45 protein-coding genes and 5 tRNA genes (1 of these 50 only partly in view) are annotated in these 57671 nt (G+C 39.8%); 25 read left to right on the forward strand and 25 right to left on the reverse strand.

What is annotated here, in order from left to right; translation table 11 throughout:
• Nucleotides 1-1190: the 5' portion of a sodium:alanine symporter family protein gene (locus FTV04_RS06385; RefSeq protein ID WP_180049055.1), read on the reverse strand. It extends 172 nt beyond the left edge of the window; 1190 of the gene's 1362 nt are visible here — the first part of the coding sequence; it begins with the start codon at nt 1188-1190; the stop codon falls past the left edge of the window.
• Between the two features lie 333 nt (nt 1191-1523).
• Here FTV04_RS06385 and FTV04_RS06390 point away from each other — a divergent pair, with 333 nt between their 5' ends.
• The 7 genes from FTV04_RS06390 (at nt 1524) to FTV04_RS06420 (ending at nt 8171) form a co-directional block, all read left to right on the forward strand.
• A complete protein-coding gene (locus FTV04_RS06390; RefSeq protein WP_078192075.1) occupies nt 1524-2927 on the forward strand; it encodes an amino acid permease in 1404 nt (467 codons plus the stop codon).
• Between the two features lie 342 nt (nt 2928-3269).
• A complete protein-coding gene (locus FTV04_RS06395) occupies nt 3270-3479 on the forward strand; it encodes a lipoprotein (protein ID WP_373684687.1) in 210 nt (69 codons plus the stop codon).
• A gap of 24 nt (nt 3480-3503) precedes the next feature.
• Entirely contained in the window at nt 3504-4748 is a 1245-nt protein-coding gene (gene lysA, locus FTV04_RS06400) for a diaminopimelate decarboxylase (protein ID WP_180089065.1), read from the forward strand.
• A 13-nt stretch (nt 4749-4761) separates the two neighbouring features.
• Nucleotides 4762-5607: a diaminopimelate epimerase gene (gene dapF / locus FTV04_RS06405; RefSeq protein WP_180026692.1), complete on the forward strand. Its 846-nt coding sequence runs from the start codon at nt 4762-4764 to the stop codon at nt 5605-5607.
• 84 nt (nt 5608-5691) lie between these two features.
• The gene (locus tag FTV04_RS06410; protein WP_180089066.1) at nt 5692-6525 is read left to right on the forward strand and encodes an enhanced serine sensitivity protein SseB C-terminal domain-containing protein; all 834 of its coding nucleotides are present in this window, start codon (nt 5692-5694) and stop codon (nt 6523-6525) included.
• Between the two features lie 77 nt (nt 6526-6602).
• Entirely contained in the window at nt 6603-7520 is a 918-nt protein-coding gene (locus tag FTV04_RS06415; protein WP_180049082.1) for a tyrosine recombinase XerC, read from the forward strand.
• Between the two features lie 279 nt (nt 7521-7799).
• Complete coding sequence (locus FTV04_RS06420) at nt 7800-8171, forward strand: hypothetical protein (protein WP_218949190.1); 372 nt, start codon at nt 7800-7802, stop codon at nt 8169-8171.
• Between the two features lie 501 nt (nt 8172-8672).
• On the opposite strand, the gene FTV04_RS06425 is transcribed toward FTV04_RS06420, so the two are convergent.
• Entirely contained in the window at nt 8673-9167 is a 495-nt protein-coding gene (locus FTV04_RS06425; protein WP_180056054.1) for an Lrp/AsnC family transcriptional regulator, read from the reverse strand.
• Nucleotides 9168-9280: 113 nt separating this feature from the next.
• Between FTV04_RS06425 and FTV04_RS06430 the strand changes: the two genes are divergently transcribed.
• The 7 genes from FTV04_RS06430 (at nt 9281) to FTV04_RS06460 (ending at nt 17690) form a co-directional block, all read left to right on the forward strand.
• Nucleotides 9281-9886, forward strand: a complete 606-nt coding sequence (locus FTV04_RS06430) for a LysE family translocator (RefSeq protein ID WP_168378266.1) — start codon at nt 9281-9283, stop codon at nt 9884-9886.
• A 527-nt stretch (nt 9887-10413) separates the two neighbouring features.
• On the forward strand, nt 10414-11166 hold the full coding sequence (locus tag FTV04_RS06435) for an electron transfer flavoprotein subunit beta/FixA family protein (protein ID WP_078192067.1): 753 nt from the start codon (nt 10414-10416) through the stop codon (nt 11164-11166).
• 18 nt (nt 11167-11184) lie between these two features.
• A complete protein-coding gene (locus FTV04_RS06440; RefSeq protein ID WP_111883923.1) occupies nt 11185-12117 on the forward strand; it encodes an FAD-binding protein in 933 nt (310 codons plus the stop codon).
• Nucleotides 12118-12579: 462 nt separating this feature from the next.
• A complete protein-coding gene (locus tag FTV04_RS06445) occupies nt 12580-13212 on the forward strand; it encodes a hypothetical protein (RefSeq protein WP_180089067.1) in 633 nt (210 codons plus the stop codon).
• A 290-nt stretch (nt 13213-13502) separates the two neighbouring features.
• Entirely contained in the window at nt 13503-16487 is a 2985-nt protein-coding gene (gyrA, locus tag FTV04_RS06450; RefSeq protein ID WP_180049048.1) for a DNA gyrase subunit A, read from the forward strand.
• Nucleotides 16488-16578: 91 nt separating this feature from the next.
• Nucleotides 16579-17049: a hypothetical protein gene (locus FTV04_RS06455; RefSeq protein WP_180089068.1), complete on the forward strand. Its 471-nt coding sequence runs from the start codon at nt 16579-16581 to the stop codon at nt 17047-17049.
• Nucleotides 17050-17246: 197 nt separating this feature from the next.
• A complete protein-coding gene (locus FTV04_RS06460; RefSeq protein ID WP_180089069.1) occupies nt 17247-17690 on the forward strand; it encodes a DUF3887 domain-containing protein in 444 nt (147 codons plus the stop codon).
• A gap of 65 nt (nt 17691-17755) precedes the next feature.
• On the opposite strand, the gene gltP is transcribed toward FTV04_RS06460, so the two are convergent.
• Nucleotides 17756-19051, reverse strand: a complete 1296-nt coding sequence (gene gltP / locus FTV04_RS06465) for a glutamate/aspartate:proton symporter GltP (protein WP_078190399.1) — start codon at nt 19049-19051, stop codon at nt 17756-17758.
• A 459-nt stretch (nt 19052-19510) separates the two neighbouring features.
• On the opposite strand from gltP, the gene FTV04_RS06470 reads away from it, so the two are divergent.
• The gene (locus FTV04_RS06470) at nt 19511-20059 is read left to right on the forward strand and encodes a hypothetical protein (RefSeq protein ID WP_180089070.1); all 549 of its coding nucleotides are present in this window, start codon (nt 19511-19513) and stop codon (nt 20057-20059) included.
• 119 nt (nt 20060-20178) lie between these two features.
• Here FTV04_RS06470 and FTV04_RS06475 read toward each other — a convergent pair whose 3' ends face one another.
• Genes FTV04_RS06475 through FTV04_RS06490 form a run of 4 tightly spaced genes read right to left on the reverse strand, consistent with a single transcriptional unit; the run spans nt 20179 to nt 25096 of the window.
• Nucleotides 20179-21297, reverse strand: coding sequence for an ABC transporter permease (locus FTV04_RS06475; protein ID WP_180089071.1), 1119 nt, complete (start codon nt 21295-21297; stop codon nt 20179-20181).
• Nucleotides 21294-22424 (reverse strand): ABC transporter permease, encoded by a 1131-nt coding sequence (locus FTV04_RS06480; RefSeq protein ID WP_180003320.1) that lies wholly within the window; start codon nt 22422-22424, stop codon nt 21294-21296. The genes FTV04_RS06475 and FTV04_RS06480 overlap by 4 nt, the downstream gene beginning before the upstream one ends.
• On the reverse strand, nt 22424-23587 hold the full coding sequence (locus FTV04_RS06485; protein ID WP_180008319.1) for an HlyD family secretion protein: 1164 nt from the start codon (nt 23585-23587) through the stop codon (nt 22424-22426). The genes FTV04_RS06480 and FTV04_RS06485 overlap by 1 nt, the downstream gene beginning before the upstream one ends.
• A 21-nt stretch (nt 23588-23608) precedes the next feature.
• Nucleotides 23609-25096 (reverse strand): TolC family protein, encoded by a 1488-nt coding sequence (locus FTV04_RS06490; RefSeq protein WP_180089072.1) that lies wholly within the window; start codon nt 25094-25096, stop codon nt 23609-23611.
• Between the two features lie 347 nt (nt 25097-25443).
• Between FTV04_RS06490 and serC the strand changes: the two genes are divergently transcribed.
• Nucleotides 25444-26523, forward strand: coding sequence for a 3-phosphoserine/phosphohydroxythreonine transaminase (serC, locus tag FTV04_RS06495; RefSeq protein ID WP_078192058.1), 1080 nt, complete (start codon nt 25444-25446; stop codon nt 26521-26523).
• Between the two features lie 606 nt (nt 26524-27129).
• Here serC and nudC read toward each other — a convergent pair.
• The 3 genes from nudC to dnaQ all read right to left on the reverse strand — a co-directional run bounded on the left by nudC (nt 27130) and on the right by dnaQ (nt 31081).
• Nucleotides 27130-27903 (reverse strand): NAD(+) diphosphatase, encoded by a 774-nt coding sequence (nudC, locus tag FTV04_RS06500; protein WP_168379367.1) that lies wholly within the window; start codon nt 27901-27903, stop codon nt 27130-27132.
• On the reverse strand, nt 27903-29549 hold the full coding sequence (locus FTV04_RS06505; protein ID WP_180011999.1) for a chemotaxis protein: 1647 nt from the start codon (nt 29547-29549) through the stop codon (nt 27903-27905). Before FTV04_RS06505 ends, nudC begins: the two co-directional genes overlap by 1 nt.
• A gap of 128 nt (nt 29550-29677) precedes the next feature.
• The gene (dnaQ, locus tag FTV04_RS06510) at nt 29678-31081 is read right to left on the reverse strand and encodes a DNA polymerase III subunit epsilon (RefSeq protein WP_168379369.1); all 1404 of its coding nucleotides are present in this window, start codon (nt 31079-31081) and stop codon (nt 29678-29680) included.
• A gap of 206 nt (nt 31082-31287) precedes the next feature.
• On the opposite strand from dnaQ, the gene FTV04_RS06515 reads away from it, so the two are divergent.
• The 7 genes from FTV04_RS06515 (at nt 31288) to FTV04_RS06545 (ending at nt 42214) form a co-directional block, all read left to right on the forward strand.
• Nucleotides 31288-34614 carry a LysM peptidoglycan-binding domain-containing protein gene (locus FTV04_RS06515; RefSeq protein ID WP_180089073.1) on the forward strand — a complete coding sequence of 1109 codons (3327 nt, stop codon included), beginning with the start codon at nt 31288-31290 and terminating at the stop codon, nt 34612-34614.
• Between the two features lie 26 nt (nt 34615-34640).
• Nucleotides 34641-36479: an extracellular solute-binding protein gene (locus tag FTV04_RS06520; protein WP_180008293.1), complete on the forward strand. Its 1839-nt coding sequence runs from the start codon at nt 34641-34643 to the stop codon at nt 36477-36479.
• 33 nt (nt 36480-36512) lie between these two features.
• On the forward strand, nt 36513-37580 hold the full coding sequence (locus FTV04_RS06525) for a microcin C ABC transporter permease YejB (RefSeq protein WP_180089074.1): 1068 nt from the start codon (nt 36513-36515) through the stop codon (nt 37578-37580).
• A complete protein-coding gene (locus FTV04_RS06530; protein WP_180089075.1) occupies nt 37580-38593 on the forward strand; it encodes an ABC transporter permease in 1014 nt (337 codons plus the stop codon). Before FTV04_RS06525 ends, FTV04_RS06530 begins: the two co-directional genes overlap by 1 nt.
• On the forward strand, nt 38568-40169 hold the full coding sequence (locus FTV04_RS06535; protein ID WP_180089098.1) for an ABC transporter ATP-binding protein: 1602 nt from the start codon (nt 38568-38570) through the stop codon (nt 40167-40169). The genes FTV04_RS06530 and FTV04_RS06535 overlap by 26 nt, the downstream gene beginning before the upstream one ends.
• A 112-nt stretch (nt 40170-40281) precedes the next feature.
• Nucleotides 40282-41526, forward strand: a complete 1245-nt coding sequence (locus tag FTV04_RS06540) for an NADH:flavin oxidoreductase/NADH oxidase family protein (RefSeq protein ID WP_078189156.1) — start codon at nt 40282-40284, stop codon at nt 41524-41526.
• An 88-nt stretch (nt 41527-41614) separates the two neighbouring features.
• Nucleotides 41615-42214, forward strand: a complete 600-nt coding sequence (locus tag FTV04_RS06545; RefSeq protein ID WP_180089076.1) for a YiiX family permuted papain-like enzyme — start codon at nt 41615-41617, stop codon at nt 42212-42214.
• Nucleotides 42215-42280: 66 nt separating this feature from the next.
• Here FTV04_RS06545 and FTV04_RS06550 read toward each other — a convergent pair.
• From FTV04_RS06550 to FTV04_RS06575, 6 genes are all read right to left on the reverse strand, one after another.
• Nucleotides 42281-42356 (reverse strand) — tRNA-Glu (locus tag FTV04_RS06550).
• A 58-nt stretch (nt 42357-42414) separates the two neighbouring features.
• Nucleotides 42415-42490, reverse strand: a tRNA-Glu gene (locus FTV04_RS06555).
• A gap of 24 nt (nt 42491-42514) precedes the next feature.
• Nucleotides 42515-42590: transfer RNA gene (locus FTV04_RS06560), tRNA-Glu, on the reverse strand.
• 132 nt (nt 42591-42722) lie between these two features.
• Complete coding sequence (locus FTV04_RS06565) at nt 42723-43628, reverse strand: alpha/beta fold hydrolase (protein WP_180089077.1); 906 nt, start codon at nt 43626-43628, stop codon at nt 42723-42725.
• A 109-nt stretch (nt 43629-43737) separates the two neighbouring features.
• Nucleotides 43738-45156, reverse strand: coding sequence for an amino acid permease (locus FTV04_RS06570; RefSeq protein WP_078189154.1), 1419 nt, complete (start codon nt 45154-45156; stop codon nt 43738-43740).
• A gap of 123 nt (nt 45157-45279) precedes the next feature.
• Nucleotides 45280-45355, reverse strand: a tRNA-Glu gene (locus FTV04_RS06575).
• Between the two features lie 106 nt (nt 45356-45461).
• Here FTV04_RS06575 and FTV04_RS06580 point away from each other — a divergent pair.
• Nucleotides 45462-46154, forward strand: coding sequence for a hypothetical protein (locus FTV04_RS06580; RefSeq protein ID WP_180089078.1), 693 nt, complete (start codon nt 45462-45464; stop codon nt 46152-46154).
• A gap of 156 nt (nt 46155-46310) precedes the next feature.
• Here the strand turns inward: FTV04_RS06580 and FTV04_RS06585 are convergent, their stop codons facing one another.
• The 8 genes from FTV04_RS06585 to pyrC all read right to left on the reverse strand — a co-directional run bounded on the left by FTV04_RS06585 (nt 46311) and on the right by pyrC (nt 54262).
• On the reverse strand, nt 46311-47738 hold the full coding sequence (locus tag FTV04_RS06585; RefSeq protein WP_078192919.1) for an amino acid permease: 1428 nt from the start codon (nt 47736-47738) through the stop codon (nt 46311-46313).
• A 128-nt stretch (nt 47739-47866) separates the two neighbouring features.
• On the reverse strand, nt 47867-48019 hold the full coding sequence (locus FTV04_RS06590) for a hypothetical protein (RefSeq protein ID WP_180004134.1): 153 nt from the start codon (nt 48017-48019) through the stop codon (nt 47867-47869).
• A 65-nt stretch (nt 48020-48084) separates the two neighbouring features.
• A complete protein-coding gene (locus tag FTV04_RS06595) occupies nt 48085-48852 on the reverse strand; it encodes a hypothetical protein (RefSeq protein WP_180089079.1) in 768 nt (255 codons plus the stop codon).
• Nucleotides 48849-49685, reverse strand: a complete 837-nt coding sequence (locus FTV04_RS06600) for a hypothetical protein (RefSeq protein ID WP_180089080.1) — start codon at nt 49683-49685, stop codon at nt 48849-48851. The genes FTV04_RS06595 and FTV04_RS06600 overlap by 4 nt, the downstream gene beginning before the upstream one ends.
• A gap of 59 nt (nt 49686-49744) precedes the next feature.
• A complete protein-coding gene (locus tag FTV04_RS06605) occupies nt 49745-52282 on the reverse strand; it encodes a TonB-dependent receptor plug domain-containing protein (protein ID WP_180089081.1) in 2538 nt (845 codons plus the stop codon).
• A 205-nt stretch (nt 52283-52487) separates the two neighbouring features.
• Nucleotides 52488-52563, reverse strand: a tRNA-Glu gene (locus FTV04_RS06610).
• A 20-nt stretch (nt 52564-52583) separates the two neighbouring features.
• Complete coding sequence (gene rnt, locus FTV04_RS06615; protein ID WP_078189149.1) at nt 52584-53243, reverse strand: ribonuclease T; 660 nt, start codon at nt 53241-53243, stop codon at nt 52584-52586.
• Entirely contained in the window at nt 53228-54262 is a 1035-nt protein-coding gene (gene pyrC / locus FTV04_RS06620) for a dihydroorotase (protein ID WP_111885770.1), read from the reverse strand. The genes rnt and pyrC overlap by 16 nt, the downstream gene beginning before the upstream one ends.
• Before the next feature lie 151 nt (nt 54263-54413).
• On the opposite strand from pyrC, the gene FTV04_RS06625 reads away from it, so the two are divergent.
• Nucleotides 54414-55670, forward strand: coding sequence for a diguanylate cyclase (locus tag FTV04_RS06625; protein WP_180089082.1), 1257 nt, complete (start codon nt 54414-54416; stop codon nt 55668-55670).
• Between the two features lie 82 nt (nt 55671-55752).
• Here the strand turns inward: FTV04_RS06625 and argG are convergent, their stop codons facing one another.
• Nucleotides 55753-57096 carry an argininosuccinate synthase gene (gene argG, locus FTV04_RS06630; protein ID WP_078189146.1) on the reverse strand — a complete coding sequence of 448 codons (1344 nt, stop codon included), beginning with the start codon at nt 57094-57096 and terminating at the stop codon, nt 55753-55755.
• Between the last annotated feature and the right edge of the window lie 575 nt (nt 57097-57671).

The following is a 57671-nucleotide window of genomic DNA, read 5'->3' on the forward strand; positions in this document are numbered from 1 at the left end:
GCGATGTAAATTAAGCGATAAATCAGTACTGACTTTTCACCTAAGAGGTATGTACAGCATTTTTCACCATAATAGCTCCAACCCAGAATGGTTGAATAAGCGAAGAAAATAATACCGAAAGTCACGACCCAACCACCGAAGCCAGGAAGTAGTTTGTCAAAAACACTAATCGTCAGTACGGCACCCGTTTGATCACCAAAGCTTTGTCCCGCCATGATGAAGCCCATCACCAGTACGATACCTGTAATTGAGCAAACAATGATGGTGTCTAAGAACGTACCTGTCATAGAGACAAGACCTTGACGTGCTGGGTGGTCAGTTTTTGCAGCCGCAGCGGCAATGGGTGCAGAGCCCATACCTGCTTCATTAGAGAATACACCACGTGCCACACCATAACGAATCGCAGCACCAATCGCACCACCCGCAGCAGCTTCGCCCGTAAATGCATAGCTAAAGATCATTTTTAGTGCAGGGATCACCAATTCAAGGTTGGTGAAAATAATGATTAAGCCACCCAATACATAACCTACCGCCATAATTGGAACAATAAATGAAGAGGCTTTAGAAATGGATTTGATGCCGCCTAAAATAACGAGGGCAGAGAATATGGTGATGACGATTGCAGTGGTGAGTGTGCTGATCCCTAAGCTGTTTTGCACAGCAAGCGCGACAGTATTAGACTGTACTGAGCTACCAATACCAAAGGATGCCAAAGTACCAAATAGGGCAAATACCACTGCCAACCATTTCCACTTAGGCCCAAGTCCACGTTCGATGTAATACATCGGACCACCGTTCATTTCGCCATTTTCATTTTTATGACGAAACTTTACAGCGAGTACACCTTCACCATATTTGGTTGCCATACCAAAGAGCGCGGTCATCCACATCCAAAACACTGCGCCCGGACCACCGAGCACACAAGCGGTGGCTACACCGGCAATATTACCTGTACCAATGGTGGCAGAAAGTGCGGTCATAAGTGAGGCGAAATGAGAAATATCGCCATCATGTTGATCTGCTTTAGGATGCTTGCCAAAGACTTGTTTGAATGCGAAAGGCAACATGCGAAATTGCCAGAAAAGTAGTCGGAAGGTGAGGAATACACCTGTTCCGACAATGAGGACCAACATGTATGGGCCCCAGACCCATCCACTGAGTGTTTCCATGATATTTTGAATTTCTTGCATAGTATCTTCTTCTTATCGGCCCTGAGTGAGTGAATGCTACATTTTTGATATCTGTAGCAATTGATATGCCATTGTTTGAAACTTCCATGATTTTTGGCATATTTTTTTTTTCGTTGGTAAAATATTTTTTGCATAAAATTTAAGTTATTACAAGTAAATTGTTGTTTTATTGGTCGCTTTAAAATGTGAACTGGCGCTAAGATTTTTATATATAAGAAAAATAAATTAACTTTGTCACTTAATCCGAAAATATAGATGATGAAAAATAATTTTGTATTTTCTGAAATTTTTACGTTAATTTGTCGCAATTGGAACGCGAAGTTGAATTAAATAATGTCAAATGAAATTCATGGATCGCACGCTGATAGTGGCGATTTGAAACGAAGCTTGTCCAACCGACACCTGCAATTGATTGCGATTGGTGGTGCGATTGGTACAGGTTTATTTATGGGGTCAGGAAAGACCATCAGTTTAGCTGGTCCGTCCATCCTTATTATCTATATGATTATTGGTTTTATGGTTTTCCTCGTCATGCGTGCATTAGGCGAGTTATTACTATCAAATCTTGAATATAAATCTTTTATCGATTTTGCAACTGACTTAATCGGCCCGTGGGCAGGTTATTTTGTGGGTTGGACCTATTGGCTGTGCTGGATCACTATAGGGATTGCAGATTTATCGGCCATTATTTATTACCTGCAATTCTTTAATGGAGGTAACCCGTTCTCGCCCGAAGAAGGGGTGATGATCAGTGTTGCCGCCATTGTATTTATCATGGGTTTAAACCTTGTTACGGTTAAACTTTTTGGTGAGTTAGAGTTTTGGTTTGCACTGATTAAGATTATTGCAATCGTGGTGCTCATTGGTGTCGGTCTTTGGATGATCTTTACTGGATTTACTTCTTCGACAGGTGAAATCGCATCATTCACGCATTTATGGTCACATGGTGGTCTATTCCCAACAGGAGTAACCGGCTTCTTAGCAGGTTTCCAAATCGCCATTTTTGCCTTTGTCGGCGTAGAACTCGTCGGTACTACGGCAGCAGAAACCAAAGATCCAGAGCACAACTTGCCTAAAGCTGTGAACTCGATTCCGATTCGTATCATTATTTTCTATGTGCTGGCACTTGTGATTGTGATGTCCGTTACGCCATGGAATGCCATTGACCCAAGCATTTCACCATTCGTGAACTTGTTTAGCCAAGCCGGTATTGCTGCTGCTGCGATTATTATGAACTTGGTTGTGTTGTCATCAGTTATGTCATCGATGAATAGTGGTGTGTTCTCGACTTCACGTATGTTGTTTGGTTTATCTCGTGAAGAGCAAGGTCCAAAAGCGTTTGGCCGTCTAAACTCACGTGCAGTTCCGGCAAATGCGTTGTATTTCTCGGCAGTTTGTTTACTGTTGGGTGCGGCATTACAGTATTTCGTACCGAACACGGTTGAAGCCTTCACTTTAGCAACTACACTGTCGACGATTTTATTTATCTGCGTATGGCTCATGATTATCTGGAGTTATATCGTTTACTATAAAACTCGTCCTGAGTTGCATGCGAAATCAACCTTTAAACTACCGGGTGGTTTATATACCTGTTGGCTCGTGATTATCTTCTTCATCGGCATGATTTATGTCTTGTCGCTAGAAGCAGATACCATGAAAGCGCTCATGGTGAGCCCGATTTGGTTCATCATATTGATTATTGGCTATTTCGGTTTTTATAAGAAAAAGCACCATTAATTTACATTTTTGATCTGATGTAAAAACATAAATAGCTGCTCCTGAGGGGCAGCTTTTTATTTGGATATGGATTTATTTTAAGTTAAAACAGACTGTTTATTAGCGTTTCGATTTGTATTAAACAGCATTCAAATTGATATGCTATTTCAGTGAAATCAATAGCCTGATCGAGCTAGAAATAAAGACAAATAAGGATTGAAAACAGCACCATCAAATTTTGCTTAAATTTAGTGCAGAATGGCAAAAAGCTCACTTGGAATTACAGGGCTTTTCTTTTATCCGCGGGTTGATCACGTTATACTCGGAAAAATCTTTTCATTAGGTACGTTTATGTATCGTTTTATGAATTATAAAATTATTGTATTAGCAAGTGCTGTGCTGCTGACCGCATGTGGTCAGTCTGGTGCATTGCATTTACCTTCAGATGCCAATGCAGATAAGCGCGCTAAATATCTGATTTATCCAGATACGCCTGCACAGCAAAAGCAGGAAAAACAAGCGGCTCCTGTTGCAACTGAATTGGAATCATCAAATTCTAACCCTACACCTTAATGCTTTTATAGAAAGGATACTTTCATGAGTTTCACCCGTACGAATGGGGTATTGCATGCAGAGCAATGTTCTTTACAACAGCTTGCACAGCAATATGGCACACCGCTTTATGTTTATTCAAAAGCTACTTTTGAAAAGCATTATTCAGATATGGATCGTGCATTTAGCTTTATCGACCATCAAATTTGTTTTGCGGTAAAGTCAAACTCTAATCTTGCGGTGTTAAACGTACTTGCCAAGCAGGGCGCTGGTTTTGATATCGTGACGGGTGGTGAACTCGCACGTGTATTAAAAGCCGGTGGTGAAGCTTCTAAAATTGTATTCTCTGGTTTGGGTAAAACTGAAGCTGATATTCAAAAAGCGTTGGACGTGGGTATTGCATGTTTTAACGTTGAATCACATGCAGAGTTGGATCGAATCCAAAAAGTTGCTGCGGCAATGGGTAAGAAAGCACCGATTTCATTGCGTGTAAATCCAGATGTGGATGCCAAAACCCATCCTTATATCTCTACGGGTTTAAAAGAAAATAAATTCGGTATTCCATCAGACAGCGTTTTTGACACCTATGCATATGCAGCGTCGTTGCCTAATCTTGAGATTATCGGGATTGATTGCCATATCGGTTCACAGTTGACTGAAACTCAGCCTTTTGTTGATGCACTTGATCGTGTCATTGTGATGATCAATCAATTGAAAGAGATGGGTATTCAGCTAAAACACATTGATATTGGTGGTGGTTTAGGTGTGACTTACAAAGACGAAGTTCCGCCAACTGTTGAAGAATATGCTCAGGCAATGCGTCCGGCTTTAGAAAAATTAGGCCTTAAGGTGTATATGGAACCGGGTCGTAGTATTTCTGCAAATGCAGGTGTGTTGTTAACTAAAGTTGATTTACTCAAACCGACCAATCATCGTAATTTTGCCATTATTGATGCTGCAATGAATGACTTAATCCGTCCCGCTTTATATGAAGCATGGATGGATATTCAGGAAGTAACACCTCGTACAGATACAGAAAAGAAAGACTGGGATGTTGTTGGTGCGATTTGCGAAACCGGTGATTTCCTCGGTAAGCAACGTCAGTTGGCGATTCAAGAAAATGACGTGCTTGCAGTATTGGGTGCGGGTGCTTATGGTTTTGTCATGAGCTCAAACTACAACAGCCGCGGACGTGCTGCTGAAGTAATGGTTGACGGTGATCAGTCTCATTTGATTCGTGAGCGTGAAACCATCGAATCCTTATGGGAACGTGAACGTTTATTGCCTTAAGGAGAAATTCGAGATGTTATTAGAATTTACCAAAATGCATGGCCTTGGCAATGACTTTATGGTGGTCGATCTAATTAGCCAACGGGCTTATTTAGATACAGTGACGATTCAGCGTTTGGCTGACCGTCATTTTGGTATTGGTTTTGATCAGCTTTTGATTGTAGAGCCACCTGATTTGCCTAATGTCGATTTTAAATATCGTATTTTTAATGCAGATGGTTCGGAAGTTGAACAATGCGGAAATGGCGTACGTTGTTTTGCGCGCTTTGTGCATGAACGTAAGTTGACCAGCAAAACCAAAATCAAAGTACAAACCAAGTCAGGTATCGTAGAGCCTGAATTAGGTGTAAATGGTTGGGTGCGCGTCAATATGGGTTATCCACGCTTTTTGCCGCATGAAATTCCATTTATTGCGGAAGAGCCTGAAAACTTATACGACATTGCATTGGCGAATAATGAACAGCTCACCATTGATGTAGTGAGTATGGGTAATCCGCATGCAGTAACGATCGTTCCTGACGTTATTACTGCAGACGTCGCTAAAATTGGTCCACAAGTCGAATCGCATGAGCGTTTTCCACAGCGTGTAAATGCAGGTTTTATGCAAATTGTGGATGAGAAACATGCACGCTTACGTGTATTTGAACGTGGTGTCGGTGAAACTATGGCCTGTGGTACAGGTGCTTGTGCAGCGGCAGTATCAGGTATGCGTCGTGGTTTATTAGCCAATTCGGTCGAAATAGAGTTGGCAGGTGGTAAGCTGCAAATTGAGTGGCAAGAAGGTGGTGTGGTTTGGATGACTGGACCAACTGCAACAGTTTACGAAGGACGCTTAGATTTAAGTTACTTCCAAGGTTAAAATCAAAGCCCTGATTCATTCAGGGCTTTTTTCATAAAATAAAAAGTGAATAAAAAATTATAATTCAATTGGATTGGAATCAACATGGAACAAATAAACGAAGAAATAAAAGAAGAAATCTTAGAACAACTTTTTCATAAAGCCTTACATGAACCCGCGTATCGACCCGAATTTTTAGCTCAGTTATTGGCAGCCAATGTGTATTGTGTGGGAACAACAGGGGGACGTGATTCACGTATTGCCGAAGATTTGATCTTGGATGAAGGCGACCGTATTCAATTGAAATCATGGGAAGATGAAACATATGATTGCGTCATTCCATTTTTTACGTCCTTGGAAAAAATGCGTTTAGCAATATCTGAAGAGGAGTCGTATATCCGGCTACCAACCAAGGCATTATTTGAAATGACTTTAGGAGCAAGGCTTGTATTGAATCCACAATCACCTGATGCGACGAAGGACTTTGTACCAGAAGAAATTCAACATTTGCTGAACGGGCAGTATATTCAGCCCTCAGAAAACTATGAAGTTACGGAAGATACGGAAGTTTTAATTGGTCAGCCGGCGGAATATCCGCAGTTTATGATTGATCAATTAAGCATTTTTTTTGGCACAGAGCGTGTGGTAAAAGCTGCTTATTTGGCGCAAATGCTGAATAAAGTTCGAGATGATTCACCAACTTTGCTGATCGGACTAGATTTAGAAGCAGGATTATCTGAACAACAAATTCAAGATTTACACAGTAAAATTGGTCGTATCACACAGGACAGTTTAAAAGAGCAATGCCCAGTGGATTTAATCCATGTCAATACGCACAGTGTGGATGGTGTAGAAGGGTATTTGCTTAATGAAACGCAAGCTTTTTACCAACGTGTTGATGGTAAGCCTAAGGGGTTCTTTGCTAGACTCTTTTCATAAAACAGATATGTAAGATCGCTTTAGAGAACGTACCACAACGCTAAAGCACATGTTGAAATGGGAGAAGACAGGTGACGATGGATCAGAGTCAACTACTGGCTATGTGGTTGAAGGAACGTGAAATTCAAAATCAGTCTAAACATACCTTGCAAGCGTATGAGCGTGATGTCAGTGATTTTCTCCAATTTTGTACAATACGCAACTTGCCACTGCATGATGTTGAAAAGTCAGATCTGCGTGAATTTGTTGCTCATAAAGTGGAACAGTTTCAGCTCAGTCCAAGTAGTTTGCAGCGCATGTTATCTTCGATACGCCAATTTATGAAATGGGCAGAACAAGGGGATTATCTTAGTTTCAACCCCGCAGATGATTTTCAGCTCAAACGCCAATCACGTCCTTTACCTGGATTGGTCGATATTGAAACCATTAAACAAATCATGGAACAGCCTGAGCCAGAAAGTGAAACTCAACGGCAGCTTTGGATACGTGATAAAGCGATTTTGGAGCTGCTATATTCAAGTGGTTTACGTTTGGCTGAAGTGCAGGGCTTAACCATTCGAGATATTGATTTTAATCGCCAACTGTTACGTATTACGGGTAAAGGGAATAAAACGCGCATTGTACCTTTTGGTTCTAAAGCCAAAGAGGCTGTGATGCATTGGTTGCAATTATATCCTGCATGGCATGGTGATTTTGTCCCAGAAGCCCAAGTTTTTATCACTCAAAAAGGTAATCCACTGGGGGTAAGACAAATAGAAAATCGAGTTAAATTTCAAGCTCGACGTGCAGGTGTAAATGTCGATTTACATCCGCATTTATTACGACATTGCTTCGCTAGCCATATGTTGTCCAATAGCGGTGACTTGCGTGCTGTACAAGAAATGTTGGGTCATAGTAATTTAACCACTACACAAATTTATACCCATGTGGATTTTGATCGATTGGCACAAGTTTATGATCAGGCCCATCCAAGGGCACAGCATAAAGATTCGTAACAATTGCAAAAACGACTTTGGTACTCAGTGGTCTAAATTTTGCTTAAATTCACAGGCTAGATTTCACATTTTGCATCCTAAAGTGGTCTACTTCATGAAAATTAAATAAGGATGTGAAAAAATATTGGTAAAATTGACCGACATTTTGAACTATTGTCGCATTATAAAAATTCAAATTATCGGGTATAAAAATTGTCCATTATTGAATTGACGTAAGTGCTGAAGTGAAATTCGCCATTTACTAAATTGCTGTACCGTTAAAAATATATAGGCCATACCATGATTTCAGATATTCAAGAAAAATATGACCAGTTAAATGGTCAGCAAAAAGAAATTTTTGCAGGATACGGCTTACGCCAGATCAAACACTTTGTTGAAATCAGTTTGCCTGAAGTAGAAGCTGTATTGCCTGAAGGTGCGCAGCTACAAGGGATTAATGCCGATGGAAAAGTTCAGGCGTTTAATGCGGCGACGGGCCAATACTTTATTTGGATTTCGGATAAACAATGGCAGCTTACCAATAAAGCAACTGCTAAATTTGACAGTAAAGAAGATGCCCTCACCATTTGGCGTATTTTTGATTTGGCACAATATGAACTTATTGACCTAAGCCACATCCATCGTGACTTTTTGGAAAATCAGCCAGCCTAAACCATTGGTCAAATAAACAACTCATGGGCTATCTTCATTGGTTTTGGATGTTTAGCCCTTATATCACCCGCACCATGACATGTTGTGATGCTTATGAGCAGAGCGTTAAAGTGTCTACCTCGTTTGGTTTTAAGCTTTCAAATAAACATTTGAGATAAGCTAGTGGACGTCTTTGCAAAACTTATGATGCTAAACAAAATCTCTAAATGTAAACCCATTTTGCTGTTCAGTAATCAATTCGCTCAGTTTTGATAGCGAGAGCCTGTAAATCCAATCAGTCGTATTCTTGTTTAAGAAATTAAGCTCAAAGGCTCCTTAGATTGTGTTCGTTCATTTGCCGCAAATCATTATTTTTCTTTGCTTAAAATATAAGTAAATACCGCAAACTAGGTATTTGCATTCGAGGCTGTGAGGGTAATCCGTCACTACATTGCCAAGCGTGTAGTATCGGCCTTGTTGTTTTAAATGCTTGAGTTGTTTCTTGGCAGATCAATTGTGTGGTTATAAATCTTCTAACGGTAACTGGAAGCTTTGTTTGATGATTTGGCTTGGTAAATCAGTCTTTACACTGGTGATGCCATTTTTCTTGGTTAAGTGAGTAGACTGAAATTTACGGTAACTTTCTAGGTCAGGCACCACAACTTTGAGCATTGCATCGCACTCACCCAAAATAATATAGCACTCCATGACTTGAGGAAGTTCTTTCATGGCTTCGATAAAAGTATCGATGGTTTCAGCATCTTGCCCAGTTAACCAAATACGAGAGAACAAAATTAATTGAAAGCCAATCTTTTGTGGATCGACCACGGTGGTGTAATTCTGAATCACACCTGCTTCTTCGAGTAATTTGACCCGACGTAAACAAGAAGAAGGAGAGAGTCCAATTTCCTTGGCTAAGTCATTATTTTGCATACGACCATTATTTTGAAGTGCGCGAATGATATTTTTATCAATACGATCCAGTTTAACTAGAATTGACTTAGAAGGTGTCTTCATAAAATAGAATATAATTCTAAAAATAATATCTATTATAGAATATTTGATATCCTATTTTAAAGCGATTCAAACATACTAATTTCACTTTCAGGACATAGAAAGGGAAAATTGAAATGTCTGTATTTGCTTTATTTGCCTTAACGGTAATTCCCCTTATTTTCACACCAGGACCCGATATGCTTTTTATCCTGTCACAAGTGATGGGTAAGGATGCAAAAGCAGGCATGATGGCTACAGTAGGTGTGTGTTCAGGTTATTTGGTTCACTCGATTTTGGTGGCATTGGGTATTGCTGCGATTATCGTGTCATTTCCACTACTGTTTGAAACAATCCGCTGGTTGGGGATTGCTTATCTTTTATATTTGGCGACGCATTTGCTACGTTCAGTATTTAGCAGTAAAAAATTAAGTATTGAGAAAAAGTCAGCGTCAAACCCGATTAAAAAAGGCTTTTTTACGGCTTTGCTGAACCCGAAAGGTATGTTGATTTATTTTGCAATTTTGCCGCAATTTATCGATAAATCAGCGAATACCGTGAGTCAAGGTTTGATTTTGTCCTTCATTTTTATTGGGCTGATTTTTGTGGTGTATTGTAGTTTAAGTGTGGTCTTTGCACGTATTACACAAAAAACTGAAATTGATGAACGCAAACAAAAGTGGGTTGATGGTACATCAGGCGGTTTATTGGCTCTTGCTGCGACATGGTTAATTGCCAATTAAAAACAGCAAATGTAAATAGAAATAATTGCCTTAACTAAAACCTTCGTGAAGGCGGAGGTTTTTTTATATGTGGTGAATATCGACACATATTAAGAATAAGAAAGAGAGAAAAACCCACCAATTAGCTTCGGAAAAGTGAAATTAGCGCTAAATTCATTATGCTTCTATCTTAAATGACAAGTTTAGATATGTTGCCGAATGTGTAGAGGGAAAGCTCTATTTCAGAAAGATTGATCGAAAATTGATATTAAATCAGATCTTTTGATGAGCTAAATCAAGTAAAAAAATAATAAAAATCAATGCTTAAAAAATAACTGAATAATGCGTTTTTTTGGATAACTGAACCATTCTCTAAAAAATGTGAACGATAAGTTCAAGGAAATTACGCTTTTTTACAGGTCTTTCGATAATTGTGACTTGACCGAAATGCCGTACACATTGCAAGATAGGGCACCTAAAAAATTTAAAGTGAAGAGTTAATATAACTTTTCTCAACATTTACATTTGCTAAAACAGCCGAGGATTACATGAAGGCTCTTGTTGCTGTAAAACGTGTGGTTGATGCCAACGTTAAAGTTCGCGTTAAGCCGGACAACAGTGGTGTTGACTTAACGAACGTTAAAATGTCAATTAACCCATTCTGTGAAATCGCAGTGGAAGAAGCGGTTCGTTTAAAAGAAAAAGGAACTGTTTCAGAAATCGTTGTTGTTTCTATTGGTCCTAAAGAAGCTCAAGAACAAATCCGTTCTTCTATGGCGCTTGGTGCAGACCGAGGTATCCTTGTTGAAGCTGACGACAGCCAGTTAGGTGCACTTGAAGTTGCAAAAATCCTAAAAGGTGTTGTAGACGCTGAACAACCTCAATTGATCCTTCTTGGTAAACAAGCAATTGATGACGACTCTAACCAAGTTGGTCAGATGCTTGGTGCGCTTTTAGGTGCTGGCCAAGGTACTTTCGCTTCAGAAGTTAAAGTTGAAGGCGATAAAGTACAAGTGACTCGTGAAATCGACGGTGGTTTACAAACTGTTGAACTTGCACTTCCTGCAATCATCACAACTGACTTACGTTTGAATGAGCCACGTTATGCTGCTCTTCCAAACATCATGAAAGCGCGTAAAAAACCGCTTGATACTAAGTCACCTGCTGATTATGGCGTTTCACCTGCGACTAAGCTTAAAACTGTTAAAGTTGAAGCTCCTGCAGAACGTAAAGCGGGCGTACAAGTGAAGTCTGTAGACGAGCTTGTAGATAAATTGAAAAACGAAGCGAAAGTGATCTAATACAGAAGGATAAAAATCATGAGTATTTTAGTTATCGCTGAGCACGACAACAAAGCACTAAATGGTGCAACTCTTAACGTTGTTGCTGCAGCGCAAAAAATCGGTGGTGATATCACTGTATTAGTAGCTGGTTCAGGCGCTCAAGCAGTTGCAGACCAAGCAGCTAAAGTTGCTGGTGTAAGCAAAGTATTACTTGCTGACGACGCTGCTTATGCTAATCAATTGGCTGAAAACGTTGCTAAATTAGTTGCTTCTATCGGTGCGGGTTACACTCACATCCTTGCTGCTTCTACGACAACGGGCAAAAACGTACTTCCACGTGCTGCTGCGCTACTTGACGTAAGCATGATCACTGACATCATTGCTGTTGAAGGTCCTAAAACTTTCAAACGTCCAATCTATGCAGGCAACGCGATTGCAACTGTAGAGTCTGGAGAGTCTGTTGTAGTTGCGACTGTTCGTGGTACTGCATTTGATGCTGTTGCAAGCGAAGGCGGCTCTGCTGCAGTTGAAGCTGTTGCATCTACTGGTGATGCTGGTATTTCTAAGTTCGTTTCTGAAGAAATCGTGAAATCTGAACGTCCAGAATTAACAGCTGCGCGTATAGTTGTTTCAGGCGGTCGTGGTGTTGGTTCAGGTGAAAACTATCACACTGTTCTTGATCCATTAGCGGACAAGCTTGGTGCTGCGCAAGGCGCATCTCGTGCTGCTGTTGATGCTGGTTTCGTACCAAACGATATGCAAGTGGGTCAAACAGGTAAAATCGTTGCTCCTGACTTGTACATCGCTGTAGGTATCTCTGGTGCGATTCAGCACTTGGCAGGTATGAAAGAATCTAAAGTGATCGTTGCGATCAACAAAGATGAAGAAGCGCCAATTAACTCAGTAGCTGACTACTGGTTAGTGGGTGATTTGAATACTGTTGTTCCAGAATTAGTATCTAAAATCTAATTTCTGAACACAGTTCAAGACGCTCCTAAGCTTATGGCTTAGGAGCGTTTTTTATTGCGGAATGAATAGTCTGGTAGATCTTCTTGATCATGCTTAATCGATTAACCATACGTGAATGTACATAAATATGCATTGCACTTTTATTTTTCATATTTATGAGAGTGGTGGATTCTTAATTTCGTACTTCAAAATTCTTACGATATTATTTCTTGTTGTCAGTATTAGGCACTACTGTAGCGTAAGCTAAACGTATGTTGAAACTTAAATGGTAAGTAAGCAGGCGCAATCGCTTGGTAATAGGATGGAGATTAATAAATTATAAAAAATACAAAGATTTAAAATAAAATAATAAAAATTTATCCTTCAAGTTTGAATCTTAAACTTAAAGCAAGCTTAAAGGATTGTATGTTTTGTGTTAACATTGCTTTTTTATTGAACTTGCCCTTTAGGCGGAGTCTCCCTTTGAAATTTGATTTTCAGTTACCAATCAGTGTATTGGTGCTGATGATCTGCTGTTTACTTTTTCCTGTTTTACAAAGTATCTCTTTTCCTTTATTTGATGGAATGACTGTTACAGCAGTTGAATCGGTCCAAGCATTGTTATTGCTGTTTTTTGCGATTTTTACTTTTTTCTATATTCGACCACTTGAAATGCAAGATGGAAAGAAACAATTTTGGTTGTGGGCTGTCGCATGGTGGTTGTTGCTATTTGGTCGTAGCATTAGCTGGGGGCGCGACTATTTTCCTGATGTGCCTAAACCGTATTTTCGTTTAATTTCTGTATTCATGATTGCACCTGTTGTCTTTATGCTGTTTTCGCCTTATTTACGCCAAGAAATCGCACGTAACTTAAAAACCTTGGCTTTACCAATTTGGCCATTGGGCTTGGTGATATTGGGCTTATTTATTTCTGATGCAGTTGAGCATAGTCGAAGTCTCAGTTTTTTATTTTTGTACGATTTGGCTTATAAAGATTTCATCGAAGAAGTTTATGAATTTCCGCTTATTTTAGGTTTGTTTCTAACAGCACACCCATGGATGCAGCAGGATCATGTACCTCAAGAATTAGAGGTCATGCAATATCATAAAGAGTGATTTTTATCACATTTATGCGTCTAAATTTGAAGCTTCAAAAAGAATTTTTTTGAACAATAAACAACCTCTATTCGTAGAGGTTTTTTTCATAGCAAATAAAATCAAAATGCTTAAAATAAATACAAAAAATCATGGTTCTAGTGCAAGATGATTGGCACAAAAATCAGGGTTTTTATGCTATACTGTCCGACTTGATTTTTGATATTGGTTCAGTGTTTTTTGAACTAATTTTTACAGATTTACGATATATAAATGCGGGCAGAATTCTGCTTGTATAACAAGGAGTATGCATGAGCGTATCGGAAATTAGACCGATTGCCATTGAGGATGAACTGAAGAGCTCATATCTCGATTATGCAATGAGCGTGATTGTGTCACGTGCGTTGCCAGATGTCCGAGATGGTCTCAAACCTGTTCACCGTCGTGTGCTTTTTGCAATGCACGAATTGGGCAATGACTACAACAAAGCTTACAAAAAGTCTGCCCGTGTAGTCGGTGACGTCATCGGTAAATATCACCCACATGGTGACTTAGCTGTATACGAAACCATTGTTCGTATGGCTCAAGATTTCAGCTTACGCTATCAATTGGTTGATGGTCAGGGTAACTTCGGTTCTGTCGATGGTGACAGTGCAGCAGCAATGCGTTATACCGAAGTTCGTATGCGTAAATTAACCCACGAACTTTTAGCGGATCTTGAGAAAGATACCGTAGAGTGGGAAGACAACTACGACGGTTCTGAACGTATTCCACAAGTCATGCCAACACGTGTGCCTAACTTGTTGATTAACGGTGTAGCTGGTATTGCTGTAGGTATGGCAACCAACATGGCTCCGCATAATATGACAGAAGTCATTAATGCATGTCTTGCTTATGCCAACGATCCGCACATCAGCATTGAAGGGTTAATGGAACACATTTCTGGTCCAGACTTCCCTACAGGCGGCATCATTTACGGTAAATCAGGCATTGTCGATGCGTACCGTACTGGTAAAGGCCGTTTGCATATCCGTGGTAAATATCACATTGAAGAAGACCAAAAATCGGGCCGTAGCACGATTGTCTTCACTGAAATTCCTTATCAAGTTAACAAAGCAAAAACCATTGAGCGTATTGCTGAGTTGGTCAAAGAGAAAAAACTTGAAGGTATTTCTGAACTTCGTGATGAATCAGATAAAGAAGGGATGCGTATTGCAATTGACTTAAAGCGTGGTGAAAACGCTGAAGTGATTGTAAATAACCTATTCCAAAATACCCAATTAGAAAATTCATTCAGCATTAACATGGTCTGCCTCGATAATGGTCAGCCTAAGTTAATGAACTTGAAGGATATTATTGCAGCGTTTATCCGTCACCGTCAGGAAGTGGTTACACGCCGTACCATGTTCGAACTGCGTAAAGCACGTGAACGTGGACATATCTTAGAAGGTTTGACGGTTGCACTCGCAAATATCGATGCGATCATTGAAACCATCAAAACATCTGCAAACCCAAGCGAAGCGCGCGAACGTTTACAAGCGGGCGAGTGGGCAGGCGGTGGTGTTGTTGCCTTGCTTGAAAAAGCAGGCGCGGTATCTGTCCGTCCAGATGAAATTGAAGGCGAAGATCCAGCACGTCCATTTGGTTTAACAGGTGATATTTATCGTCTGTCTCCAACCCAAGTAGGTGCGATCTTAGAACTTCGTTTACATCGCTTAACCGGTCTAGAACAAGACAAGTTACAAGCTGAATATACAGAAATTCTTGGTCAAATTGCTGAATACACGGCAATTTTGAACGATTTCAACTTATTGATGAACGTAATTAAAGAAGAATTGGCTTTAATCCTTCAACAATATGGCGATGCACGTCGTACCGATATCGTGGAATCACGTATCGACTTCTCTCGTGAAGATTTAATCCCTGAAGAGCAAATGGTACTGACTGTTTCTAAATCAGGTTATGCAAAAACTCAACCATTGTCAGACTACGCTGCACAGCGTCGTGGTGGACGTGGTAAGTCTGCAACTTCAATGAAAGAAGACGATTACATCCAGCATTTGATCGTGACTTCAAACCACGCAACAGTGCTTTGCTTTACCAATGTAGGTAAAGTTTATCGTCTGAAAGTGTATGAAGTGCCTCAAGCATCTCGTGGTGCGAAAGGTCGTCCGATGGTGAACTTATTGCCATTAGATGAAAACGAAACCATCACCGCTATTTTACCAGTGGTCGATGCGCCGAAGAAATTTAAAGAACGTTTGGCTGACTTTAAAGTATTTGTAAAAGCCAATAGTGCACAGTTACAAACCAATGAAGTGATTAATAGTCATTTTGCGGGCTTAGAAGCTGCACTTGCTGAGACTGAAGATGGTGCAGATGATTTATCTGACGCACTTCGTATTCAGTTGAAACAATTGGGTCTAGAGTTATCTACGACTGATCTTGATGATGAAATCATCAATGACTTTGCACAGCAAGCGGAAGCCGTTCGTAAAAACTTCTACGTATTTATGGCAACAGAATACGGTACGATTAAACGTGTTGAGTTAGAACAATTCTCGAATGTTCGTTCAAACGGTCTACGCGCGATTGAACTCAATGGTGATGACACCTTAATCGGTGTTGCCATTACCGACGGCGAACAACAAATCATGTTGTTCTCAAACGAAGGTAAAGCCATTCGTTTTGCAGAAACTGACGTGCGTTCAATGGGTCGTTCTGCCAAAGGTGTTCGTGGTATGCGCGTGACCATTGGTGCAGCAGCTCAAGCTGAAGACGCTGAAGATGCGGATGTAGAGTCTGATGATGAAGATACCTCTGATTCAGCTCTCATTAGCCGTATAGTGTCATTGGTAGTTGTTCCTGAAACGGGTGAAGTACTTTGTGCTTCAGCTAATGGTTATGGTAAACGTACACCAGTAGATGACTTCCCAACCAAGAAACGTGGCGGTAAAGGTGTTATTGCAATCAAAACATCTGAACGTAACGGTGAACTTGTTGGTGCGGTAGCGATTGATGCGTCTAAAGAGCTGATGTTAATTTCAGATGGTGGTACGCTGGTTCGTACACGTGCATCTGAAGTGGCACAAACAGGTCGTAATGCTCAAGGTGTTCGTTTGATCCGTTTAGGTGAAAGCGAAATCTTAGTCGGTGTTGTGGCGATCGAAGCAGTTGAAGAAGACGAAACTTTTGAAGAAGTGGAAGCAATCGAAACTGAGCAGCTTGTAGATGACTCAACAATTATTGATCAAAATGACAATGAATCAGATCTCAATGAGCCTGAAGAAGACTAATTGAAGATTGAGAAAAGAGGGCGCTACGGCGTCCTTTTTGATAGATGAATAGTATTAACAAAAATTTATATAAACAAGAATAGTGACTTAAATGTATTTCAAAAAATTAATTAGAACCAAAGGAATAGTCATTTGTTTTGCATTAATGGGATGTAGTGAGCCGACGTCTGTAGAGTTTAATGAAGGTATAAAAAAAGAATCATCTATTCCTTATAAGCTGACACCTTTGCAACTTAAACACATTGAGCAATTGTATGTTGCTATACGTGATAAAGATTTAGATCAAATCCAGAAAATAACAGATGAGAAGTTTTATCAAGCTTTGTTAGAAGATCCAACATTATTACCAGAAATATCTTCATATATTCCATATTTTGAAAAAGTTTTAGATTATAAAATGTTGGAATATAAAAGTATTAAAAATAGTGTGCATGGTGAACTAATTGAAGCAAACTTTAAGTATGAATACGAGCAACAAACTGTATTTTACACCGTATTATTTAAACAAGATGATCCTTTGGCTAAAATTATCGGTAGTCATCTAAAGTTAGTACTTAAATAAACCCTTAGAATTTTCAGTGGTACTTTATTTAAATACATTAAAAGTGAAGCTCATTTACCTTGCGTAAGTGAACAGAGTTTAATTTAATGTACTGTCAACAAGTTGGAAAGAGAAAAGTTAAAGATATATCTTAATTTTAATATCAACTTTGAAGTTTTATATATACTCAAAAGCTTAAATTAGGAATAAGTGTGGTTATGAAGGCAAATTTTTTGTTACTAGGTTGTGTTATAGCGTTGTCAGGTTGTGACCAAATTGGTCAAAAAGCCTTAAATGCAATCCCAGACCCAAGTGCTGAACAGACTGAAGTTGCCCAAGCTGCCTATGATCAGTTGCGTGAAGGCAATTTTGAAAAGCTGTACACCTACTTTGAACCAGAACTCAAAGCCAAGTTTGAACAGAATGAAAAAGAGCTGCGTAAATTTGCACGAGGTATTCCGAAACAAGATTACTCACGCAAAAATATAGTGGCAAAGCACATTGAAAAATCGACTGAAAAGCCGTCTTTATATACGGTCACTTATGAGTACGGTTATACCAATAAAAACCTTGTACAGTACGATGTAAGTTTTGATAAACCCGAAGGAAGTAACAAAATTCGAGATTTTAATATTTCAGTTTTTGGTGAAAAAAATAAATAAAGTTTGGAAAAATAAAACAAAGCTGTAAAAAAGGACGCCGAAGCGTCCTTTTTTATGACATAAAATTAAGCGGCATCTTTTAGATTAGCAGCATAATTTTTTTGTTTTTCAGTATCAAATTGGCCTTCCCATTTACTGATCACCAGTACCGCAAGCGCGTTACCAATCACATTCAGTACAGTACGTGCCATATCTAAAATACGGTCAATACCTGCAATGAATGCCAGACCTTCGAGAGGAATACCGACACTGCCGAGAGTCGCCAGCAAGACCACGAAAGAAACGCCAGGTACACCTGCAATCCCTTTAGAGGTAATCATCAAGGTCAGTACTAGAATCACTTGTTGGGTGATTGTCAGATCAATCCCGTAAAGCTGAGCAATAAAGATAGCTGCAATACTTTGATATAGGGTCGAACCATCGAGGTTAAATGAATAGCCAATTGGAATCACGAAACTGGTAATCGGTTTCGGAGCACCGTAAGCTTCCATTTTTTCCATAATACGGGGGAGGACAGTTTCAGAACTTGCAGTTGAATACGCGAGAATCAATTCATCTTTTAAGATCTTGATAATGGCCCAAACACTGAAGCCACAGAACTTGGCAACGGCACCTAATACTATAAAAATAAAGAAGAATATTGCACCATAAACTAAAACTGCGAGCTTAAGCAGTGGCACAAGAGAGCTGAAGCCGAAATTCGCAACAGTCGCTGCAATCAGGCCGAATACACCAATAGGTGCAAACATCATGATCATGTGCGTAACTTTAAACATCGTTTCAGAAACAGCGGTCAACACTTTAATTAAAGGTTGTTTTACTTCCTGATCAAGCGCACCTAAACCTACACCAAACATCACAGAGAAAAAGATGATTGGGAGCATTTGACCACTCGTCAAAGCTGCAAAAAAGTTAGATGGAATAAGTGAAAGTATTGTTTGAATCAAACCATGAGAATGTTCACTGACTTCATGTGTTGTTTCTTGATACTTTGAAATATCGACTTGCGTCAATGCAGACATATCAATGCCGGCACCAGGTTGGAATACGTTGGCTGCAACTAAACCGACTAAAATAGCAACGGTGGTAATGATTTCAAAATAAATAATCGTTTTGAAACCTAGTTTACCTAAGTTACTACCGTGACTTGTATTGGCAATACCTAAAATAAGCATCGACACAACAAGCGGAATAACGATCATCTTAATGAGGTTAATAAAAATTGAGCCCAAAGGAGTCAAAAAGTTATTAACTAAAGCATCACGATATTCAGGAGAATAGTGTAGGAAAGCACCAACAAGTATACCTAGAATGAGAGCAATCACGATTTGCCAGGCAAGGCTCACCTTAATCTTTTTCATACATCAGCTCTTATGTCAGATTTGGGAGAAAAAAGCCCACAGTCATCCACGAACAAATGTTGCAGACAGACTGAATCCGCCATGACAAAAAGTTCTGAATAATTTGGGAGATAAATACGATAATATTTTGCAGTTTATATGAGAATACAGCCAACCATTTTGATCAAAACCAAACTGTTTGATCGATAAATTATCATTTTTAGTTGTATAAGCGATTCGATTATTAATTTTAATTTATAAAACGAATAAAATTGAGTTATTAATAAACGCTTCACGAAATCTCTGATTTACCTAGAAAGATCGAAAAACTAAATGTGAGCCTGTATTTTTCATTTTTATATAGTAGTTTGCTTTATACTTGTGAGGTAGATAAATCAGTGAAAATTCTATAAATCACACAGATTATCCGAAATAAATTTTAACTTTATATATTTTAATAATAACCAGAGGGCTTTTACGGTGTTGAAAAAATTACTCGTCATCATCACTTTAATCTTACCTATAACGGCTTGTGAAAAAATTGGCGATTTCTTGATTGCAAAATTCGAATCAAGCCTACCAAGTGAGACAAGCTCACAGCGTGCGAAGTCAGAAAAATTATTCGCAGCACTACACGAACCCCATCAAGACACCTTTTTGGCATTGGTTGAAGAAAATGTTCGTGATGCGATGCTGGCAGATCCAGAGCTGTTTTCACGTATGAAAAAGCTGATTCCTGCAGGTCAACCTAGCGCTGAAGCGCAAGTGATTCAGCGAATGGCAAATACTCGGCTGGGAGAAGGTAAGACCACAACAATTGTGTATAAATATGATTATCCGCAAAAAGAACTGTATATGAGTGTGGTCTTTGCAGGTCATGATGGGGACGATAAAGTGAAAGGATTCTGGCTTGAAAACGCTGCAGAAAAAGAATCAGATGATTTGGTTACTGAGATCACCTCAGATGCAGATGATTTTAATATTCAAGTGGATGAAGCATCGACTGTGACGCCAAATGCATACAGTTAATAGATGACAGCAAGCATTAAAATTTGAGACATGCTAAGAAGCAAAGCGTTCGAGTCCATGATGAATAGATTTGAACGCATTTCGCCTGAGATCAGACATGTCTTACAGCACAAAAAGCTTTATCTTTTGGCAAACTTTAAACGCCAGACAGCAAGACATAAAAAAATCAGTCCAATACTTGTGAGGTAAAGCAATTTAGGGATGACAATTGCTGTAGGTACACCCATCTGATTGAGTTGAAGAAACATTTGAATGCCTTGAGTTGACGGCAACACCTGAGCAAGTATTTGCATCCATTCAGGCATAGCTGCATGTGGCCATGCCGTTCCCGAGAGTAGAAAAAGCGGAATAGAACTAAAAACGATGACATGTCCTGCACGTTCTGGCAGGTCAAGAAAAGTTGCGAGATAGAGGGTCATCGCAATAATACAACTGAGGAAGATGGGCACAGCAATGAACATGCCCCAAAAATTTCCACCCCGTGGATAGTCATTCAGCCAAAAGGTAAAACCAAATAAATAGAAGCACCCTAAAGTTCCTATGGTCAAAATACACAAGAAGATGCCAGCTAATTGTGTATAGCTCGGACGCCATGCTGTGTTTTGTCGATAGGTCGCAATCAGCATGCACAGACCCAATAAAATCGTCTGATGAATAATTAAGGGAGCAACCGCTGGGAAAATATAGCTGCCGTAGCCTGAAAGTGGATTAAACAATGGAATCTTATGGATAGATAAAGCTGGGCTAAAATCGGATATGTTCTGGAATTTTTCTGCATATTCGCCGAGAGCATTTTCCATCGAACTGGCTAAACCTAAGCCAATTTTTTGCGTCTTTAGAAAGTTTGCAGCACTGAGATATAAACCAATTCCACCGGTTTCACCACGGCGAATGCTATTTGAAAGATTACTCGGCAACAGTAAAATCCCGTCAGCTTGCTGACTTCGGAGCATATTTTCAGCTTCCGCAAAATTACCAGTCACAGCTCGAATTTCTACATTGGGACTATTGGTTACAGCACCAATAATCGTATTGGTGAGTATGCTTTGTTCCTCATCCACCACAATAATGGGGAGCGATTCTGCGTGTTCCGCTTGATAAGCAATGGGATAAAAAAAACTGTAAAGAAAAACAGAAAGCACTAAGGTGGTAAAAATCGAACTGTGCTTAACAATATCTTTAAAGGTTTGAATATAGTGTCTGAGCAAAGTTGATAGAAATGACACGATTTTATTCATATGCTTTGCTCCTTTAGTACTTTACGTAAAAAGAAGCTAGCAAGAACCAAATAGAACAGACAGTAAATGATCAGGGTGACAAGCGGTGTGATTGAAATGGAGATTGGGCTACCAATGACCCATTGTTCTGTTTGTAATTTGGCATAAGGCGTATAGGGAATAATATTGGCCCAGAATTTTGTAAACATCGGCGCGTTATTCAGCGGCAATGTCACCCCTGCAAAACTCAGTGATGAGCCACCATATACCGCAATAAAACCAAAAGATTTGGTGAGATCACGTGTCGCCAAAACTACAGTAGAACTGATAAAGGCATAGGCTGTATAAAAAAACAATTGCCCGAGCAAAATTAGCAGTAATGAACCCTGAACAAACCACCCTCGAAACACGATTAGCCAGAACATCCATGCCCATGTCCAAGCGGTAAAAATGAAAACATAACTGAGATTTTTAGCGATTAAAGCTTGAAAGACAGAAGTCGGTTTCACCCATTGATTTACAGTGCCATATTTGATTTCTTGACCGACTGAAAATGCGACACAGCAACACAGTAATAAATGCAGAATCGCAGGAATCATGTACGGCTCTAAATAGAACTCATAATTTAAACCTGGATTATATAAAGGTGAAATTTTGACATTGGGTGTCGGTGCATCGAGGTAGGGAATTGTATTTTCTAAATACTGATGACCACTAAAATCGGCCATGGCTTGCAATGTACTTAGCAGCATGGCTGATGAAATACTATTGCCGACACTAAAATAGCTTTGGTTATAGGCAATGCTGACTTCTGCATCTTTTGCTTGAACCAGTCGTTGCTCTGCACCAGCAGGAATATGAATATAGCCCCAAATTTGAGTCTGATTTAAAAGCTTTTCAGCATCATCCATACTGGGTGTAATGGTGGCTACTTTTAAGGTATGGTTCAGCTGCGCAAAATGAGTAATGTTACGGCTTAAACTGCTTTGATCTTGGTCTATGATCGCGATGGGTAAATGATCTGGTTTGCCTTGAGCAAACATATTGGTAAAGAGCAAAATCACAAGGGCAGGGGCAAGTGTGACCATACACAAGTCCCATTTATGCTGCATCAAATAGCGAAACTCACGCAGAATGCCCCTAAACATTATTTACGCTCTTCAATTTTAAACAAAACGCTCATACCCACTTTTAAGTCAGCAATCGGCTGAGCGGGTTTCAGTTGGACTTTAAAACTACGAATGTCATAGCCGCCCGTTTGTCGCGTGGTTTTGATTGTTGCAAATTCACCTTCGGCTTCGATGTGATCAATTTTAAACTCGGCAGATTTGTTTAGCGCCGGTATAAATCCTTGCATGGTCTTGAGTTGATACACTTGAGCATACTGGTCTTCACGGACATTTAAGCTAATCCATAAGCTATCATCTTGAATCAGGCTTACAACGGGCACACCCATCGCAACTAATTCTGAAACTTTGCCATAGGTTTTTGAAATGGTGCCATTGGACGGTGCAAACAATTTGGTTTCAGCCTCAAGTGCATTTGCTTCGGCCAACGCGGCTTGCGCAATCTTGACTTGGGCATCTGCCGAGCTTTGTTGTTGCGGTGTACTGCCACGTTTTGCACGCGCATATTGTTGATAAGACGCTTCTGTCATTTGTGCAGCAGACACTGCGGCAGCTTGCATTTCATCACGGCGTTGTCGTGAAATGACACCTTCTTTATAGAGGTTTTGACCACGTTGGTAGGTGGTTTGCGCCAATTGTTGCTGTGCTTTTAGACTTTGCCAATTGGCATACAAACTATCAATATTTTCTTGTTGAGAGCCGCGTTCAGCTGTGGATTGCAGTGCTTGCGCAGATTGGAGTGCAGCTAAAGCCTGTTGTTTTTTTGCATCGACTTCAGGGCTGGTTAAACGAACCAGTGCTTGACCTGCTTGTACTTTTTCACCGTCATGCACAAATAATTCTTCGATACGGCTAGGTACTTTGGTACTAATGTGGATGGTTTCAGCCTCAACTCGACCTTGTAATTCAACCTGTTTGGGCTGATAACTTTTCCATAAGCCAAATGCAATCAATGCCAAAAGCAGAATCAAGACAATGCCAATCCCGAACTTGATCAATGCAGCTTTATTGCGACTTTGCACAGAGCTATTTTTCGTCTCTCCATCGGTATTAGTCGCCACTTTTTCTTGAGTATCGTCAGCAGTATTTGCTGTAGATGAAACGTCTGAACTCGAGACATTGGATTGGGATGTTTCACCTTTCGCAGAGGCATCTTCTTGGTGATCAGTTGGTTCCTGATTCATATGTTTTCCCCTCGGCTAAGCTTAGCGAATATAGTCGGTGTGTGATTGATTGATATAGCTTTGGAACTGGTCAATGCTCCCGTGACTTTGTAGCAGTGTTGCGAGTGACATCACGTATTTATAAGCATTCAGCGCCATTTCACTTTGTAGCCCACTCAGTGCATTTTGTGCATCAATGACTTGTGTGGCTGTTCCCATATCTTCCTTAAATGAAAGCTGTTGGATTCTTAAATTTTCTTGAGCAGCTTTTAGGTTTTGCTGCAACAACAGGTGACTTTGTTGAGCGCTGGTGACTTCATTAAATGAGCTATAAATCAGGCTTTCAATTTCTTGTTTGGTACGCTCAGTCATTAACTCAGATGCATAGCGTTGAAGTTCGGCAGCTTGTACGGATTTGTTTTTATCAATACCTGAAAATAAGTTGTAGCGAGCGGCAACACCAACAATCCAGTTTTGTTTATCGTCGAGACTATATTCGCCAAATGCAAAGACGTTGGGTTTTTTTGCTGCGCTTTGGGCTTTCACATTAGCACCAGCCAATTGACTGTCCAATTGCATTTTACGCACCAAACTAGACTTATCCTGATAACTTTTTAGTAAGGCGGTTATATTTTGATTGTGTTGCTGATTGATAAATAATGGCGTTGAAAGATCAGTAATTTGGCTGCTTTGCATTAAGTTGTTTAACTTAAATAAGCTAGAGCGGAGATTCGCTTCAGTATTTTGAAAAGTTCTGAGCGCATTATTCTTCGCCACTTCAAATTGCATACGCTGGCCTTTGCTAATGAAACCCTGTTGTTCCATTTTGAGTGCATTGGCATAGTGTTGTTGCATCGCATTTAAATTGAAGCGGCTGCTTTCGACTAATTTTTTTTGTAATTGAGCATTGAAGTAGGCTTGGATTAATTCAAAACGTTGCACATCTTGTTGTTGTTCACTGCTAATCGCGCTGCGTTTGGCTTGGATATTGGCAATTTCCTTGGCGCTAGACGTTAACCCACCGGTATACAGCGGCATCATTACGGAAACGGTAGGGCGGATCACTTGATCATCTAAGACCACTTGGGAAGAATCTGGAATTAATCCGACACCATCACGGATTGGCTGTTGCAGACTGTCTTTTAATGGGTCTGCCAAATCACTCGGTAAGCTTTCATCAATTTTATTATTAATGCCATTACTCAGCGTTTGTTCTAAGTTGTTTTTTAAGGCGCCGAGAGGAATATCGAGTTCATTATGAAAGGCATAGGCACGGACGTTTAAATCCACACGAGGTAAACCAAGGCCTTTCATGGCCTGAGCTTGAAGTTCGGCAGATTGTTGTAGTGCTTGGTTGGCCTGAGTACTATACGAGCTGGTGAGTAGACTTTGTTCTGCTTGGCTATAACTGATACTTTGCGCAAGTACGGTGGGGCTAAAAAAGCCACTGAAACAACCAAGGCCAAGCAGTAAACCTGAACGAAATGTATGTTTAATTTTTATAGAATAATCTGTTCGAGGTAAAGGCATAAAAACACACTCACAGCTAGGATGGGTTCATTATAGTCATTGTGATGAAGTTGGGTAAATTCACTAAGTTGTTGTATTGTTTCATATACATATGTAAATAAATTTTATCTTCGCAGCGCACGTCATTTTCGCACATCAAGACCTTAAATTAGCATCAATTCAAGGGATAAAAAATATCAGTAAATCTAATAATTTGAATTAAGAAGAATTAATTTTGATCTTTATTGAAATTTTGACTTTAAATGTCAGACAGCATTGGAATATTTTCAGCTTTAACTACTGCAAGCACGCGTCAGATATGGTTAAATGCCATCATTTTATTGTGTTTCACTTTGAAAGGAAAACTCATGCGCGCGTACAACTTCTGTGCTGGTCCTGCTGCATTACCCACTGCCGTTTTAGAAAAAGCTCAAGCTGAAATGCTTGACTGGCAAGGCAAAGGCCTTTCGATCATGGAAATGAGCCACCGTAGTAAAGACTATGTCGCTGTGGCAGAGAAAGCAGAAGCTGATCTTCGTAAGCTGATGAATATTCCAGACAACTATAAAGTGTTATTCCTTCAAGGTGGCGCATCACTTCAATTCTCTGCGATCCCATTAAACCTATTGGGTAAAAACAGCAAAGCAGACTATATCCACACTGGTATTTGGTCTGAAAAAGCGTTGAAAGAAGCACAGCGTTATGGCGACATTAATGTTGTTGAAGCGGGTACCACCATTGACGGTAAACTTGCGATTACTGATCAAAGCACCTGGAACTTATCTGATGATGCGGCTTATGTGCATTATGCAGATAATGAAACTATTGGTGGTCTTCAGTTTGCCAACATTCCTGAAACGGACAAACCATTGGTTGCCGATTTTTCATCGAGCATTTTATCTGCACCATTAGACGTATCTAAGTTCGGTTTAATCTATGCAGGTGCTCAGAAAAATATTGGTCCTGCTGGTTTAACTTTGGTGATTATTCGTGATGATTTATTGGATCAAGCGAAAGCAGATATTCCAAGTATCTTGAAATATTCAGCTCAAGCGAAAAATGGTTCAATGGTGAATACACCTTCAACTTATGCATGGTACTTATCTGGCCTCGTTTTTGAATGGTTACTTGAGCAGGGCGGTGTAGACGCAATTTATAAAGCGAATATGGCAAAAGCTGAATTACTTTATGGTTATATTGATTCAAGCGATTTCTATGCAAATCCAATTGCAAAAGAATTCCGTTCAATCATGAACGTACCATTTACTTTGGCGAATCCAGAATTGGAAAAACAATTCTTGAAAGAAGCTGAAGAAAACCACTTGCTGAATTTAGCTGGTCACCGTTCAGTGGGTGGTATGCGTGCAAGTATTTATAATGCTGTTCCGCTAGAAGGCGTTCAAGCACTGGTTAACTTTATGGATGACTTTGCAAAACGCAACGCATAATCCTAAAGGCATAAAAAAACCGGCAAATGCCGGTTTTTTTTATTGAATAGATTAAAAAATAAAAGTATGTAACACGTATGCACAAATCAGCATACCTAACATAAAAAATAAGCAGGACATTGGCTCGATTTGATATCGAGATTCCATGTGATGGTCAACTTGCGATAAGTTTTCTTCTTGCACGACTTTCATAGATATTCTTTCCGATCTATTTATCGTTAATTACTATTTCTTAAACGCATTTTTAACATAATTATTTGATTAAATAAAGTACTATCTACCATAAACTTACTAAACTATTTATTTTATTTAAAAATAAGCAACTAAATTGCTAAATTTAGTTTCATAAATTTCCTATCTTATTTATTTATATTAGATTTTTATATTTTATCTTTTGCAGATAGATTTATTTTTTGGCATTATTTTGAATTTAATATTGTGGGTAAGTTATTTTAATTTGAATTTAAAAGTAGAATAAATCGACCAGCTTGTGGATAAAAAATATTCAATTATTTAAATATGCAGTGAATACACATGATTAGTGAGAAATAAAAAAACCACACTGAGGCGGCTTTTTTTATTTCTAAGTTCCTCAAAAGCAGTAGCTTATAACCATGCCTGGGTATCATCTGCAACAGCAGAACCATGAATGACATGCATAATCATCGAATGGGCGATACTGCCTTTGAAAGGAATTTCAGGTAATGCATCAAATTTAAAGAAAGCTGCATCACTGATTTCTTCTTCTTGTAATTGAAGTTCACCAGCAGCATATTCTGCTTTAAAGGCGATCATTAAATTACTTGGGAAGGGCCAAGGTTGGCTGGCTAAGTATTGAATATTTTTGACCTTTAAACCCACTTCTTCTTCAGTTTCACGACGAACCGCTTCTTCTAAAGTTTCACCGACTTCAACAAAACCCGCGATCAGTCCATACATGGCACGGACATTTTTTGCATTTTTTGCCAATAAGATTTCATCTTCACCACGGGTAATGACGGTAATGACACAGGGGTTTACACGAGGGTATTGGTGATAACCGCAAGCAGGGCAAACCATGGCATATTCTGTGGCGTGGACTTGAGTTGCAGTACCGCAGTGGCTACAAAATTTATGATTACGGCGCCATTCTAAGAGTTGAATAGCACGGCTGGCTTGTTCAAATTGCTGAACATTCCAAAGTTGTAAAAGTTGACGAATAGGGATGAGCTGTAAGCCTTCAGGAATTGGCTCATTTTCAAGTAGATCACGGGCAATCACTCGATCACCCGTGCCGATATTTAAATCACTTGCGAGTTGCTCAACTTCGGGAAGTTGAAAGTTTTCATCGACCAGCAATTGCTGTTGTTTGAAGATATACGCAAGTGACAATTTAGACATTAGGCTGCTGCTGATTTCAGTTTTTCGCTACTGTCCAATGCTACCTTAAACATGCCCTGTAAAACAGGTTGTTTGTTCTTTAAATTGTCAATCAACATATCTGCGCTTGCCAATGAATCTAATGCTTGATTCACTTCATTTGCTTCAATGGCTGTTGACGATTCAACTCGTTTCAAAATGAATTGAGCTGTTGAGTTCAGTGCATTTTGAGCCGCATCTGCATTGAGGAACAACATTGCACCACCAATTTCGCGGAATTGAGTTGCAGTCGCTTCAAGTTGTGTCAAATCTTGGTTTTGTAAATACTGAACCAAAGATTGGCTAGCAGCATCAATTAAAACCTTGGTCTCATTTAACAGAGCAGCGTGTGCTTCATCTAAACGGTCGAGTGAAATATTCATATTATTCACACGAAGTTGTAAGCGGCTAGAAGTGTGATGACGCTCAAGCACACCAATCGAGTTCATGGCAGACAAGATATTGTTCATCAACTGCTGGGCAAAGCTTTCATCTTGTAAAATCTCAGCATTACCTAATGACGCAGCTTGACGCGACAGGTCGTTATACGCTTCATTTAAGTTCAAGACTTTGAAAATATTTGCCAATTCGTTCAATTTCGCTTGAAGTTCTTGGGTTTTTTCAGGCGTCATATTTTGATAGTTAAATTCAATATCATTACGAATTTGCGTCATTTCAGTCGTAACCAATTCACCAATGGTATGCATGGTTTCGAAGTCAGGACCATATAAATGACGACTGAAAACTTGCAATTGGGTGTCGGTAAGAAGGTCTTCACCGATATTTAACTTGCCACGAATATGATGAGAAATGTCATCTTCTTGGCTAATGCTTAGACTTAAGACATTGGCTAAATCAGAAATGGATGCTTTAAAGCGCTCAGTTCCTGCAAAATATTGAGCCATATTGCGTTCAATGCTTACCAAGGTACGTAAACGAGCATCGGTAATTAAGATTTGATCAATTTGATTAAACGCAACAAAAACCAAGTTCCAGTATTGTTTGCTTGGATGTTTGTCTGAAAGACCTGCTAAATACGTACCGACCAATTTAATCGCTTGCAAATCCAGCTCAGTTTCTTCTTGTTTAATCAATTTATTCAACGCCAACTTATACAGACGGTGAACGTATTTTGATTTTTCAAGTGCAGGAGCTTGAGGTAAGTCAAAGTCAGGAGTAATACAATCGAGTAGGGACTCAATGTGTTGGCCTTCCGACGTTAGAGGTTTACCTAAAGATAGTTCTAGACGATTAAGACTGTCCAGCAGGAACTGTGGAATTTTAACTTCACGCAAGCAGATAAATTCGATATAGCGTTTCAGCATGGTCGTGCCTTCGCTCAGTGCGATGACCTCTTGAGTGTTAATTTGCGCAGGATTGCCCATGATCTTGCGCATTAACTCTGCTGAATATTGAGCGATTTTTGCCAAACTTGGCATATCAACTAAAGCTAGTACTTGAGCACATTGTTCAAATTGAATCAGTGCATCATCAATCCCGAAAGGTAAAGTTTGATCTTCAACTAAGGTGCTGACTGCTGATTCGACTAACTTGATTGAGTTATCAACCTCATTTTTTATTATCAGCAAAGCCGTTGGATCAAAATGGATAGAGGTTTGGTAAGACATGTATCTGCACCTTTCCTAGATGTTTTATCTTGTTTATTAACCGCCCCTTAAGGCGGTCCATGTTTATGGTTTTACTATAGCGTATGTAAGAATTGTTTATATACAAAAAGTAACACGAAATTTAGATTTTATTTCGCAAAAAGGCAAGGTGTACCATGTTTTTCTTCAAATTGTTTGACCCATGTCTCATGGGCTTCAAGTTCATCTGCTGAAGGTAAAATCACTGGTAATTCTATTTCAACAGCGGCGCGGGTTTGCGAACCATCTTCATTTTGCGAGTGGGTCAGGGCATCGATATCAAAGGATACCTGACCACCCGTCATTGCTAAGTATACGTCAGACAGAATTTCCGCATCGAGTAAGGCACCATGGAAGGTACGGTCACGTTGTGGAATTTCGTAACGACGCACTAATGCATCGAGTGAGTTTTTCTGGCCTGGATGCTTGGCTTTGGCCATAGCCAAGGTATCGGTGACTTCGCAAACTTCAGATAAGGCCACAAAACCGGCACGTTTGAACTCCATATCAAGGAAGTTCATATCGAAGGTTGCGTTATGCGCAATGATTTCTGCGCCTTTTAGATAGTCAAATAAGACATCAGCAATTTCAGCATACAGTGGTTTGTCTTTTAGAAAGTCATCACTGATTCCGTGAATATTTTCAGATTCACCGACAGGTTTTTGCGGGTTGATATAAATATGGATTGAGCTGCCGGTTAGTTTGCGGTTAATCATTTCCACCGCACCAACTTCAATAATGCGGTCTCCATCTTGGAAATAGAAACCCGTGGTTTCCGTATCCAAAATTAATTGTCGTGGGCCAGATACATCAACTGTTGCTGGTGTAATGACAATCATTGGATGGATTTCAGCAGCTTGCTTAGACTGTGTAGAAGCATCTGGACTCAACGTTGAAGCAGTGTCTGTTGCTTGTTGTTCTATCACAATGTCATCAATCTGCTCTGCGTCAATAGCTGACTCAGCTGAGATTTCTTCTGCTTCATCCTCGCTATCAGCAAATTCGAGTCCAAATGGATCATTTAATAGCCAGTCGGGTTCAGCTTTTTTTTTAGGTGCTTCAGCTGTAGTTGATGCCGCTAGTTTGATCTGTTCGAGGGTTTTTTCTGCGCCTAGATTGGCCAATTGATCGGCCATTTCATTTCCCGGATGGCCTGCATGCCCTTTAATCCAGTTCCATTCAATTTCCCGACCCTGACAAGTTGCATCCAGTAATTTCCACAGATCAGGATTTTTAACATCTTTCCAGTTTTTCTTTTTCCAACCATGTATCCACTCGGTAATGCCTTGTTTGACATAGTTGGAGTCTGTCCAAATAATCAGTTTTGCATCGGACGGACAGTGTTGAATGCCTTCAATAGCAGCAGTCAATTCCATACGGTTATTGGTGGTTTCAGCTTCGCCGCCGCAGAGTTTTTCTTCTCCAGTTTCACGGATGATATACGCCCCCCAACCCCCTAAGCCAGGGTTGCCTTTACATGCACCATCAACATAAAGCGTGATTGTTTGAGACATAAATCAAATCCGGAGAAAAACGAGCATTCAGAACCGTATATTGTATAACGCAAATGACAAGGAGAAATCCATTTCTGGCGATTTTTTTAATTTCTTGTAACATTTATACTGAAATAGCGGTAAATTAACGCCTTGTGTCTGTGTCCTGCTTCACTACAATGGCATATCTAAAAAATAAATTTTATATGAGTTGTCTGGATTTTTTTATGTATAAATCAACTGCGACTATCTGGCAGCCTACGTTACCACAAATTTTTAAATTTACAGTCTTGGGTTCTGCGCTCGCAGCTCTTGGTCTGACGGGCTGTTCTTCATCGCAAACGACTAAGCAGAACTCAGCAAGTAAACAAGTTGGCTCAAACTTTCTCGATGCCAATAGTTTAGATTCACTCGAAGATTTACTTTCTGCAACAGACATGCGTGCCGTAGAGGGCGATCGCCTTTTAGTACTGAAGCACGGTGATGTCTGGAAGCGAATGACCGTTGGTTTCAAAATGGATTTGAACCATTGGGATACGCGTATTGAAGCCCAGCGTGGTTGGTTTATTTCACGTCAACCATATATTGACCGTTTAAGTGCGCGTGCGTCCCGTTATTTGTATCACACGGTTAAAGAAGCTGAACGTCGTGGTTTGCCGACTGAGTTGGCGTTATTACCAGTGATTGAAAGTTCTTATGACCCAGCAGCAACCTCAAGTGCAGCCGCAGCGGGCTTATGGCAATTTATTCCAAGTACTGGACGTATTTACGGCTTAAAACAAACCTCAATGTATGATGGTCGTCGTGACGTAGTGGAATCAACGCGTGCAGCTTATGAGTTTTTAGGTGCGCTACATAACCAGTTCGGTTCGTGGGAATTGGCTTTGGCTGCATATAATGCAGGGCCGGGCCGCATTCAACAGGCGATTAACCGTAACCGTGCGGCAGGTTTGCCAACGGATTATTGGTCACTAAAACTGCCCCAAGAAACCATGAACTATGTCCCACGTTTCTTGGCTGTTGCTCAAATTATTAAAAATCCAAGTGCTTATGGCGTAAGTTTACCGCCAATTGCCAACCGTCCACACTTTCGTGAAGTGGCTGTAGGGCCTGCAAATTTAAATGAAATTGCATCTATTACCGGTTTAAGCCGTGCAGAACTCTATGCACTAAACCCTGGTCATCGTGGCGATGTGATTGATAGCAGCAGCCCAATGCGGATTTTAATTCCTGCGGATGTGAGTCCATCAGTCGATGCACGTTTGAAAAAATTACAATCAGGTAGTTCATCAGGTTATTGGGCAAGTAATTCAACTTATAACTTACCGAAAAATAATGTTGAAATTACGCCGTCACGTGTCACTCCGCCAGATTTAAACAGTAAAACCATTCAGCCTGCAAAAGTGACACCGCCTACGCTGACCACTCAGCCGACAGTGACAGCTTCTGCCAAACCACCTGTAGTTGCTGCAACGGTAACGCCAAGTATTCCATCAGGAACGAAAGGCAAAACGCCAATGGGATCATCTGCTTTAGCTGCCTTTGCATCGAATAGTGATATTCCAAGTGCGCCGCGTATTCCAGTCGCTGTAACACCTTCGACTCCTGTGAAAACCGTGTCTGTCGAGCCACCACTCAGCGCAAATGAGCGTGAGCAAATCATGGCGGCTATTAAAGCTGAAGGTGAGACCAAAACAATAGATGAGGTATTAAAACCAGTAGCGACCAAAGCAGAACAAGAAGAAGTCGTTCAGGAAATTAAAGCTATTGCGCCGAAGGGCACTGAAATTGTCGATCCTTACGATGGTAAGATTAAGTTAACTGCGATTCAGACCAGTCAGTCGATTGCAGATCAACAAGGTAAAGAACTGACGAAAGGGTTCTCTTACCCGAAAAGCGTGGCTGAAAATACAGGTGCAGATTCCGAAGAAGCCAAACGCAACCAAGGTAAAAATGTCATTCGTACAGATTCTGAAATTGTAGTTGTACCACCTAAAGGTAAACGCAGTACTTATACAGTTTTGGCGGGCGACACATTAGCGTTGATCGCGATGAAAAATGGCGTGAATTGGCGTGATATTGCAGCTTGGAACCAAATTTCGCCAGATTCGACCTTGTATGTCGGTACGACCATCTATTTATATGATGCGAAACCGATTGTGCAAAATAATGAAGAATCGAAAGCTAAGCCTATTGCAGATAGCTATGTGGTGAAAGCAAATGACAGTCTTACAGCTGTTGCGAGTCAATTTGGTTTAAGTACGAAGCAACTCGCCGATTACAATGGTTTAACCACCACGAGTGGTTTATATGTTGGACAGAAATTATCCTTAAAAGAAACGCCAGCATCTAAAGCAAAATTGGAAGCTGACAAGAAAGCAGCTCAAGTTGTCGAAAAATCTGCAAAAGTTCAAACCAAATCCTACACGGTAAAACGTGGTGAATATCTAAAACTCATTGCAGATCGTTATGCGCTGTCAAATCAAGAGTTGGCAGATTTAACAACTGGTTTAACGGCTGGCAGTAGCTTGATGGTGGGACAAAAAATTAATGTGCCATTACAAGCTGTAGCAGAAGTTGAGAAGCTCGAAAGCAAAGTCGTGAATCGCATTGAAAATGTCAAAGTTGATCCTGCGTATAAAGTTGAAAGCTATAAAGTGCAGCGTGGTGATACCCTTTACAGTATTGCGACGCGGTCAAAAATCAGTTTGTCAGAATTGGCGAGTCTAAATGATATGTCGGTAAATAGTGGGCTGATGGCTGGGCAAAGCATTAAAGTTCCTGCAAGTTCAACTGTTCCGGATACATATGTGGTGCAGTCTGGCGATACACTGACAGGCATTGCTAGTCGCTATGATTTAGGCATGGACTATGTCGCAAATTTAAATGGTATAGAGCGTAGTTCTGGTCTACGCGTTGGGCAGAAATTAAAATTAACAGGTGATGTCGCACCGGTTAAAGTAGAAACCAAAGCTGAGGCGACCAAAATTGAAAGCAAAACCAATACACGAACGAATTCCGTTGATGCGACCGATATTCATGTGGTGAAATCAGGTGAAACATTGGGTGTGATTGCGAAGAAATATCATCTTCAATTACGTTATTTAGCTGAATTAAATGGCCTAAATACCAATAGTGCGATTCGTGTAGGGCAGCGTTTAAAAGTAGATGGTGAACTACCTGCTGATGTAGCTAGTAAAGCAACTGAAACCAAAAAAACGGAAGCTAAATCCTCTACGAGCAATGTGAAACCAACAAATACTGAAAGCTATACTGTGAAATCAGGCGAGTCTTTAAATTCGATTGCTAGTCGGACAGGTTTAACTGTGGCAGCATTGGCTGAATTAAATAACTTGAATCCGCGTGCTGGGCTTCGTGTCGGTCAAAATTTACAAGTCCCTAAAACTATCAGTGAATACCGTATTAAACGCGGCGATACATTGATTGGTTTAGCAAGCCGTTATGGACTTGATACATCAAAACTTGCTGAAATGAATGATATACAACCGTCTGCTCAGTTACGTATTGGTGAAGTCATTAAAGTACCAAACTGAGTCCAAACATTAAGGAGTTAAGTTGAATGTATTCTGCTTCAACTTCGCGTTACGTGTTTGGTGTGACTTTGAGCATACTTTCAACAGGGGCGTGGGCTGCGTTGCAGACCACGCCTTTTCTTGCCATACATAGTAGCCCTCAATATCATCAATTACAGGCAATGCCCTATGCCAATCCTCTTGCCAATAAAGGGGGATATATCACGACCTCGAGTATTGGGAGTTTTGATAATTTAAACAGCATGAATGGAAAAGGGCGTTCTGTTGAAGGTATCAATTATCTTTTTGATAGCTTGATGAGTTCATCTTTAGATGAACCGGGTGTGATGTATCCATTGCTTGCCGAAAAGGTGACATTTGACCCGAAAAAAACTAATTTTGTTATTTTTCATTTAAACCCAAAAGCACGGTTTAGTGATGGTTCTGAACTCACTGCTGAAGACGTTAAATTTAGTTTTGATACCTTTCAAACTAAATCAAATCCCGGTCTACAAATGTACTTAGCGGATTTGGACAAAACAGATGTTTTATCTAAATATCAGGTGAGGATGAGTTTTAAATCTGGACACAACACTGATATGCCCATGATTTTGGCGCAAATGCCGATTTATTCCAAAAAAGATTGGGCAAAAAAAGATTTTACTCAAATTACATTGCAGCCCATATTAGGCTCAGGCCCTTACACAATTGAGACGATCGATGCAGGTAGGAGTATTCGCTACAAGCGCAATCCTGAGTATTGGGGGCAGAACTTAGCTGTTAATCGTGGTCGATATAATTTTAACCATCTGAAATATGTATATTACCGCAGTCCTGACATTGCCTTTGAAGGCTTTAAAGCAGGTCAATTTACGTTATATGAGGAAAAGACTGCACGTAATTGGGTGGGAGCGTACAATTTTCCTGCTTTTAAAGACGGTAAAATTGTCAAATATCGCTTTAAACATGAACGACCGATTCCCACAAAAAGTCTCGTATTTAATACTCGTCGTGCGCCATTTAGTGATATTCGCTTTCGACAAGCTTTAACCTATGCTTATGATTTTGAATGGCAAAATAAAGCATTATTTTATGGGCAGTATCAGCGTTTGCAGAGTTATTTTAGTAATAGTGTGCTAGAAGCGAAGGGGAAACCCTCTATCCAAGAGTTGGATATTTTAAAACCGATGTTATCGCAACTTGATCCTATTCAAAGACAGGGGGTCTTATCCAATTGGCAATATCCCATTTCTGATGGCAGTGGATTTAATCGAAAAAATCTGCTGCATGCACGCCAACTGTTATTGAATGCGGGTTATCGTTATCAAGACGGCAGATTGGTGGATGCAAAATCTCGGCCTGTGAAATTTGAACTTTTGATTCAGCAACAAGATTTGCAGCGAACCTTAATGCCATTTATACGAAATTTGAAACGTTTAGGTATTCAGGTGTTATTACGACAAGTCGATGGGCCGCAATACACCGAGCGTATGCGAAATATTGACTTTGATATGATCGTGGATGAAATGCCTCAATCGCTCACTCCAGCAGGTGAGCAAGCTCAACTTTGGGGCAGTCAAGCAGCCGATCAAGTGGGTAATTATAATTATGCAGGGATTAAAAATCCTGTGATCGATAAGCTCATTCAACAGGTGATCAATGCTCCAAATCGGGAGGAATTGATTATTCGTACGCGTGTTTTAGACCGCCTGCTCAGAGCGGGTTATTATCAAATTCCAATGTTTGGGCAAAGTGAAAACTGGTTTGCCTATTGGCATATGTATAAGCAACCTTATGTCAAACCTAAACTTTCTGCAGGGATTGACTATTGGTGGAGTGATGCAGCTCAAGCCAAGCAAATAACACAATATCTACGGCAGCAATAAATACACCTGAATGACAAGGAATATGAAAGCAACATGGGCACATATATTTTAAAAAGATTGCTCCTGATTATTCCAACATTGTTTTTCATTTTACTGATTAACTTTGTCGTGATTCAGATTGCGCCGGGAGGACCTGTTGAGCAAGCTATACAGCAAGCAGAATCCTTTCAAGGCATGGGAAACACGGGTGGTGGTGAAACTGCGACGACAGGCAGTAAATACCAAGGTGCTAAAGGCCTCAGTGAAGAAATGGTGGCAAAAATCGAAGCGCAATATGGTTTCGATAAGCCATTATTCGAACGCTTTTGGCTGATGTTAAAGGGGTATGTGACGCTAGATTTTGGTACCAGTTTTTTTAAAGATAAGCCTGTGACCGAGCTACTTTGGGAAAAGCTGCCTGTATCCTTATCCCTTGGCTTATGGAGTACCTTGCTGATCTATATGGTGTCTATTCCATTAGGCATTAAAAAAGCCCGTCAACATGGTCTGTTATTTGATAAAAGTACGTCTATTTTATTGGCTATCGGCTACGCCATTCCTGCTTTTGCCTTTGCCATTTTACTCATTGTATTTTTTGCAGGTGGTTCATATTTTCAGTGGTTTCCTCTACAAGGTTTAGTTTCAGAGAATTTTGCTGAGTTAAGTGTATTTGGCAAAATTTCAGATTATTTTTGGCATATGGTGTTGCCTTTGTTTGCTATGGTAATTGGTGGTTTCGCTGGCTTAACTTATCTGACCAAATACTCTTTTATGGAAGAATTAAATAAGCAATATGTTCTTGCTGCTCGTTCTAAAGGTTTGACCGAATCACGTGTGCTGTATGGGCATGTATTTCGTAATGCAATGCTCATTGTTATTGCTGGTCTACCAGAAGCATTAATTGGCATCTTCTTTGTGGGAAATCTATTTATTGAAATTATTTTCAATCTAGATGGTCTGGGATTGTTGGGGTTTGAAGCCATCGTACAGCGCGATTATCCAGTGATTTTTGGCACCTTGTTTATTTTTACCTTGATGGGGCTGATCTTAAGATTAATCAGTGATGTCTTATATCAAATGATTGACCCACGAATTAATTTTGATTCGCAGGGGGCAAAATAATGTCTCCGATCATGCAAGCGCGATTTCAACGTTTTAAAGAAAATAAATTAGGCTTTACATGCTTTATCAGCTTTGCCTTGATTTTTATGTTGTCCCTAGCTGTCGAGTTCATCGCCAATGATAAACCGCTCTTGGTCAAATACGATGATTCTTTATATGTACCCGTACTAAAAAGCTATCCAGAAACAGCTTTCGGTGGGGTATTTGAAACTGAGGCAGATTATAAAGATCCTGTGGTGCAGCAACTGATTGAAGAGAAAGGCTGGGCTGTATGGCCACTGATTAAATTTTCCTATCAAACACCGAATTTAGAACTGGCTGTGCCCGTACCATCTGCACCAACTGCACAAAATTGGCTCGGTACCGATGACCAAGGGCGTGATGTGCTGGCGCGAATTTTATATGGATTACGTGTGTCGCTCCTGTTTGGTTTTGTATTAACTTTTGCTTCAGCAATATTGGGCATCATGGTTGGGGCGATACAAGGCTATTATGGTGGGTGGATAGACCTCATTGGTCAACGGATTTTAGAAGTCTGGGGTGGGCTCCCGATGCTATTCATGGTAATGATTTTAGTCAGTATGTTTACACCGAGTGTGTATTGGCTCTTTGTCATTATGCTGTTGTTTGGCTGGCCCACTTTAGTCGGCTTGGTTCGTGCAGAGTTTTTACGTGCTCGTAATTTTGATTATGTCCGTGCAGCACGAAGTCTTGGCGTCACAGATAGTACGATTATGTTTCGGCATATTTTACCAAATGCGATGAGTTCCAGTCTTTCACAGCTACCTTTCATGCTTACGGCAAATATTACTGCACTGACAGCCTTGGATTTCTTAGGTTATGGCTTACCGCCTGATGCAGCGTCATTAGGTGAGTTATTGCTTCAAGGGAAAAACAATCTGAATGCACCATGGCTAGCCTTATCGGGGTTTTTTACCTTAGCGATCGTGCTGTCTTTATTGATTTACATTGGGGAGGCGACACGTGATGCATTCGATCCTAGACGTCAATAATCATCAAGTTAATGTACCTCCCATCGTGTTAGAGGTGGAACATTTACATATTTCACATGCAGCACAGGTCTTGGTTGATGATCTAAATTTTAAATTGCATGCAGGTGAAACGATAGCGATTGTTGGAGAAAGCGGCTCAGGTAAATCGATTAGCAGCCTAGCTATACTCGGTTTGTTGTCGAGTGATCTGCAGGTCACAGGCAGCGTCAGCCTGAGTGGACAGAATATTCTTGGACTGAGTCCTGAACAGCACCGAAACATTCGTGGACAGAAAATTGCAATGATTTTTCAAGAGCCGATGACAGCTTTAAATCCCTTACATCGGGTTGAAAAGATTGTTGGTGAGTCACTGTTGTTACAGGGATGGTCGAAGGCAAAAACTCGGCAGCGGGTTATAGAATTATTAAATGATGTTGGTATTCCTGATGCTGAAGATAAGTTAAGACGATACCCACATGAGTTATCTGGGGGGCAGCGACAACGTGTCATGATTGCCATGGCATTGGCCTTAGATCCTGATATTTTAATCGCTGATGAGCCAACCACGGCCTTAGATGTCACTTTGCAAGCGCAAATCTTAAATTTATTAAAGTCGCTACAACAGCAGCGTAATATGGCCATGATTTTAATTAGCCATGACCTGAATTTGGTCAAGCGCTATGCCGAACATGTGATTGTGATGAATCGTGGACAAGTGGTGGAACAAGGAGATGTTCAGGAAATTTTTGAGCAACCGAAGCAGGCGTATACCAAAAATCTATTAGACCATGATTTTGGTAAAGCAATACAGGTTTCACAAACGCAGACACTTTTAAAATTACACCAATTAGGAGTGAAGTTCCCAGTCAAACAAGGCTTATTGAACCGCATCAAAGATTATGTCGTTGCGGTAGAGGCTTTGGATTTAACAGTGGCTGAAGGTGAGTCGATCGGTATTGTTGGAGAGAGTGGTTCAGGGAAAAGCTCCCTAGCATTGGCTATTGCTCGGCTCATAGAAAGTGATGGCGAAATTATGTTAAATCAACACGCCATCCATCAACTTTCAGAAAAACAGCTCAGACCTTTACGTCGTGAATTTCAAATTGTCTTTCAAGATCCATTCAGTAGTTTAAATCCACGGCTAAATGTAGAGCAAACCATTGGCGAAGGTCTGGCCTTACAGCATTTATCTGCAAATGAAATTGCACAGCGTATAGATGAAGCATTGCAGAAAGTCGAATTAGCCAACTCGTTTAAGCAGCGTTATCCACATGAGTTATCCGGTGGGCAACGGCAGAGAGTCGCCTTAGCACGTGCGTTGGTATTACGTCCTAAATTATTGATACTCGATGAACCCACATCTGCACTAGATCGGACGACACAAAAAGCCATCGTGAAGCTACTACGTCGCTTGCAGCAAGAATTTAATATGAGTTATTTATTTATCAGTCACGATTTACACGTGGTCAAAGCCCTGTGTCAAAAAGTGTTGGTACTGCGCCATGCCAAAGTCTTGGAGTTTCAAGACACCGCAGATCTATTTGCACGACCACAAACGGACTATACCCGTAAATTAATTGAAGCCAGCCGATACTAAAATCAAACTTATGGATATTTTGACAAGTGTCATTGTTAAAATATCCTTGACCTTTAGAAAATAGTAATTAGAGTAAATACTCAGGACTTATTATTTCATTTTGGACATTGTCATGAGCCATTTAGCTGAAAGCTTTAAAATTCGTAATACCACATTTAAAAATCGCATCATCAAAGGTGCAATGAGTGAAGCATTGGCCAATACCGCAGGCCAACCCAATCACTTACATTTTGGGTTATATGAAGCTTGGGCGAAGGGTGGTTTAGGCTGTGCCATTACGGGTAATGTCATGGTGGATTTTCGTGCTAAAAATGAGCCGGGGGTTGTGGTCGCTGAAACAGAGCGAGATTTGGCGCAGTTAACACAGTGGGCTGAGTTAGGTAAGAAGCACGGCATGGTGCAATTGGTTCAACTTTCACATCCGGGTCGTCAATGTCCAAAAGGTTTAAATAAAGAAACGGTTGCACCATCTGCTGTGCCATTTAGTCCGATGTTAGCTACAACTTTTGGAACACCGCGCGAACTTCGTGAAGATGAAATTTTAGATATTATTCAGCGTTTTGCACGTGCCGCACACATTTGTGAAAAGGCAGGCTTCGAAGGCGTGCAATTGCATGGTGCGCATGGTTATTTAATTAGTCAGTTCTTGTCGCCACTGACCAATAAACGTCAAGATCAGTGGGGTGGTTCAAATGAAAATCGCATGCGCTTTTTGCTTGAAATCTATAAGGCAGTTCGTGCTGCGACGACAGATGATTTTATCATTTCGGTCAAACTGAATTCTGCTGATTTCCAACGCGGCGGAATTAGCGAAACAGATGTGATTGAGGTCTTTAAGGCAATAGATGCCGCAGGGATTGATATGATTGAAATCTCGGGCGGTTCCTATGAAGCGCCAGCGATGGCGGGGGCCAAAGAAGAAAAACGTAAAGCCAGTACCATTGCTCGTGAAGCTTATTTCCTCGATTTTGCGGACAATATCCGTAAAGAGGTAAAGTGTGCATTGATGGTTACAGGTGGGTTTAGAACAGTACAAGGCATGAATGCTGCACTAGACAGTGGAGCTTGTGATTTCATTGGTATTGCACGTCCATTCGCTGTTGAAGTCGATTTGGCTGATCGTTTATTGGCGGGGCAGGATGTTCGTTACGGTGTGGACAAAATTAAAACTGGCATACCAATGATTGATAAAATGGCGATTATGGAAATTATTTGGTATGCCGCTCAGTTTAAATCGATTGGTGAAGGCAAACAGCCAAATCCTAAACTTTCACCGTTAAAAGTGTTTTTTAAGTATCTTAAAGGAAATTTAACAGCGGTCATTAAAGGGCAAGTCAATTCACGTAAGTCGGCTTAATCAATCATTGAATTTTTAGAATCAGGGCAACCGACATATATTCATGTTATGGTTGCCTTCATTCATATCAATATTGCTTACAATAAAAATGTCTAAAATTTTAATATTAACGGTCATTCTTTCGGGGCTCAGTTCTGCCCTCTATGCTCAGTCTACATTTCAGACGGGAGATATTATTTTTCATATCTCAAAGTCACAGCAAAGTTTAAGCATTCAAAAGGCGACACATTCGCCCTATAGTCACATGGGTATGATCGTAAATAAAAATAACCAAACGTGGGTGCTTGAAGCTATTCAACCTGTGCAATATACCGCTTTAAATCAATGGATCACGCGTGGGGAAAATGCTCACTATGTGGTGAAAAGGCTCAAACAACCCTTAAATGTGCCGCAGAAAACGAAGCTGGTACAACATGCGGAAAAGTACTTGGGCAAACCCTATGATATTTATTTTGAATGGGATGACCGTGCAATTTACTGTTCTGAAATTGTTTGGAAAGCTTATCAGCATGCTTTGGGAATCGAACTTTCTCCATTACAACAACTGAAACAATTTGATTTAAAACAAAATGAAGTGCAGCGTCTAATGCGGCAGCGCTATGGTCAAAATATTCCGCTAAATGAGCAGGTGATTGCCCCTAAGTCCATTTATGATTCAAAACTTTTAAAAGAAATATTTAGAAATTAAGGCAATAAAAAAGCCCAAGTCGCAATGCTTGAGCTTTTTAATGAGTGATTAAAACCAACTCGAATATGGCGTCCCTACGGGGATTCGAACCCCGGTTACCGCCGTGAAAGGGCGATGTCCTAGGCCTCTAGACGATAGGGACAGTACAGAAAGCAAATTTTAAAACCGTTTATTTCAGTCTAAGTTTTTAGACTAAATAATGGCGTCCCTACGGGGATTCGAACCCCGGTTACCGCCGTGAAAGGGCGATGTCCTAGGCCTCTAGACGATAGGGACTTAATAAAATGTACTTCTGAAAATTGGCGTCCCTACGGGGATTCGAACCCCGGTTACCGCCGTGAAAGGGCGATGTCCTAGGCCTCTAGACGATAGGGACGTTTCAGAGGTGGGCGTATATTAGGGTGAAAATCGGGGAGTGTCAAACGCTTTTCTATAAATAAATTCAGTTTTTGTTGTTGAGTGCATAAAATTAAAACAATTTGCTAAAAATGTTTGAAAAATACATTATTTATGTCGGTTTTTTCAACACTTGTAAAATTGTAGCAATAACTTCTGGATGTGTTAAATATCCTGCAATATCGTGTGGGTGTTCAATCGATGTCTGAATTTGCTGGTTCATGATGGCGGGTTGAAAATCAAATGGTGCCTGACTCAGCGGAAAAGCGCTGAGAAAATCATCATGTGAATAAAAGTTTAACCAATCGCCTGAAATTGCATCAGGCCGCTGTAAAGGTTGAGGTAAGTGGGCTTGGATGACACGAAAAGCCAAAGGTGAGCCTAAGGTGATAAAGCGCTGTATGTTGAGTTCAGGATGTAACAGTGAAAAATGATACGCAATCACGCTACCTAATGAATGTGCAATCAACAGGGTAGGTTTAGTTTGGTGTAATTGCTCATGCAGACGAGTGTGAACTGCCTGAATAAAGTGTGGATTGGATAAATAGAGATAAGTTTCGACCAAAAATTTATGCAAAAGTGTGGCATGTAATTTTGGGAAATAATTCATTAAAACTGCAAAATCGCGTAGCGCAAGATCTTTGCCGAGTGCGGTGATCGATTTGAATGACTGGCTCAATCCAATAGCATCATTGAGGGTGATGTCAGGTAGATTGTTTTGTACAGCGTGATGCTCAAGTACTTTAGGTGATTTTTCTGGGAGTTCAGTACGATGGATAAACGGAAAATGTGGCCACGTTTGAGGCGTCAAGGTGCTGGCTTGAAGCATATTCTGCAAATGATAACGCGTGAGTAAGTCTCCATAAAAAGGCATGCGCATATGGTGCTGTATATACGATAAAAAAGTCTCTTGATGGCTTTGCTTTAAGCCTTGAGACAACAGTGCAAGCCAATGCTGTTCGAGCGAACGTGCAGTTTGTTGCTGTTGATTCATGCCATGGATAAAGATGATCTGCATATTGCACCTCATCGACGGACCAGTTTTTATTCTACTTTTATTAAAATATAGCCATAAAAAAAGAGCAACCGAAGTTACTCTTTTATCGTGTTTGGTATGACAACGCAGATCAATCTTTGTTGTGATACAAGGTGTAGTAGCTGATATAACACGCCACAATGAAGATCATACAGCAGATAAAGCCAGTTAACATTTCTGGGTCAAATACCATACTAATACAGGTAATAAGACAAAATACAAAACCGAGTATCGGCACGATTGGGAAGAGTGGTGCAGCAAAAGCTAAATCTTTGGCAGTTTTGCCTTCTTTATACCACTGACGACGGAAGTTGAATTGGCTTAAACAAATACTCATCCACACTACCACCATGGTAAATGCCGCAACACCTAACAAGTTTTTGAAGATGGTTTCTGGTGCAAATTGCTCAGAAAGTAAGCCCGGCATACCACCGATCATGGTCACAATTACTGCAACATAAGGAATACCGCGCGAGTTCACTTTAGAGAACACTGCAGGTAATTGCTTACTATAGGACAATGACCACATCATTCGAGATGCAGCAAATAAACCTGAGTTTGCAGCAGAAAGTAGGGCTGTGATAATCACAAAGCGGATGATGTCTTCTGCATAAGGAATACCAATGTGCTGGAATACTGTTACGAAAGGTGAACTACTTACACCTTCGGCAGATAAGCCAGCTTCTTGATGGGGTAATAGTGCAGTAATAACAACAATAGTACCCACAAAGAAAATCAATAAGCGGAAAATCGCCGTGTTAATGGCTTTAGGCACATTTTTCGCTGGATCTTTGGTTTCACCCGCAGCAACACCAATCAGCTCAGTACCAGAGAATGCGAAGTTAACAATCAACATTGTAGCGAATATTGGGAACAAGCCTTCAGGGAACCATCCTTGTGCAGTGAGGTTGCTAAACAGCGGTGCAGCTTCATAGCCTCGATAGCCTAAAACACCAAAAATGGCCAATAGACCTAAAATAATAAAGGCAACAACGGTAATCACTTTGACTAAGGCTAGCCAAAATTCAGATTCAGCAAACCATTTGGTTGAAATCATATTCAAGCAGAATACAAAAGCACCAAAGATTAGGGTCCACATCCACATAGAGCTATCTGGGAACCATTCCTGCATTAAAAGTGCAGCAGCAGTAAATTCAGTTCCTAGCGTTACTGACCATGTCAGCCAATACAGCCAAGTGATGGTATAACCCGTACCCGGTCCGATATAGCGTTTAGCATAAGCGCCAAATGAACCAGATTCTGGCATATGTACAGCGAGCTCGCCTAAGCAAAGCATCACCATATAGGCGATAATACCGCCTAAAAAATACGAAATAATGGCACCTACAGGCCCCGTTTGTGCAATGACTTCACCCGAACCAAGAAATAAACCAGTACCGATTGCGCCGCCAAGCGAAATCATCACCAGATGTCGAGTACTCATAGCGCGTTTTAACGGCGCAGAATTGCCCTGATGCGAAGCATCATTCGGAGAATGTGATGACTGCATAGAGAAAAAGGAGAATCAAATAATGAAGCGAGTAATTGTAGAGAAGAATGCAATGATGATGCAATCAATTAATATAAATTATAGATAAATAAACTTTAAGTTTGTCAGAGCTGACAGAAGAGTTGGCGTCCCTACGGGGATTCGAACCCCGGTTACCGCCGTGAAAGGGCGATGTCCTAGGCCTCTAGACGATAGGGACGTTTTGAGGTGGGTGTATAGTACATAGCCCATCTATATTTGTCAAAATAGAGTTTCATTGTTATATTCTAAATGTATATAAATGAAACAAAAACAGAATTTTTTTAATGAAAAATAATTTTAATGAGTTTATTTCTGGAATTTTATTTGAAATCAATCAATTTAATGTGGGCAAAGTCCATGAAAGATTCTATATAGTTTTATTGAATTATTTGCATTGGTTTGAAATTTATACAAATAATTTTTCTTCGTATATTAGTAAATCAGAGTTTGAAAGAATTATTGATGAACTTTTATTTAGGGATTTAGATGGGGAAAGTAGAATTACGTATAATCACCTCAAATCTTTAGATGATTCTCATTATTTTTTAGATATCCAGAGCTTTTTTAAATTATATTTAATCTTAAAGGTTCGAAGATATCAGTTGTCTAGTGATGATGTAGAACTTGAAAAATTAGAAAAAAAATTGGATGTATGTTTTGAGCCAATGTTGTGGAGTAAAGACAAACAAGATTTATTGGTTATTAATCGTGATTTTCCTGAATTTAAAAAACAGATGAATTCAAGTCGGGTGCTTTTGCCACTTTCATTAATAGTTTTTAACTTTACTTTTGTTGAATTAATATCTAATACAAGTTTGAGAGTATCTATCCAAATATTTCTAGCAATAGTAGCTGCGTGTCTTTTAGCTAATGTTTCTAAAGGGGCAAAATCCGAAAAGGACTCATTAGAGTTGAAAGTATGGGATTATATCTTGGTGTTGAGCGAGGATAAAAACTCATTGACGAAAAGCAGTTGAACGATTTCCTTAAATTATAATTTGTACAGTGGTTTTTGTGGATTAAACTGCTCCCACAAATCATTTTTGAATTTATATGGAAACCCTAATTTTTCTCTCATAGGGAAGAGAAATAGTTTCATAAAAAAAGGTGGCTAATGAGCCACCTTAACTATTTTATTTATCGTGATATAACCAATAATAACCTGCATAACATGCTGCCATAAAGATCAGGCAGCCAATAAAGCCTGAAAGCATTTCAGGATCTGCAGCCATACTTAAACCTGTTGCGGTACAGCAGACAAAGCCAAGAATTGGAACCAGCGGGAACCATGGTGTACGGAATTTAAGTTCTGACACGCTATGACCTTGTTTCAGCCATTGGCGACGGAAGTTAAATTGACTCCAGCAAATACTCATCCACACGATCACCATGGTGAAGGCAGCAACCCCCATCAAGTTCTTGAAGATCACATCTGCCCCAAATTGTTCTGACAATAGACCCGGTAAACCACCGATCATAGTGACCAATACAGCAATATAAGGCACACCAGTTTTGCTTAATTTGCCGAAAGCGCGTGGTAATTGTTTTTGTGCAGATAGCGCCCACATCATACGCGATGCAGCATATAAACCAGAGTTAGCTGTAGACAGTAAAGCCGTAATAATAACGAAACGAATCAAGTCTTCTGCATAGGGAATGCCCATCAGGTTAAATACGGAAACGAATGGACTGCTACTTAAGCCGCCATGTCCACCGACATTTAAACCTGCATCGGTATAGGTCAACAGTGAACTGATAACGATAATAGTGCCGACAAAGAAAATGATTAAGCGCCATACCGCAGCATGAATGGCTTTAGGCACATTCTTTTCAGGGTTTTCAGTTTCACCTGCAGCGATACCAATCATCTCCGTACCATTAAAGGCAAAGTTCACGATCAATAGCGTTGCAAACAGTGGGAACAAACCATTTGGCAGCCAACCATGTTCAGTCAGATTGTGGAACATTGGAGCTGATTCATAGCCTTGGAAAGGCACGAAACCAAAGATGCAGGCAAAACCAAGGATGATGAAAATCAACACTGTTGCAACTTTCACCATTGATAACCAAAATTCTGACTCTGCAAACGCACGTGTAGAACTTAGATTGGAGATCAGTACGCCAGCTGCAAAGATCAGTGTCCATAACCAAATAGAGGTTTGTGGAAACCATTCCTGCATCAAAATAGCCGCCGCAGTAAATTCTGTACCTAAGGTGGCAGACCAGCCCAACCAGTACATCCAAGACACCATATAACCGGTACCCGGGCCAATATAATTAGTCGCAAAAGCACCAAAAGAGCCAGAAACAGGTAAATGTACGGCAAGTTCACCCAAACAGAGCATGACCATGTAGGCAATCAAACCGCCAATAATATAGGCAAGAACAGCGCCTAAAGGCCCAGCTTGTGAAATAACTTCACCTGAACCCATAAACAAACCAGTACCAATTGCACCACCAAGTGAGAGCATCACAAGGTGTCGAGTCGTCATCGCACGTTTAAGCGATGGACTTTTACCTTCAGCAGACGAGTGTTGCGAAGGTTCAGAGGGAGATTGCATAGTGAAATGAAAATTGAATGAAAGGTATATTTTATGATTGAATACAGTGAAATGATTGATAAATCGAATTTTTCTTATAATGTGATAATACTGATCTAAAATTTAAATCTTTAGCACTGACCATTAGATTAATGGTCAGGAGTTTGATATTCGGCTTCGGAGGTTGCAGGTACTTGAGTTTGTTCGGTTACAGGGGCTTTGTTGTCATCGCGGCTCACAATATACAGATAGAGTGCAGATGGAAATAAGATGGCTAAAACCAAGAGCAACTTTTTAAACATAGGGTATTCTTACATCAAAATAGATCAAGCTGAAGTATAAACAAAACCAGTCAGGCTGTAATTAATTAAAGTTTACGGTTTTTCTGTTCTAGATTGGATAGGATGACTTGGTAAATGTCGGGGTAGTGTTGTTTAAAGTTCCGTTGTTGCATGATTGTGATGGTTGAAGCATTTGGCTTGATACCCAGTTTTAAAATTTTTTGGGTTAAAGCGAGTTGAGGGGAGCGACCATCAAAATGTGTATTTAGTAAGTTACCATCGGTATATTTTACTGTGAGTCCGATATTCAGGAGATAATCAAAAACATCAGGCAAACCAAAACCGGCAGCTTTGTAGAGTAAATTATATGTTTCTGCACGATAGCCACGGCCGTATGTTTGATGTGTTTTTAATAATCCTAATGCATTATAAAATTCTAATTTAGCAATAATTTCTTGTTCATTAATAGAACCATCGCCATTTTTTAAAGTCCTATTGATGGTATTAAAAGTGACATCGTTTGAGCTGGGTTTGCAATTAGCAGCAATCAGTCGCTTGATATCTTGAAGTGGAAGTATAAGATGCGCTGTGTCACACATTTTTTTAACTTCTTTATTTTTCATTTTACTGTTTTGAATATTTTTATTTTCAAATTCCTGCACTATGGCTGACCAACCATATATGTTTATAAATTTATAATAACGAGATGCATCATTTGTCATCCCTTTGATCTTTTTAAAGTCGTGAATGTTTTTCACTGATGGTGCATTGGTAGCGTGATTTTGTGGCACTGGAGCATTTGCAAAGCAATGCATACTCATTAGCAGGCAGCTGGTAATAACGATGTTTTTCATGGTTTGTGTGCTTTTAATAAATTGTAAACGTCAGGATATTTGGTTGAAAAGTCATTCTGTTCCATTTGTTTATAAACGTTACTATTGGGCTCGATTCCTGCATTCAGTAGTTTTTGAACCAAACTCACAGAAGGGTTACGGCCTTTGATATTGTCTAAAATTAAATTACCATCCACGCCCGTGTAATCGACTCCAATACTCAGCAAATAATCAAAAACGTCTTCAAGCCCCCAACCAATTGTTTTAGATTGCAAAGAGCTTTTTTCTTCATACGGGCCAAATTTATACGTAACGTGTGTTTGTAAAACATTTTCCGACTTGTAGAGTTTTAATTTTTCAATGATTTCGTTTTGATCTATTTTGCCTTCTGTATTGGTTAATGCGCCATTAATAATCATAGAGGATGAACGGCCATTGAGTGGTTTGCAATTTGCTTTAAATAAGCGTTTGGTTTTATCGGCAGTGCTTTGACTCAGTGCAATTTCGCAAAGTTTTTCTATTTCCCCTTTAGGCATTTTACTTTTTAGGATGGTTCCATTTTCAAAATCACGAACGATTGACTCCCAACCGTATTTACTTGCTGTTCGGTAATACTGTATTGCTTCTTCGCTCAATTTTTTGGTTTTTTTCGCTTGTATTTGAGTGTCATGATCGTTGGTTTCGGGAATAGAAGATTCTTGGTCATCATTCAATGCTGTTTGATTTGTCTGATTGGCATCGTGCTCAACAGTATTTGAAAGATTTGTCGGTAGGCTGGCTTCGGGTCTAAAAATGTAGATGAAGATACCGAGACATACTATGCACAGGCCAAAGAGTAAGATTATTTTTTTCATGTTTTAGTCTATTTTAAAATGAATCAAGAGCGTTTTTAAGGCGCTCTTGATAGGGAAGATTAAAATTTAAATGTGACATCAGCAATGAACTGTCGCCCAATTTCAGATCTAAGTCTGTTGGTCGACTCACTAATACCTGGGGTGGTATAGATATTATGTCGATTGGTAATATTGTTAATGGTTAAACCGAATATTGCTTTGTAGTCTTTAGAGAAATTCAAATCATAAGTGGTACGCATATCCCAACTAAATCGAGGTCTAATCGTATCTGTAGCATAGGCTTCCAACAGGACACCATCATGCTCAACTTTGTTTTTTAGTTTATACGTATCTTTATATTCAGATTTGTAGCTTAAGAAGTTATTAATCTTTAATGGTAAATTTGAAAACTCAATGTCCCAACCAAAACGAGCAGTCCAAGGCTGATTGAAATTTTCAACAGGACGTTCATTAAATTGGATGAGGCTGCCGTTAAAGATAATATCGCGATCTTCAGCAGTCGTATTACTGTTAACGTTATATGACTCAGAATAGTCTAAATAATTTTTTTCTGATTCAGTGTAATCAAAGCCAAAGTTAAACCCGTGCAGAGAGTTTTTATATACGACTGGCAGCGTATTTCTGAGTGTGAGTGTGTAAATGTCAGCTTTTGCCTTACCACTATTACTATATTCAAAATGATCGATGGTGTTGCTGGTTGTTGGATCAATAAAACGATTTTTTGTGATTTCATCTTTGCTATCACGATTCACCCATTTCAGACCAAGGTTCCAGTTTTTAACTTGGCTATTAATGGCAAACACAATTTCGTCAGCATAAGGGGTCTTTAAATTGGCACGTTGAACATTGGAATTAGCTAATATTAAATCTGATAACCCAGTTTGAGTCCAATAGTCTTCAGTTTGATTTTTTGTGCGTTTTAAATTGTATTCCAAAAATGCAAGTTGATCTTGCAGTTCAGTGGCTAAGGTATAGTTTGCATAATATCGATTCCATCCCGTAGTGAAGGACAAAAGATCATTTTTTAGCGGTTTATAGTTAAAGGCAGTACGAGGTGCAATATTTAAATTTTTCGACAAGCTTTCATAATCTGCACGTAAACCTAAACGCGCTGAAAAATTATCCCAAGTCGATGTGTTTTCAATGAAGGTATGCACACGTTGTTGGTCAATATTAACTTTACCTTTTTGATAATACTTGCCATTTGTTTGATATTGGCCTTGATAGTTATTTTCATCCGTTGCTTCATCACAAAGAATATCACCTGCCGTACAGCTAATGCCTGAACTAGATGTAAAAGTCTTAGGCTGATTATACATATAGGCATCGTTAGGTCGTTCCCATGCAACTTTAGAATAGTCATAGCCCATACCAAAGCTTAATTGTTGCATGCTGTTACCAATCTGAACGGTATCAAACGCATTTTTTAGACTATACGAAAATGTATCTTGGTGTAATTCAATATCACTACTTGTGGCACCTTCACCAGGATTGGAACTCCAGTTTTTAGTTGGTGTTTGCTTCCAAAGAATGCCGGTAGTTGAATCATTTTCACGTGCTTGGCTTAGCGTTTGATAGCTAATATTTTGTTTTAATGTTGAATTATTGAGTTTACTTTCTAATTCACCAAAAAATGTCAGCGTTTCTGTATTGCTAATACTTTTTGAATTTATTCGCTTATCAACTAAATTTAGACTGTCCAAATCCCCTAAATCAAAGCCAAACTTCGCTTTGGTTGTGTCCGAAGGTGTATAAAAAAGGGTAGTCCCTAAGTTGATATTATTACGCTCGCTTTTGACTTTACTGCGATCTTCTAAACCACTCATTACTGGAACGATGGATTCACGTTTAGAGGCATAACTATTGATGCCCCATTGTTCAGAGAGTTTGCTGTATAGATTCAGGCTTAGGCCGTGTTTTTTATATTCTTTATTATTTGATGATGTTGGATCTTCAAACTCTGCAGCTTCTTCTTCATCGGTAAAATGATAACGTGACCAATCACTTTCCGTGTAGTCGTAAGTAACGGAGCCGTGGATTTTGCCAATTTCAGTATTTGGGGCACAAGTTTCAGCATTAACTACACCACCTGTAAATTCGCCGTATGCTGCAGAAACATTACTATCGATCAATTCTAATTTACAAATTAAATCGGTATTTAGGGCCATCCCTTGTGAGCCACCATCAAGCTTGCCTGAATAGGAGTTGCCGCTTGCCAGTGGGTCAAGGTTATTGGTGGTATTGACGCCGTTAATTACAAATTTATTTCGGTAAGTTTGCGCGCCATTAATAGATATCTCGGATGGTCGTAGCTCAGCCTGTGAATCTGCAGAACGTTGTTCACGGCTAAACTGCACATTTGGATTAACTTTTAAAAAGTCAGTGATGTTTTTAGAGCTATTCGGCGTTTTTTCTAAATCTTCTTTGGTGTAGATGGTTTTACCTACTTCTGGCTTGGCTTTGACTTCAACTTCAATCGGCGTCATTTTGAGGTTATTGCTTTGAATAACTTGAGTTGAATCAATTTCATTGGCATGAGCTTGAGATGCTAAAGCAGTCAAAATTGCGATATTGAGGTGAGAATAGGCAAAGCGCATGGCTGTCAACAATTATGCAGATAAAAACGATAGCGATTATCATTAACTTTACGGGAATAATCAATAGAAATGAGAATTATTTGCAATAAATGTTTTTTAATACACAGAAATTCAGTCAATGAGAATTAAGATAGAAATAGTGATGATTTAAGAATATTCATTCGTTATGAATATTAGAAAAAAGAAAAAGCTTGATAAGAAGTATTGGCGTCCCTACGGGGATTCGAACCCCGGTTACCGCCGTGAAAGGGCGATGTCCTAGGCCTCTAGACGATAGGGACGTTTAGAAGATGGCGGTATCTTATTGATCCGCCATCATAGTGTCAAGTAGGTGAGGGCCGAGTTTGTTCAAAATATAACAGAACAGTTCAGCGGTCTTCTGAGTATCGTAAAGTGCAGAGTGTGCTTCTTTACCATCAAACTCAATACCAGCTTGAATACATGATTTTGCCAGCACAGTTTGTCCAAACATTACAGCGCTCAAAGTCACTGTATCGAATACGGAAAAACTATGGAAAGGATTTTGATTTTTTGTCCCTGTACGTGCAATCGCTGCCTGTACAAAACCTAAGTCAAAATGGGCATTATGACCAACTAAAACCGCGTGTGTGCAGTTCTGTTGGCGACGTACTTCATTTACTGCTTTGAAGATACGTTTTAATGCTGATTTTTCATCTTCAGCCATGGCCATACGCATCGGATTAAATGGATCTACACCAATAAAATCCAGTGAACGACGGTCAAGGTTGGCACCTTCAAATGGATTGATATGTGCATGGTGGGCTTCACCCGGTACAAAATTACCTTCTGCATCATACACAATAGGAATCGCTGCAATTTCCAGTAAGGCATCGGTCTGTGAATTAAAACCTGCTGTTTCGACATCGACAACAACAGGTAGGAATCCACGGAAACGTTGACCAATGACTGGTCGAGTTTCATCTGTCACACTTTTCTCCATTGGATGGTCTTACCCGCATACAACGGAATAATTTTTTCGCCATCCAAATAGTCTAAACTTTCAGGGATCACTTGATCTTCTTTTACCAAGGTAATGGTATTGGTATTTCGAGGGAGTCCGTAGAAGTCTGCACCAAAATGGCTTGCAAAACCTTCTAAACGGTCGATTTTACCGACTTGATCAAATGCTTGAGCGTATAGCTCAATTGCTGTTGGTGCACTATAACATCCTGCACAGCCACATGCATTTTCTTTAGCATTTTTTGAGTGCGGCGCACTGTCTGTACCTAAGAAAAATTTAGGGTTTGCACTGGTCGCGACTTCAAGCAAAGTTTGCTGATGGGTTTGACGTTTTAAAATCGGTAGACAATAGAAATGCGGTTTAATACCACCCACCAACATGTCATTACGGTTAAATAATAAATGTTGCGGTGTAATTGTTGCAGCGACATTACGGTCTTGTTCTAATACAAAATGCGCAGCTTCACTGGTGGTGATGTGTTCTAGTACCAATTTTAATTTAGGGAATTGTTTTAACAGTGGAGACAGTACTTCATCAAGGAAACGTTTTTCACGGTCAAAAATATCGACATGGTTGTGCGTAACTTCACCATGTAACAGTAATGGCACTTGATGTTCTTCGAGTTGCTCAATTACACCATAGACTTTACTAATGTCACTGACACCACTGTCCGAATTCGTGGTTGCACCTGCTGGATAAAGTTTGATGGCATTAACATGCTCAGATTCTTTAATTTTTTTAACTTCACTCGCTGGGGTGTTGTCTGTGAAATAGAGCACCATACGCGGGTCAAAGTGAACACCTTCAGGAACATGTGCCATGATACGTTCACGGTATGCATTTGCTTCTTCAACGGTTTTTACCGGTGGTACGGTGTTTGGCATACAAATCGCGCGAGAGAATTGTTGTGCTAAATCAGGAACTGTACGCTTTAGGGCTAGACCGTCACGTAAATGTGCATGCCAATCATCTGGCTGAAGAAGAGTAATCGTGTTCACAGCGATTCCAAGCTTGGAAATAAAACAAATGATAATGCAAATAATGTGAAAATGGTAACGAGATTTCTGTACAAATGACTGAACAGATATAAATTAAGAATAAAACTGTGGTATTTTTAAATGACTAAAAGAATTAGATAAATGCTTGGAAATGGAATACAAGTATAACCTTGCAAAGTTGCAATACGATAAAGAAAAAATAGAGGAACTGATTACACGGCAAACTCGTCGTGTAGGGGAAATGTTTCCTAAAAAACTGGAAACGCAATTTTGGACTTTAAACCTCGATCGTGCGCAAACCAACATACGTCATTTTTTTTGGATGGGGGTGTTGATCTACTTTGTGCTGACCATGCTGATCATTCCTGGAGATTATTGGATTATTGATCAACAGCATTTTGTGCATGATTTTATTCATTGTTTGGTCGGACAGCTCAATGGTGCGCTGTGTCTTTTGACTTTATATGCCTTTGCCCGTTACGACCGTCTGAAACCTTATTTTTCACATGCCAGTATGTTTGTGGTGTTCTGGGCAGTTATTACAATGTCTTGGCTCACCATGACCGTGTATACCGAAGCACTTAAACATCAGGCCATGATGATCCTTTGTATGATTTACATCTTGAGCTACATTTTGACGGGGGTGAAACCGGTCCAAATGTTGATGTCTGGCTTGTTGGCTGCTGTGGTCACCATGTTGATGCTTTTTTCATTAGAAGTGAAATTTGATATGATGGTGTTGGGGCGTGTACTGATTGGAAGCTGTGTATTGGGTTTTGCAATCAGTAAGATGCTCTGTGCGCGTGAAAGGATGATTTTTTTGAATATGCTGCGCGCGGATATTAGTGAAAAAATCCATCGTATTCATACCACAGAGCTTTTGCATTTAAGTCAGCATGATGAATTAACCAAGATTTCAAATCGACGTACTTTTGATGAAATGCTTGATACCTTTTATGAGCAATCTCGACGTAATAACACCTCGCTTGCTGTGCTATTTATCGATGTTGATCATTTTAAAAACTATAACGATTTCTACGGTCATCAAAAAGGCGATGATGTAATTTCAACCATTGCCAAAACCATTAAAAATGCCATTCGACATATGGATTTTGTAGCGCGATATGGTGGTGAAGAATTTGTGGTTTTATTGCCTGAAACCGATGCGCATGGTGCTTATGCGGTAGCGTCAAATATTTATAAAGCAATCGATCGTTTAGAAATTCCACATGCCAAATCACAGGTTTCAAATCACGTCACTATTAGTTTGGGTATTACGGTATATCGTGCTGAAAATATGACGAAGGATGAACTGTTAAATATTGCCGATCAGGCGTTGTATCGTGCGAAACAATTAGGCCGGAATCAAATTTACTATCAGTCGATTCGTTCAGCACATGTGGCTTAATGTTTAATAAAATTGAGAACTTCTCTGAAATCGGCAATAAAAAACCGCGCAAAATGCGCGGTTTTTTATGACTCAACAAATCTTATTTGTTTTTGTCTTTTAATTGAGGCACTGCAGAACCTGTACCTACTGCAAGTAAGCCAGAGTTTGTGTAGATACCTAATTTAGCGCGAGTATCTGTGATATCCAAGTTACGCATAGTCAATTGACCGATACGGTCAGCAGGACTAAACATAGAGTCACCTTTCTCCATAGTTAAACGCTCAGCTTCATAAGTGAGGTTAGGAGATTCAGTGTTTAGAATAGTGTAGTCATTACCACGACGAAGTTCTAAAGTCACAGTACCAGTGATTGCTTTAGCAACCCAACGCTGCGCAGTTTCACGAAGCATTAATGATTGAGAATCGAACCAACGACCTTGGTAAAGAAGACGACCTAAACGCAGACCGTTAATACGGTATTGTTCGATGGTGTCTTCGTTATGAATACCAGTCACTAAACGTTCATAAGCGATATGAAGAAGTGCCATACCCGGAGCTTCGTAGATACCACGAGATTTTGCTTCAATGATACGGTTTTCGATTTGGTCAGACATACCTAGACCATGACGACCACCGATACGGTTAGCTTCAAGAATGAACTCAACTGGGTTTTCGATGCGTTTGCCATTTAATGCAACAGGGAAGCCTTCTTCGAAAGTTACAGAAACTTCTTCAGCTTTTACTTCTACGTCATCTTTCCAGAACGCAACGCCCATGATTGGGTCTACGATTTTGATACCCGCATTAAGGTATTCAAGATCTTTTGCTTCGTGAGTCGCACCTAACATGTTTGAGTCAGTTGAGTACGCTTTCTCTTTTGACATTTTGTAGTCAAAACCATTGTCGATCAGGAACTGTGACATTTCTGCACGGCCGCCTAGCTCGTCAATGAAAGTTTGGTCTAACCAAGGTTTGTAAATTTTTAGCGATGGGTTAGTCAACAGACCATAACGATAGAAACGTTCAATGTCGTTACCTTTATAAGTCGAACCGTCACCCCAGATGTTTACGTCATCTTCTTTCATTGCGGTTACAAGCATCGTACCTGTAACTGCACGACCAAGAGGAGTCGTGTTGAAATAAGGCATACCACCAGTTGAAATGTGGAAAGCGCCACATTGAATAGCCGCAATACCTTCTAAAGCAAGTTGTAAACGACAATCAACTAAGCGAGCTTTAACTGCGCCATACGCTTCCGCTTTTTTTGGAATCGCATCGTAGTCGTCTTCATCAGGTTGACCTAAGTTTGCTGTGTAAGCATAAGGTTCTGCACCTTTTTGTTTCATCCACAAAAGCGCAGCTGAAGTATCTAGACCACCAGAGAAGGCAATACCAACTTTTTTGCCAACTGGGACATTCTGCAAGATAGTTGCATTATCAGTCATTGTTAATCCTAACGATATAAATATAGGCACCGAGAATGGGTGGCCTGAAAGAATACATATATGTGCATGATTGTAGCACTTTTCTGCGGGGTTTTTCTAAAAAATCATGAGATACAAGCGATGAGGTGGAAAAAAATGATCGTTGAAATCTATTGGTGAATACTTCATCCAGTTTTTGCGGGCGGAAAATGCGTTTTCTGAATGGAATAGGATGTAAATATAAAGAAATCTATTTGATTTAAATTAATGGTCATACCATTATTGGGTTAATTTGGTTTTTATGCTTTTCATTGAAATGAGACTGAGGTCAAACAAAGCGTGGTTATTAGACTAAAGTATATTTTATAAAGTTTAGTTGTAAATAATAAATACAAAACAGATATTTAAAAGTTGATATGGAGATTTTTAAACGGAAAAATAATGTTTTTGTATTTTATATTGGTCATACCAAAAACAAGAAAAGCTTGAATGATTGAGTTGAAATAATTAAAAATTGCGGAGTATTTCAGCAATAGTATGAGTTTTTATGTGTTTAATATTTATATTGGTCATACCAATGATAAAAAGACCACATG

It is taken from the genome of Acinetobacter sp. YH12219, from assembly GCF_013417875.1.
In the GTDB taxonomy this organism is placed as follows: domain Bacteria; phylum Pseudomonadota; class Gammaproteobacteria; order Pseudomonadales; family Moraxellaceae; genus Acinetobacter; species Acinetobacter amyesii.

Excerpts from the sequence above, each read along its gene's own strand:
- gyrA (WP_180049048.1), top strand. The coding sequence starts at position 13,503 with ATGAGCGTATCGGAAATTAGACCGATTGCCATTGAGGATGAACTGAAG.
- FTV04_RS06530 (WP_180089075.1), top strand. The coding sequence starts at position 37,580 with ATGTCTCCGATCATGCAAGCGCGATTTCAACGTTTTAAAGAAAATAAA.
- FTV04_RS06540 (WP_078189156.1), top strand. The coding sequence starts at position 40,282 with ATGAGCCATTTAGCTGAAAGCTTTAAAATTCGTAATACCACATTTAAA.
- FTV04_RS06425 (WP_180056054.1), bottom strand. The coding sequence starts at position 9,167 with ATGAAGACACCTTCTAAGTCAATTCTAGTTAAACTGGATCGTATTGAT.
- FTV04_RS06525 (WP_180089074.1), top strand. The coding sequence starts at position 36,513 with ATGGGCACATATATTTTAAAAAGATTGCTCCTGATTATTCCAACATTG.
- FTV04_RS06565 (WP_180089077.1), bottom strand. The coding sequence starts at position 43,628 with ATGCAGATCATCTTTATCCATGGCATGAATCAACAGCAACAAACTGCA.
- lysA (WP_180089065.1), top strand. The coding sequence starts at position 3,504 with ATGAGTTTCACCCGTACGAATGGGGTATTGCATGCAGAGCAATGTTCT.
- FTV04_RS06390 (WP_078192075.1), top strand. The coding sequence starts at position 1,524 with ATGTCAAATGAAATTCATGGATCGCACGCTGATAGTGGCGATTTGAAA.
- FTV04_RS06625 (WP_180089082.1), top strand. The coding sequence starts at position 54,414 with ATGGAATACAAGTATAACCTTGCAAAGTTGCAATACGATAAAGAAAAA.
- serC (WP_078192058.1), top strand. The coding sequence starts at position 25,444 with ATGCGCGCGTACAACTTCTGTGCTGGTCCTGCTGCATTACCCACTGCC.
- gltP (WP_078190399.1), bottom strand. The coding sequence starts at position 19,051 with ATGAAAAAGATTAAGGTGAGCCTTGCCTGGCAAATCGTGATTGCTCTC.
- FTV04_RS06505 (WP_180011999.1), bottom strand. The coding sequence starts at position 29,549 with ATGTCTTACCAAACCTCTATCCATTTTGATCCAACGGCTTTGCTGATA.
- FTV04_RS06535 (WP_180089098.1), top strand. The coding sequence starts at position 38,568 with ATGCATTCGATCCTAGACGTCAATAATCATCAAGTTAATGTACCTCCC.
- FTV04_RS06485 (WP_180008319.1), bottom strand. The coding sequence starts at position 23,587 with ATGAATCAGGAACCAACTGATCACCAAGAAGATGCCTCTGCGAAAGGT.
- FTV04_RS06605 (WP_180089081.1), bottom strand. The coding sequence starts at position 52,282 with ATGCGCTTTGCCTATTCTCACCTCAATATCGCAATTTTGACTGCTTTA.
- argG (WP_078189146.1), bottom strand. The coding sequence starts at position 57,096 with ATGACTGATAATGCAACTATCTTGCAGAATGTCCCAGTTGGCAAAAAA.
- FTV04_RS06455 (WP_180089068.1), top strand. The coding sequence starts at position 16,579 with ATGTATTTCAAAAAATTAATTAGAACCAAAGGAATAGTCATTTGTTTT.
- FTV04_RS06460 (WP_180089069.1), top strand. The coding sequence starts at position 17,247 with ATGAAGGCAAATTTTTTGTTACTAGGTTGTGTTATAGCGTTGTCAGGT.
- FTV04_RS06490 (WP_180089072.1), bottom strand. The coding sequence starts at position 25,096 with ATGCCTTTACCTCGAACAGATTATTCTATAAAAATTAAACATACATTT.
- FTV04_RS06590 (WP_180004134.1), bottom strand. The coding sequence starts at position 48,019 with ATGTTTAAAAAGTTGCTCTTGGTTTTAGCCATCTTATTTCCATCTGCA.
- FTV04_RS06440 (WP_111883923.1), top strand. The coding sequence starts at position 11,185 with ATGAGTATTTTAGTTATCGCTGAGCACGACAACAAAGCACTAAATGGT.
- FTV04_RS06600 (WP_180089080.1), bottom strand. The coding sequence starts at position 49,685 with ATGAAAAAAATAATCTTACTCTTTGGCCTGTGCATAGTATGTCTCGGT.
- FTV04_RS06515 (WP_180089073.1), top strand. The coding sequence starts at position 31,288 with ATGTATAAATCAACTGCGACTATCTGGCAGCCTACGTTACCACAAATT.
- FTV04_RS06420 (WP_218949190.1), top strand. The coding sequence starts at position 7,800 with ATGATTTCAGATATTCAAGAAAAATATGACCAGTTAAATGGTCAGCAA.
- FTV04_RS06430 (WP_168378266.1), top strand. The coding sequence starts at position 9,281 with ATGTCTGTATTTGCTTTATTTGCCTTAACGGTAATTCCCCTTATTTTC.
- dnaQ (WP_168379369.1), bottom strand. The coding sequence starts at position 31,081 with ATGTCTCAAACAATCACGCTTTATGTTGATGGTGCATGTAAAGGCAAC.
- FTV04_RS06435 (WP_078192067.1), top strand. The coding sequence starts at position 10,414 with ATGAAGGCTCTTGTTGCTGTAAAACGTGTGGTTGATGCCAACGTTAAA.
- FTV04_RS06585 (WP_078192919.1), bottom strand. The coding sequence starts at position 47,738 with ATGCAATCTCCCTCTGAACCTTCGCAACACTCGTCTGCTGAAGGTAAA.
- nudC (WP_168379367.1), bottom strand. The coding sequence starts at position 27,903 with ATGTCTAAATTGTCACTTGCGTATATCTTCAAACAACAGCAATTGCTG.
- FTV04_RS06545 (WP_180089076.1), top strand. The coding sequence starts at position 41,615 with ATGTCTAAAATTTTAATATTAACGGTCATTCTTTCGGGGCTCAGTTCT.
- FTV04_RS06595 (WP_180089079.1), bottom strand. The coding sequence starts at position 48,852 with ATGAAAAACATCGTTATTACCAGCTGCCTGCTAATGAGTATGCATTGC.
- FTV04_RS06410 (WP_180089066.1), top strand. The coding sequence starts at position 5,692 with ATGGAACAAATAAACGAAGAAATAAAAGAAGAAATCTTAGAACAACTT.
- FTV04_RS06580 (WP_180089078.1), top strand. The coding sequence starts at position 45,462 with ATGAAAAATAATTTTAATGAGTTTATTTCTGGAATTTTATTTGAAATC.
- FTV04_RS06520 (WP_180008293.1), top strand. The coding sequence starts at position 34,641 with ATGTATTCTGCTTCAACTTCGCGTTACGTGTTTGGTGTGACTTTGAGC.
- FTV04_RS06570 (WP_078189154.1), bottom strand. The coding sequence starts at position 45,156 with ATGCAGTCATCACATTCTCCGAATGATGCTTCGCATCAGGGCAATTCT.
- rnt (WP_078189149.1), bottom strand. The coding sequence starts at position 53,243 with ATGGAGAAAAGTGTGACAGATGAAACTCGACCAGTCATTGGTCAACGT.
- FTV04_RS06475 (WP_180089071.1), bottom strand. The coding sequence starts at position 21,297 with ATGAATAAAATCGTGTCATTTCTATCAACTTTGCTCAGACACTATATT.
- FTV04_RS06480 (WP_180003320.1), bottom strand. The coding sequence starts at position 22,424 with ATGTTTAGGGGCATTCTGCGTGAGTTTCGCTATTTGATGCAGCATAAA.
- dapF (WP_180026692.1), top strand. The coding sequence starts at position 4,762 with ATGTTATTAGAATTTACCAAAATGCATGGCCTTGGCAATGACTTTATG.
- FTV04_RS06395 (WP_373684687.1), top strand. The coding sequence starts at position 3,270 with ATGAATTATAAAATTATTGTATTAGCAAGTGCTGTGCTGCTGACCGCA.
- FTV04_RS06415 (WP_180049082.1), top strand. The coding sequence starts at position 6,603 with ATGGATCAGAGTCAACTACTGGCTATGTGGTTGAAGGAACGTGAAATT.